Origin of the sequence: Methylobacterium sp. yr668 (assembly GCF_900116245.1) — a bacterium.
Lineage (GTDB): Bacteria > Pseudomonadota > Alphaproteobacteria > Rhizobiales > Beijerinckiaceae > Methylobacterium.
This window is the reverse complement of record NZ_FOZY01000004.1, coordinates 110,310-164,968: the sequence shown is the minus strand read 5'-3', so window position 1 is coordinate 164,968 and position 54,659 is coordinate 110,310. Positions and strand designations below refer to the sequence as shown.

At 73.1% G+C, this 54,659-nt stretch carries 55 protein-coding genes (2 of these 55 cut by a window edge); 29 read left to right on the top strand and 26 right to left on the bottom strand.

Annotation, left to right across the window (positions count from 1 at the left end):
• The 6 genes from BM419_RS07140 to BM419_RS07115 all read right to left on the bottom strand — a co-directional run.
• On the bottom strand, nt 1-35 hold the beginning of the coding sequence (locus BM419_RS07140) for a serine hydrolase (RefSeq protein ID WP_091925900.1). Its footprint begins 1,522 nt before the window's first position; 35 of the gene's 1,557 nt are visible here — the first part of the coding sequence; the start codon lies at nt 33-35; its stop codon lies off the left edge, out of view.
• A 147-nt stretch (nt 36-182) separates the two neighbouring features.
• Entirely contained in the window at nt 183-464 is a 282-nt protein-coding gene (locus BM419_RS07135; RefSeq protein WP_091925898.1) for a DUF333 domain-containing protein, read from the bottom strand.
• Nucleotides 465-477: 13 nt separating this feature from the next.
• Nucleotides 478-1,296, bottom strand: a complete 819-nt coding sequence (panB, locus tag BM419_RS07130; protein ID WP_020092329.1) for a 3-methyl-2-oxobutanoate hydroxymethyltransferase — start codon at nt 1,294-1,296, stop codon at nt 478-480.
• A 123-nt stretch (nt 1,297-1,419) separates the two neighbouring features.
• Complete coding sequence (locus BM419_RS07125) at nt 1,420-2,016, bottom strand: rhodanese-like domain-containing protein (protein ID WP_091925896.1); 597 nt, start codon at nt 2,014-2,016, stop codon at nt 1,420-1,422.
• 2 nt (nt 2,017-2,018) lie between these two features.
• Complete coding sequence (locus tag BM419_RS07120; protein ID WP_020092327.1) at nt 2,019-2,873, bottom strand: quinoprotein dehydrogenase-associated SoxYZ-like carrier; 855 nt, start codon at nt 2,871-2,873, stop codon at nt 2,019-2,021.
• A gap of 42 nt (nt 2,874-2,915) precedes the next feature.
• The gene (locus BM419_RS07115; RefSeq protein WP_091925894.1) at nt 2,916-3,878 is read right to left on the bottom strand and encodes a quinoprotein relay system zinc metallohydrolase 2; all 963 of its coding nucleotides are present in this window, start codon (nt 3,876-3,878) and stop codon (nt 2,916-2,918) included.
• A gap of 160 nt (nt 3,879-4,038) precedes the next feature.
• Here BM419_RS07115 and BM419_RS07110 point away from each other — a divergent pair, with 160 nt between their 5' ends.
• Complete coding sequence (locus tag BM419_RS07110) at nt 4,039-4,605, top strand: TetR/AcrR family transcriptional regulator (RefSeq protein WP_042673639.1); 567 nt, start codon at nt 4,039-4,041, stop codon at nt 4,603-4,605.
• On the opposite strand, the gene queC is transcribed toward BM419_RS07110, so the two are convergent.
• From queC to BM419_RS07090, 4 genes are all read right to left on the bottom strand, one after another.
• On the bottom strand, nt 4,592-5,311 hold the full coding sequence (gene queC, locus BM419_RS07105; RefSeq protein ID WP_091925892.1) for a 7-cyano-7-deazaguanine synthase QueC: 720 nt from the start codon (nt 5,309-5,311) through the stop codon (nt 4,592-4,594). The two genes, BM419_RS07110 and queC, sit on opposite strands and share 14 nt — an antisense overlap.
• A complete protein-coding gene (gene queD, locus BM419_RS07100; protein ID WP_020092323.1) occupies nt 5,301-5,657 on the bottom strand; it encodes a 6-carboxytetrahydropterin synthase QueD in 357 nt (118 codons plus the stop codon). Before queD ends, queC begins: the two co-directional genes overlap by 11 nt.
• Nucleotides 5,658-5,757: 100 nt before the next feature.
• A complete protein-coding gene (locus BM419_RS07095) occupies nt 5,758-6,711 on the bottom strand; it encodes a dihydrodipicolinate synthase family protein (protein WP_091925890.1) in 954 nt (317 codons plus the stop codon).
• Between the two features lie 104 nt (nt 6,712-6,815).
• Nucleotides 6,816-7,493, bottom strand: coding sequence for a GntR family transcriptional regulator (locus BM419_RS07090; protein ID WP_091925888.1), 678 nt, complete (start codon nt 7,491-7,493; stop codon nt 6,816-6,818).
• A 117-nt stretch (nt 7,494-7,610) separates the two neighbouring features.
• Between BM419_RS07090 and BM419_RS07085 the strand changes: the two genes are divergently transcribed.
• Nucleotides 7,611-9,203, top strand: a complete 1,593-nt coding sequence (locus BM419_RS07085; protein WP_091925886.1) for an ABC transporter substrate-binding protein — start codon at nt 7,611-7,613, stop codon at nt 9,201-9,203.
• A 139-nt stretch (nt 9,204-9,342) separates the two neighbouring features.
• On the opposite strand, the gene cobT is transcribed toward BM419_RS07085, so the two are convergent.
• Nucleotides 9,343-10,383, bottom strand: coding sequence for a nicotinate-nucleotide--dimethylbenzimidazole phosphoribosyltransferase (cobT, locus tag BM419_RS07080; RefSeq protein ID WP_020092319.1), 1,041 nt, complete (start codon nt 10,381-10,383; stop codon nt 9,343-9,345).
• Between the two features lie 86 nt (nt 10,384-10,469).
• Here cobT and cobS point away from each other — a divergent pair, with 86 nt between their 5' ends.
• The 3 genes from cobS to BM419_RS07065 are packed head-to-tail and all read left to right on the top strand — an operon-like array spanning nt 10,470 to nt 12,257.
• Nucleotides 10,470-11,303: an adenosylcobinamide-GDP ribazoletransferase gene (cobS, locus tag BM419_RS07075; protein ID WP_091925884.1), complete on the top strand. Its 834-nt coding sequence runs from the start codon at nt 10,470-10,472 to the stop codon at nt 11,301-11,303.
• A 52-nt stretch (nt 11,304-11,355) separates the two neighbouring features.
• Nucleotides 11,356-11,568, top strand: coding sequence for a DUF1289 domain-containing protein (locus tag BM419_RS07070; protein WP_091925882.1), 213 nt, complete (start codon nt 11,356-11,358; stop codon nt 11,566-11,568).
• Entirely contained in the window at nt 11,565-12,257 is a 693-nt protein-coding gene (locus BM419_RS07065; protein WP_091925880.1) for a retropepsin-like aspartic protease family protein, read from the top strand. The genes BM419_RS07070 and BM419_RS07065 overlap by 4 nt, the downstream gene beginning before the upstream one ends.
• A gap of 21 nt (nt 12,258-12,278) precedes the next feature.
• Here the strand turns inward: BM419_RS07065 and dusA are convergent, their stop codons facing one another.
• The gene (gene dusA, locus BM419_RS07060) at nt 12,279-13,298 is read right to left on the bottom strand and encodes a tRNA dihydrouridine(20/20a) synthase DusA (protein WP_091925878.1); all 1,020 of its coding nucleotides are present in this window, start codon (nt 13,296-13,298) and stop codon (nt 12,279-12,281) included.
• 330 nt (nt 13,299-13,628) lie between these two features.
• Between dusA and motA the strand changes: the two genes are divergently transcribed.
• Nucleotides 13,629-14,492, top strand: coding sequence for a flagellar motor stator protein MotA (motA, locus tag BM419_RS07055; protein WP_020092314.1), 864 nt, complete (start codon nt 13,629-13,631; stop codon nt 14,490-14,492).
• A 22-nt stretch (nt 14,493-14,514) separates the two neighbouring features.
• Nucleotides 14,515-15,375: a flagellar motor protein MotB gene (locus BM419_RS07050; protein ID WP_020092313.1), complete on the top strand. Its 861-nt coding sequence runs from the start codon at nt 14,515-14,517 to the stop codon at nt 15,373-15,375.
• A 72-nt stretch (nt 15,376-15,447) separates the two neighbouring features.
• Here BM419_RS07050 and BM419_RS31890 read toward each other — a convergent pair whose 3' ends face one another.
• Nucleotides 15,448-15,645 carry a hypothetical protein gene (locus BM419_RS31890; protein WP_139257056.1) on the bottom strand — a complete coding sequence of 66 codons (198 nt, stop codon included), beginning with the start codon at nt 15,643-15,645 and terminating at the stop codon, nt 15,448-15,450.
• A gap of 565 nt (nt 15,646-16,210) precedes the next feature.
• Between BM419_RS31890 and BM419_RS07045 the strand changes: the two genes are divergently transcribed.
• Entirely contained in the window at nt 16,211-17,884 is a 1,674-nt protein-coding gene (locus tag BM419_RS07045) for a methyl-accepting chemotaxis protein (protein ID WP_042673651.1), read from the top strand.
• A gap of 68 nt (nt 17,885-17,952) precedes the next feature.
• Here BM419_RS07045 and BM419_RS07040 read toward each other — a convergent pair whose 3' ends face one another.
• A complete protein-coding gene (locus BM419_RS07040; protein ID WP_091925876.1) occupies nt 17,953-18,828 on the bottom strand; it encodes an SDR family oxidoreductase in 876 nt (291 codons plus the stop codon).
• Nucleotides 18,829-19,135: 307 nt separating this feature from the next.
• Between BM419_RS07040 and BM419_RS33190 the strand changes: the two genes are divergently transcribed.
• From BM419_RS33190 to BM419_RS07030, 3 genes are all read left to right on the top strand, one after another.
• Nucleotides 19,136-19,270: a hypothetical protein gene (locus BM419_RS33190; RefSeq protein ID WP_280141960.1), complete on the top strand. Its 135-nt coding sequence runs from the start codon at nt 19,136-19,138 to the stop codon at nt 19,268-19,270.
• A 13-nt stretch (nt 19,271-19,283) separates the two neighbouring features.
• Nucleotides 19,284-19,499 (top strand): hypothetical protein, encoded by a 216-nt coding sequence (locus BM419_RS07035; protein WP_091925874.1) that lies wholly within the window; start codon nt 19,284-19,286, stop codon nt 19,497-19,499.
• 164 nt (nt 19,500-19,663) lie between these two features.
• A complete protein-coding gene (locus BM419_RS07030) occupies nt 19,664-20,089 on the top strand; it encodes a GFA family protein (RefSeq protein WP_091925872.1) in 426 nt (141 codons plus the stop codon).
• A 95-nt stretch (nt 20,090-20,184) separates the two neighbouring features.
• On the opposite strand, the gene BM419_RS07025 is transcribed toward BM419_RS07030, so the two are convergent.
• Nucleotides 20,185-20,898, bottom strand: coding sequence for an urease accessory protein UreE (locus tag BM419_RS07025; RefSeq protein ID WP_091925870.1), 714 nt, complete (start codon nt 20,896-20,898; stop codon nt 20,185-20,187).
• A 251-nt stretch (nt 20,899-21,149) separates the two neighbouring features.
• Here BM419_RS07025 and BM419_RS07020 point away from each other — a divergent pair, with 251 nt between their 5' ends.
• The 3 genes from BM419_RS07020 (at nt 21,150) to BM419_RS07010 (ending at nt 23,064) form a co-directional block, all read left to right on the top strand.
• Nucleotides 21,150-21,419, top strand: coding sequence for a hypothetical protein (locus tag BM419_RS07020; RefSeq protein ID WP_012318984.1), 270 nt, complete (start codon nt 21,150-21,152; stop codon nt 21,417-21,419).
• A gap of 152 nt (nt 21,420-21,571) precedes the next feature.
• A complete protein-coding gene (locus BM419_RS07015) occupies nt 21,572-22,312 on the top strand; it encodes a TerB family tellurite resistance protein (protein ID WP_020092283.1) in 741 nt (246 codons plus the stop codon).
• Nucleotides 22,309-23,064 (top strand): N-acetylmuramoyl-L-alanine amidase, encoded by a 756-nt coding sequence (locus BM419_RS07010; RefSeq protein WP_091925868.1) that lies wholly within the window; start codon nt 22,309-22,311, stop codon nt 23,062-23,064. The genes BM419_RS07015 and BM419_RS07010 overlap by 4 nt, the downstream gene beginning before the upstream one ends.
• A 24-nt stretch (nt 23,065-23,088) precedes the next feature.
• Here BM419_RS07010 and BM419_RS07005 read toward each other — a convergent pair whose 3' ends face one another.
• Both BM419_RS07005 and BM419_RS07000 read right to left on the bottom strand, forming a co-directional pair.
• A complete protein-coding gene (locus BM419_RS07005; RefSeq protein WP_020092281.1) occupies nt 23,089-24,123 on the bottom strand; it encodes a TerC family protein in 1,035 nt (344 codons plus the stop codon).
• Between the two features lie 275 nt (nt 24,124-24,398).
• Nucleotides 24,399-25,934 carry an MDR family MFS transporter gene (locus BM419_RS07000; RefSeq protein ID WP_091925865.1) on the bottom strand — a complete coding sequence of 512 codons (1,536 nt, stop codon included), beginning with the start codon at nt 25,932-25,934 and terminating at the stop codon, nt 24,399-24,401.
• A gap of 256 nt (nt 25,935-26,190) precedes the next feature.
• Here BM419_RS07000 and BM419_RS06995 point away from each other — a divergent pair, with 256 nt between their 5' ends.
• Nucleotides 26,191-27,408 carry a TIGR03862 family flavoprotein gene (locus BM419_RS06995; protein ID WP_091925863.1) on the top strand — a complete coding sequence of 406 codons (1,218 nt, stop codon included), beginning with the start codon at nt 26,191-26,193 and terminating at the stop codon, nt 27,406-27,408.
• Between the two features lie 10 nt (nt 27,409-27,418).
• Here the strand turns inward: BM419_RS06995 and BM419_RS06990 are convergent, their stop codons facing one another.
• The gene (locus BM419_RS06990) at nt 27,419-28,303 is read right to left on the bottom strand and encodes a collagen-like domain-containing protein (RefSeq protein WP_091925861.1); all 885 of its coding nucleotides are present in this window, start codon (nt 28,301-28,303) and stop codon (nt 27,419-27,421) included.
• A gap of 225 nt (nt 28,304-28,528) precedes the next feature.
• Between BM419_RS06990 and BM419_RS06985 the strand changes: the two genes are divergently transcribed.
• From BM419_RS06985 to BM419_RS06970, 4 genes are all read left to right on the top strand, one after another.
• Entirely contained in the window at nt 28,529-29,314 is a 786-nt protein-coding gene (locus BM419_RS06985) for an ImuA family protein (protein ID WP_091925859.1), read from the top strand.
• Nucleotides 29,241-30,926: a Y-family DNA polymerase gene (locus tag BM419_RS06980; protein WP_091925857.1), complete on the top strand. Its 1,686-nt coding sequence runs from the start codon at nt 29,241-29,243 to the stop codon at nt 30,924-30,926. The genes BM419_RS06985 and BM419_RS06980 overlap by 74 nt, the downstream gene beginning before the upstream one ends.
• Complete coding sequence (locus BM419_RS06975) at nt 30,923-34,207, top strand: error-prone DNA polymerase (RefSeq protein WP_091925855.1); 3,285 nt, start codon at nt 30,923-30,925, stop codon at nt 34,205-34,207. The genes BM419_RS06980 and BM419_RS06975 overlap by 4 nt, the downstream gene beginning before the upstream one ends.
• Before the next feature lie 67 nt (nt 34,208-34,274).
• On the top strand, nt 34,275-34,739 hold the full coding sequence (locus BM419_RS06970) for a hypothetical protein (RefSeq protein ID WP_056532603.1): 465 nt from the start codon (nt 34,275-34,277) through the stop codon (nt 34,737-34,739).
• Between the two features lie 39 nt (nt 34,740-34,778).
• On the opposite strand, the gene fae is transcribed toward BM419_RS06970, so the two are convergent.
• On the bottom strand, nt 34,779-35,318 hold the full coding sequence (fae, locus tag BM419_RS06965; RefSeq protein ID WP_020092273.1) for a formaldehyde-activating enzyme: 540 nt from the start codon (nt 35,316-35,318) through the stop codon (nt 34,779-34,781).
• 320 nt (nt 35,319-35,638) lie between these two features.
• On the opposite strand from fae, the gene BM419_RS06960 reads away from it, so the two are divergent.
• On the top strand, nt 35,639-35,854 hold the full coding sequence (locus BM419_RS06960) for a hypothetical protein (RefSeq protein WP_020092272.1): 216 nt from the start codon (nt 35,639-35,641) through the stop codon (nt 35,852-35,854).
• Between the two features lie 18 nt (nt 35,855-35,872).
• On the opposite strand, the gene BM419_RS06955 is transcribed toward BM419_RS06960, so the two are convergent.
• Nucleotides 35,873-36,322: a hypothetical protein gene (locus BM419_RS06955; RefSeq protein ID WP_026604787.1), complete on the bottom strand. Its 450-nt coding sequence runs from the start codon at nt 36,320-36,322 to the stop codon at nt 35,873-35,875.
• A 250-nt stretch (nt 36,323-36,572) separates the two neighbouring features.
• Between BM419_RS06955 and lexA the strand changes: the two genes are divergently transcribed.
• Complete coding sequence (gene lexA / locus BM419_RS06950) at nt 36,573-37,301, top strand: transcriptional repressor LexA (protein ID WP_091925854.1); 729 nt, start codon at nt 36,573-36,575, stop codon at nt 37,299-37,301.
• Here the strand turns inward: lexA and BM419_RS06945 are convergent.
• Entirely contained in the window at nt 37,295-39,610 is a 2,316-nt protein-coding gene (locus BM419_RS06945) for a ComEC/Rec2 family competence protein (RefSeq protein ID WP_091925852.1), read from the bottom strand. The two genes, lexA and BM419_RS06945, sit on opposite strands and share 7 nt — an antisense overlap.
• Nucleotides 39,611-39,815: 205 nt before the next feature.
• Here BM419_RS06945 and gltX point away from each other — a divergent pair, with 205 nt between their 5' ends.
• The 4 genes from gltX (at nt 39,816) to BM419_RS06925 (ending at nt 44,105) form a co-directional block, all read left to right on the top strand.
• Nucleotides 39,816-41,243, top strand: a complete 1,428-nt coding sequence (gene gltX / locus BM419_RS06940) for a glutamate--tRNA ligase (RefSeq protein ID WP_091680275.1) — start codon at nt 39,816-39,818, stop codon at nt 41,241-41,243.
• Nucleotides 41,244-41,543: 300 nt separating this feature from the next.
• Nucleotides 41,544-42,833: a citrate synthase gene (gltA, locus tag BM419_RS06935; RefSeq protein ID WP_020092267.1), complete on the top strand. Its 1,290-nt coding sequence runs from the start codon at nt 41,544-41,546 to the stop codon at nt 42,831-42,833.
• Nucleotides 42,834-42,901: 68 nt separating this feature from the next.
• Nucleotides 42,902-43,783 (top strand): DNA-3-methyladenine glycosylase family protein, encoded by an 882-nt coding sequence (locus tag BM419_RS06930; protein ID WP_091925850.1) that lies wholly within the window; start codon nt 42,902-42,904, stop codon nt 43,781-43,783.
• Nucleotides 43,784-43,856: 73 nt separating this feature from the next.
• Nucleotides 43,857-44,105 carry an amino acid transporter protein gene (locus BM419_RS06925; RefSeq protein WP_091925848.1) on the top strand — a complete coding sequence of 83 codons (249 nt, stop codon included), beginning with the start codon at nt 43,857-43,859 and terminating at the stop codon, nt 44,103-44,105.
• A gap of 285 nt (nt 44,106-44,390) precedes the next feature.
• Here BM419_RS06925 and parC read toward each other — a convergent pair whose 3' ends face one another.
• On the bottom strand, nt 44,391-46,637 hold the full coding sequence (gene parC, locus BM419_RS06920) for a DNA topoisomerase IV subunit A (protein WP_091925846.1): 2,247 nt from the start codon (nt 46,635-46,637) through the stop codon (nt 44,391-44,393).
• 175 nt (nt 46,638-46,812) lie between these two features.
• Nucleotides 46,813-47,532, bottom strand: a complete 720-nt coding sequence (gene recO / locus BM419_RS06915) for a DNA repair protein RecO (protein ID WP_020092262.1) — start codon at nt 47,530-47,532, stop codon at nt 46,813-46,815.
• 136 nt (nt 47,533-47,668) lie between these two features.
• Here recO and BM419_RS06910 point away from each other — a divergent pair, with 136 nt between their 5' ends.
• Both BM419_RS06910 and BM419_RS06905 read left to right on the top strand, forming a co-directional pair.
• A complete protein-coding gene (locus BM419_RS06910; RefSeq protein ID WP_091925844.1) occupies nt 47,669-48,082 on the top strand; it encodes a hypothetical protein in 414 nt (137 codons plus the stop codon).
• 20 nt (nt 48,083-48,102) lie between these two features.
• Nucleotides 48,103-48,798, top strand: coding sequence for a gamma-glutamylcyclotransferase (locus BM419_RS06905; RefSeq protein ID WP_020092260.1), 696 nt, complete (start codon nt 48,103-48,105; stop codon nt 48,796-48,798).
• 69 nt (nt 48,799-48,867) lie between these two features.
• Here BM419_RS06905 and BM419_RS32305 read toward each other — a convergent pair whose 3' ends face one another.
• On the bottom strand, nt 48,868-49,011 hold the full coding sequence (locus BM419_RS32305) for a hypothetical protein (protein WP_170855152.1): 144 nt from the start codon (nt 49,009-49,011) through the stop codon (nt 48,868-48,870).
• 175 nt (nt 49,012-49,186) lie between these two features.
• On the opposite strand from BM419_RS32305, the gene BM419_RS06900 reads away from it, so the two are divergent.
• On the top strand, nt 49,187-49,810 hold the full coding sequence (locus BM419_RS06900) for a hypothetical protein (RefSeq protein ID WP_091925842.1): 624 nt from the start codon (nt 49,187-49,189) through the stop codon (nt 49,808-49,810).
• 64 nt (nt 49,811-49,874) lie between these two features.
• Here BM419_RS06900 and BM419_RS06895 read toward each other — a convergent pair whose 3' ends face one another.
• Complete coding sequence (locus BM419_RS06895) at nt 49,875-50,786, bottom strand: LysR family transcriptional regulator (RefSeq protein WP_091925841.1); 912 nt, start codon at nt 50,784-50,786, stop codon at nt 49,875-49,877.
• 101 nt (nt 50,787-50,887) lie between these two features.
• Here BM419_RS06895 and BM419_RS06890 point away from each other — a divergent pair, with 101 nt between their 5' ends.
• Complete coding sequence (locus BM419_RS06890) at nt 50,888-51,562, top strand: L,D-transpeptidase (protein ID WP_091925839.1); 675 nt, start codon at nt 50,888-50,890, stop codon at nt 51,560-51,562.
• Nucleotides 51,563-51,755: 193 nt separating this feature from the next.
• Here BM419_RS06890 and dnaE read toward each other — a convergent pair whose 3' ends face one another.
• Nucleotides 51,756-54,659, bottom strand: the 3' portion of a protein-coding gene (dnaE, locus tag BM419_RS06885; protein ID WP_091925837.1) for a DNA polymerase III subunit alpha. It continues 615 nt past the right edge of the window; 2,904 of the gene's 3,519 nt are visible here — the last part of the coding sequence; its start codon lies beyond the right edge, outside the window — the gene reads right to left on this strand; the stop codon is at nt 51,756-51,758.

The window sequence follows — 54,659 nt, the reverse complement described above, 5'->3', positions numbered from 1 at the left end:
CCGACGAGGCGCCGGCGCGATCGGGCCCGCTGCATGAGTCGTCGATCCCGCCTGAGAGAGCTCGGACCTCGAGAGTGGCATCGTCGGGCCGGCGAAATCAATCGCGCCGCCCCGGGCCGTGCCGCGAATGCGCGGGCCGGCCCGACGGACACGGATGAAGACTGTTCGGGAACCGGGCCGGGCTAGCGGAACGGGTCGGCGCCGGGTGCCGGCTTCACGCCGCGGAGCATCCGGTACAGCGTCCATTCCTCGACGATCTTCCGCCCCGGAAGGGCGCAGAGACCGATCGTGCCGCCATCGGGCAGCTTCGCGAGGATCGTCTGCCCGCCCATCGTCGCGCAGAAGGCCGAGGCCGGATTCTCCAGCGCGCGGGCCGGCCCCGATCCGGCAAGGGCGGCGCAGGCCGCGAGCGCGCGGACAGGCCACGCGGCGGGCGCCCTCCACGGTCCGATCATGCGCGTCATGGGCCGCCCTGCCCTAACCGTAGGTGTGGTCGTCGGCCGGGAACCGGCCGGCCCGGACCTCGTCCGCGTAGGCTTTCACGGCGTCCTCGATGTGGGTCCGCAGGCTCCCGAACTGGCGCACGAATTTCGGCGTGCGCTCGGACAGGCCGAGCATGTCCTCCAGCACCAGGATCTGGCCGTCGCAGACCGCCGAGGCGCCGATGCCGATCGTGGCGGCGGTGACCTGGGGGGAGGTCGCGATCGCCCGCGCCACCGGCTCGACGATGCCCTCGAGCACGATCGCGAAGGCGCCGGCCTCCGAGATGGCGCGGGCATCCTCCAGGAGGCGGCGCTCGTCGTCGGGGGCCCGGCCCTGGACCTTGAAGCCGCCCATCGTGTTCACCGCCTGCGGGGTGAGGCCGATATGGCCCATCACCGGCACGCCGCGCTGGACGAGGAACGCCACCGTCTCGGCGAAATGGGCGCCGCCCTCCATCTTGATCGCGCCGGCGCCGGTCTCCTTGAGAACCCGGGAGGCGCTGAGGAAGGCCTGCTCCCGGCTCGCCTCGTAGGAGCCGAACGGCATGTCGACCACGACCAGCGCCTTCTGCGTGCCGCGGATCACCGCCTGGGCCTGGAGGATCATCATCTCCAGGGTCACGGGGATCGTCGATTCCATCCCGTGCATCACCATGCCGAGGGAATCGCCCACGAGGATGAAGTCGCAATAGGGATCGACGATGCCGGCCGTGTGGGCGTGGTAGGCGGTGAGCGCGATGATCTTGCGCCCCTCGGCCTTGCGCTTGCCGATATCGACCGCCCGGAGCCGTCGGGACTGCACGACCTGCGACATGATTCAGACCTCATTCCCGCCACTCGGGACGCGGCGCGGGCCCCCTCTCCCGCCCGGGAGAGCGCGCGCCCCGCCTCGCGAGCCTCGTTCCGCGGCGTCTCTTACAATGCCCGGCGATGCGGGTCAGCGCCCCACCTGCGGCTCGGCGCCCGCCTTCCAGTCCGGATCGACCGTCAGGTTCGCGGTCTCGTGCATCTCCTGCCACCCCTCGACGCCCTCGGGGAACCAGCGCACGCCGGTATAGCCCTTCAGCACCAGCCGCTTGGCGGCGTTCCAGCTGCCCCAGCACTCGACGTGGCAGAACACCACGACGGGCTTCGCCTTGTCGCCCCCGGTCAGCGCCGCGACGCGGGCGTAGAAGAGCGCCTCGCGCGCCGGCGCCAGGGGCTCGGCGCCGGCCTCCGGCATCCAGACGGCGCCGGGGATCGACGGATGCACCGGCAGCCAGAGGCGGCCCTCCGGGAAGTTCGACGGCTTGCGGTCCGGCGCCGCCACGTCGAGCAGCACCGGCTTGTCGGGGCCGGCGATCAGGGCGGCGACGGCGTCGGCGTCGACCACCGCGGCGCCCTTGAGGGTCGGCGGCGTGTAGCCCTTCGGGGGACCGGCGTAGAGCCCCTCCGGCTCGGGCACGTTCACCGGCGAATCGGCCGGCGCCGCGGCGAGGCAGAGGAGCGCGGCGCAGGCCGCCGCGGTCCGGCCGGTCAGGAGGAGGCGCCGCATGGTCAGTTCGTCGGGCTCGGCGCGGTGAAGCTGTGCTGCCACTGGCCGCCCTGGTTGTCGGAGGCCGCCACCTGGATCGGCTTGCCGTCCGGCTTGAACGCGAAGTTGATCACCGGGTTCGAGGCGATCGAGATGTCGCCCGTCATGGTGAAGACCTTCCGGTCGCCCGCCGAGACGGTGAGCTTGTCGATGTAGCGCGCCGGCGTGTAGTCGCGGGTCACCTGGTTCATCTGCATGCCGGAGAAGTTCGGGTGGCGGATCATCAGCGTCGCCTCCACGGGCTTGCCGGCCGCCGTCTCGGCGAACTTCATGCGCATGTCGCCCATGCCCTTCATGGCCTCCTCGTCGCTCATCCCCATCGGGGCCGAGCAGCCGCCGGAGGCCTTCACGAACTGCTTGGCCTCGTAGAGCTTGCCGTCCGTGGTCTCCACCACGGCGTGCATGTCGGTGTAGTTGTTGACCCGCACGCGCAGCTTCAGCTCGGCCGGGTCGGCGGCCGGCCCGAACTCGAACTTGGCCGCGTAGGGCGCCGGGTTGTCGTCGATGATCAGCGAGACCGCCTTGATCTGCCCGTCCTTGGGCATGGTCAGGGTGATCGGCACCAGGGCGGCGTCGAGCGCTCGGGCGGGCGCCTCGATCTTCACGAGGCTGTCGGTCGGGGCGATCTGGCGGTCGCCGAAGATCGACTTGGCGATCTCCTGCCAGCGGGCCGCCCGCTCCTGATCGGTGTCGGAGGCGCCGGCCGCCCGCGCGGCGCCGGCGAGCGGTCCCGACAGCGCCGTCGTCGCCAGGACGAGGCCGAGGGCGAGGCTGGAGAAGGTCTGTCCGATGAAGGTCTGTCCGATCCTGTGGGTCATGGCGTGCCTCCCGATTGGCTTGGATATGGGGATCCTGAAAACCTATTCCCACTCGAGTTCCTGGTAGGCCACGGTGACGTTGCGGCCGTTGTAGGTGTCGAACAGGGCCCACTTGTCGCGCTGGTCCGCCGCGACGCTGGTCACGGCCTTCTCGATGGGCACGTCCTTGGCGATCGCCGCCCGGGTGCCGTCGCGCAGGGCGGTCAGGTAGCCGGAGAGGTCGGCGAGCGCCGGGGCGAGGTCGACCGCGACGGGGCCGTGGCCCGGGACGGCCCGGGCGGGACCCATGGCCTTCAGCCGCTCGATCTCGGCGAGCCAGCCCTTGAGGCTGCCGTCGAGGGAGGGGATCCGGTTCACGAACAGCAGGTCGGCGGGGAACAGCAGGCCGCTGCCGGAATCGATCATCGACAGGTCCGAGGTGGTGTGCGCCGGACCGTGCGCCGTGAAGGTCAGGCGCCGGTCGCCGAGGTCGATCTCGGCCGTGTCTTTGACGCTCATCGTCGGGTAGACCACCGGCCCGGTCCGGTCCTCGCCGAGCAGGTCGATCAGCCGCTTGCGGTAGAACTCGCCCCGGGCCGCCATGGCCTCGGTGAGCTTGGCGTGGCCGATGAAGACCGGCTTGTCCTGGAAGAAGGCCCCCGCCCCGAAGACGTGGTCCGGGTGGACGTGGGTCAGCACCACGTGGGTGATCGGCTTGTCCGTGCGCTTGGCGATCTCGGCGCGCAGCCACTGGCCGTCGGCGAGGCTGCCGCCGGACTCGGTCACCACCACGCCGGTCCTGCCGACGAGGAAGCCGATATTGGCGATGGCGTCGGCGTTGTCGGGGGTGGCGTCCGCGATCAGGCCCTTGCGCACGTACAGGCCGGGCCCGACCTCCTCCATCGTGAAGCTCTCGGCGGCGCGGCCCAGCGTCGGCAGGCAGCACAGGCAGAGCCCCGCGAAGAGGGCGTGCCGCCGCGTCGGCCCGGCGGCCTGTCTCCGCGGATGGACGGCGCGTGCCGTCATGCCGAAACCTCCCGATCTTGTCCGTTCTTGATTGTCTACCATTAAGTAGGTAGATTGATCGCCCGTCAAGGGGCCGCCGGGAGCCGGTCCCCGCCGCGGCCGCACGTTCGCGTGACTTCGTGCGTTGATGAGGGCGCGTTTTGGAGCGACGATCGCCGCGATGAGGGATACCCGCGCCGAGTTGCTGATGCAGGCCGAGACCCTGGTGCGGGGCCGCGGCTTCGCCGGCTTCAGCTACGCCGACCTCGCGGCGGCGGTGGGCATCCGCAAGGCGAGCATCCACCACCACTTCCCCACCAAGGTCGATCTCGGCGCCGCCCTGGTGGCGGCCTACGCGGCGCGCTACGCCGCGGCCCTGGAGGCGATCCGCCGGGACGTTCCGGACGGCCCCGGCCGGGTCGAGGCCTACGGGCGGCTCTATCTTGGCGGCGTCGAGCAGGGGCTCGGCTGCCTCTGCGCGGCGCTGGCCATCGAGGGCGAGGCCCTGCCCGAGCGCCTGCGCCGGGACGTCGCGGCCTTCTTCGCGGACCATCTCGCGTGGCTGGAGGGCATCCTGCGCGCGGGCCAGGCGGATGGCAGCGTGCGCGGCGGCGCGGATCCGGCGGCGCTCGCCCGCTACGTCGTCGCCACCCTGGAGGGCGCGCTCCTGATGGAGCGCCTGTTCGCGAGCCCCGACGCCTTCCGGGGGACGCTGGCGGTCCTGGTCGACGGCCTCAGGCCGCAGTGAACCGGGCGTAGCCGTCCGCCCGCAGCCGGCAGGCCGGGCAGGTGCCGCAGCCGTAGCCCCAGGGATGCCGCTGCCCGCGCTCGCCGAGGTAGCAGGTGTGGCTCTCCTCGACGATCAGGTCGACCAGCGGCCGCCCGCCGAGGCTCTCGGCCAGCTCCCAGGTCTGCGCCTTGTCGAGCCACATCAGCGGCGTGTGCAGCACGAAGCGCCGCTCCATGCCGAGATTGAGCGCCACCTGCAGGGCCTTGATCGTGTCGTCGCGGCAATCCGGGTAGCCGGAATAGTCGGTCTCGCACATGCCGCCGACCACGTGCCGGAGCCCGCGCCGGTAGGCGAGCGCCGCCGCGAAGGTCAGGAACACGAGGTTGCGGCCGGGCACGAAGGTGTTGGGCAGGCCCGACGCCTCGTAGCCGATCGCGGCCTCCCGGGTCAGCGCCGTCTCGGAGACCTGCCCGAGGGCGTCGAGGGCGAGCGTGTGGTCCTCGCTGAGGCGGCCCGCCCAGGCTGGATCGAGGGCGGTCGTGCCCGCCCGCAGGGCCGCGCGGCGGTCGAGCTCGACCCGGTGGCGCTGGCCGTAGTCGAAGCCGAGGGTCTCGACGTGGTCGAACCGGTCCAGCGCCCAGGCCAGGCAGGTGGCTGAATCCTGTCCCCCGGAGAACAGCACCAGCGCGGCGCGGTCCCCCGGGATCGCGGCGTCACTCGCCATCGTACTCGGCCCAGGACATCGGGGTCTCGGCGACCCGCACGAGCGCGAGGCCCGGCAGGTCCGGCCGGAGGCGCTGCCAGATCCAGGCCGCGATGTTCTCGGCGGTCGGGTTCTCCAGCCCCTCGATCTCGTTGAGGCAGTGGTGGTCGAGCCGGGCGAGCAGCGGCCCGAAGATCGACTCGATGTCGTAGAAGTCGATCACCCAGCCGGTATGGGGATCGACCGGGCCGGCGACCGTCAGCTCGACCCGGTAGGAATGCCCGTGCATCCGGTGGCAGCGGTGGGTCTCGGGCACGTTCGGCAGCCGGTGGGCCGCCTCGAAGGTGAAGGCTTGGGTGATCTTCATGGACGGTTCGCGGGTGTGGCCGATCTCGCCCCCGCCATAGCGCCGACGGGCGGTCCCGCGCAAAGGCGGGCTGCCCTGCGTTCGGCGACGCGCCCGGGGATCAGGCCCCGGCGCCCGCCTCCGACCACTGCGCGTACCACGCCTTGAACAGGCGCAGCTGCGTCTCCGCGTAGTGGCGCTGACCAGCGCTGAGCGCGTCGGTGGCGTTGAAGTGCAGCGCGTATTCCGGGTTCCCCTCCAGCACCATCAGGTGCTTGTAGTAGAGGACGAGGTCGGTCCCCTCGTCGAAGCTCGACAGGATCGCCAGCGCGGCGTCGAGTTCCTCGGCCCGGCGCCGGGCCCGGACGTCGCCCGCGGCGGCCTTCTCGCACAGGGCGACGAGGTGGAGCACCTCCCGCGGCAGGACGTTGCCGATGCCCGTGATGGCGCCCCGGGCGCCGCAATTGACGTAGCCGTGCACCACCTGGGTATCCACGCCGACCATCAGGGTGATGTCGGGCGACTGGCCGGTGATGTGCTCGGCCGCGTAGGTGAGCGAGGCCGCGCCGCCGAACTCCTTGAAGCCGACGAGGTGCGGGTAGCGGGCGCGCAGGCGGAAGAACAGGTCCGCCCGGGTCTCGAACCCGTAGTACGGGCTGTTGTAGATCACCGACGGCAGGTCGACGGCCGCCTCCAGGATGCCGCCGAAATGCGCCTCCTGGGCCGCGGCCGAGCTGCCGCGCGACAGGACCCGCGGGATGATCATCAGGCCGTGGGCGCCGGCCGCCTTGGCGTGCGCCGCGAGCGCCGCGGCGCGCTTCGGGTTCTGCGCGCCGGTCCCGACGATCACCGGGACGCCGGCGGCGAGCAGCCGCTCGACGCCCGCCATCCGCTCCTCGTCGGTGAGCAGCGGCCAGTCGCCCATCGAGCCGCAGTAGACGACCGCCGCCATGCCGGCATCGACGAGCTCCCGCCCCTTGCGCGCGAGGGCGTCGAGGTCGGGCGACCGGTCCGGCCGGCAGGGCGTCATCAGGGCCGGGATCGTGCCGGAGAAGATGTGTCGATCGAAGGCCATCGCCGGCTCGCCTGCTGGGAGGTGGGATCGTCCCGGCCGGCCTCGCGGGCCTCGCGGGGCGGCACGCCTCTCCATGGCAGCGCCGCGCGCGTCTGGCAAGGATTTTATACAATCTCTGTCGCGCGGGCCGGGACCGGCGCGGCGCCGAGGAACGCCATCAGCGCGGCGGCGACATGGTCGATATGGTCGGTCAGGAGGGCACAGGCGGCCGAGACGTGGCCGTTCCGGCAGAGCCGGACGATCTCGCGGTGCTCGCGGTCGGCCCGCTCCAGCTCGGCGCTGTCGGTGGAGAGCTGGAGGCGGGTGTAGCGGTCGCACTCGGCCAGCAGCGAGCCGACCAGCCCGAGGGCGCGGGGGCGCTCCGCCCGGCCGTAGAGGAGGAGGTGCAGCTCCGTGTTGAGGGCGCCCCAGCGCGCCGTCGCGCCCGCCCGCAGGGCCGCGGCGTACTCCTCCAGCAGGGCGTCGGCCCGGGCGTAGTCGTCGTCGGTCAGGCGGGGCGCCGAGAGGGCCAGGAGGCGCGGCTCGAGGGCGCCCCGCAGCTCGAGGGCCTCGGCCGCGTCCGCCGGCGAGAGCGGCGCCACCATGGCCCCGCGATGGGGCAGGATCCGGACGAGGCCCTCGGCCTCGAGCTGGAACAGGGCCTCGCGCACGGGGATCCGGCTGGCGCCGAACTCCGCCGCGAGGCCGTCCTGGCGGAGCTGGGAGCCGGCCGGATAGCGGCCGTCGAGGATGCGCCGCCGGATCTCGGTCCCGATCGACCCCGCGATGGTCCGGTTCTTCATCGTCCCGCTCCCGGCCGACCCTGGACGCTCCGCTTGGCCCTTGACGGCGGAGCTCGGGTGTTGAAATTGTATAAAATCAATCGGGCGATCGGCTCGATCACGACAAGGGTGCCCGCGATGACGCTCTCCCGCCGCCAGATCCTGGCCGGTACCGCAGGCGCGGCCGCCGGCCTCGGCCTCCCGCACCTGGTCCGGGCCCAGCCCGGCGCCGGCAGCGTGCTGCGCTTCATCCCGTCGACGCCCCTGCCGTCCCTCGATCCGATCGTCGCCACGAGCTACGTCATCCGCAATCACGGCTATCTCGTCTACGACACGCTGTTCGCCACCGACGAGAATTTCCGCATCCAGCCGCAGATGGTGAGCGAGTGGCAGACCGCGCCCGACGGCCTGCGCTGGACCTTCCATCTCCGCGACGGCCTCACGTTCCACGACGGCTCCCCCGTCGAGGCCAAGGACTGCATCGCGTCGATCGCGCGCTGGTCCAAGCGGGACGCGTTCGGCCAGACCCTGGCGGGCTTCGTGGAGGGCTACGGCCAGGAGGACGCGCGGACATTCACCATCAGCCTGAAGAGGCCGTTCCCCCTGCTCCCGGCGGCGCTCGGCAAGCTGTCCTCCAACGTGCCCTTCATCATGCCGGAGCGCGTCGCCCTCCAGGACGCGTCCAAGCCGATCGCCGACGCCACGGGCTCCGGGCCGTGGCGCTTCGAGGCGCGGGAATGGATCCCCGGCCAGAACGCGATCTACACCCGCCACGCGGGCTACCGCCCCCGCGAGGAGGCGCCCTCCTGGGCGGCCGGCGGCAAGGTCGCCAAGGTCGACCGGATCGAGTGGCTCGCCATCACCGAGGCCTCGGCGGCGGTGGGCGCGATGATCCAGGGGGCGGTCGACTGGTACGAGCAGCCGGCGATCGACCTGATCCCGGTGCTCAAGGGCAAGCCGGGTATCGAGATCCGCAACGTGCCGCTCGGGCTGATCCTGCTGATGCGGTTCAACCACACGCAGCCGCCGTTCAACAATCCCGAGATCCGCCGGGCCGTGATGATGGCCATGAAGCAGGACGACTACATGCAGGCGGTGGTCGGCAGCCCCGAATACTACCGGGAGGCCAAGACCTTCTTCACGCCGGGCTCGCCGATGTCGACCGGGGCCGGCGGGGCCGCGGCCATGCAGGCGGACCTCGCCAAGGCCAAGGCGATGCTGGCCAAGGCCGGCTACAAGGGCGAGCGCGTGGTGCTGCTGGCCCCGGCCGACCAGCCGATCGCCTACAACCAGTCGCTGGTGACCCAGGACCTGCTCAAGCAGCTCGGCATGAACGTCGATCTGGTCTCGACCGACTGGGGCAGCTTCATCGCCCGCCGCGGCAACCGCGGGCCGGTCGATGCCGGCGGCTGGTCGCTGTTCCACACCCTCTGGTCGGGGGCCGACGTGCTGAACCCGGCGCTCCACCCACTGATCCGCGCCAACGGTCAGGCGGCGTGGTTCGGCTGGCCGGACGACCCGACCCTGGAGGGCCTGCGCAGCGAGTGGATCGCCACCAGCGACGAGGCGCAGCAGAAGGCGCTCGCCGCACGCATCGAGGAGCGGGCCTTCGCGGTCGTGCCCTACGCCCCGGCAGGCCTCGTGCAGCAGCCGATGGCCGTGAGTTCGAAGCTCAAGGGCATGGTCATGGCCCCGGTGCAGTTCTTCTGGAACATCGAGAAGACCGCCTGAGTCCGGGCGCTCCCGAGGAAGGTTCGTCTTTGCGAGCGCAGCGAAGCAACCCAGGGCAGCGGGCCGCTGATGGGCGTGGCGCCGCTGGATTGCTTCTCTCCGCTCGCAAAGACGCGAGGGCGCAGGTGCCCGCGCGTCTTCAGCCCGCGCCCTTCCCCGACACGCCGGCCTGCGCGAAGGTCGCCATGCCGGTGTGGCAGGCGAGCGCGCCCTTCAGCAGGCCCATCGCCATGCCGGCGCCCGAGGCCTCGCCGAGGCGCATGCCGAGCGCCAGCAGCGGCACCAGCCCGAGCCGCTCCAGAACCTCCGCGTGGGCGCCCTCCGCCGAGACGTGGCCGGCGAGGCAGTGGTCGAGGGCATTTGGGTCGGCGGCGTGCAGCACGGCCGCGGCGGCGGTCGCCACGTAGCCGTCGATCACCACCGGGATGCGCTGCAGCCGCGCGGCCAGGATCGCCCCCGCCATGGCGGCGATCTCCCGGCCGCCGAGGCGCGCCAGGACCTGAAGCGGGTCGTCGAGGTGGCCGGCATGGTGCGCGAGCGCCGCCTCCACGGCCGCGACCTTCCGGGACAGGCCGTCCCGGTCGACGCCCGTGCCGCGCCCGACCCAGTGGGCGGGATCGCCGCCGAACAGGGCGGCGTAGAGGGCGGCCGCCACCGTGGTGTTGCCGATGCCCATCTCGCCGATGCCGAGGCAGTCGGTGCCGGCGGCCACCGCCTCCATGCCGAACGCCATGGTGGCGACCGTGGCGCGCTCGTCGAGGGCCGGCCCCTCCGCGATGTCGCCGGTGGGCATGTCGAGGGCGAGGTCGAACACCTTGAAGCCGAGGCCGTAGGCCGCGCAGATCTGGTTGATCGCCCCGCCCCCGGCGGCGAAGTTGTCGAGCATCTGGCGGTTGACCGCGTCCGGGAAGGCCGAGACGCCGCGGCGCGTGACCCCGTGGCTGCCGGCGAAGACGCAGACCAGCGGCCGGTCGAAGGTCGGCGGCGCCTTGCCCTGCCACGCCGCCAGCCACGTAACGAGGCTCTCCAGGCGCCCCAGCGAACCGGCGGGCTTCGTCAGGGTCGCGTCCCGGGCCGCGACGGCTTCCTTCGCCTCCGCGTCGGGGCCCGGCATCGCCTTCAACAGGTTGCGGATGTCGTCGAAGGGGCCGGGTTCGGGAGCGGTCGTCGAATCGGTCATGGCGGCGATGATTTCCTGTGGGCGCCTCCGGACGGGGAGACTATACGGGAGCGGCGCGCGGTGGCGGGCGGATGCGAGAGGCCGCGATGGACAGGCAGACCGGCGGGGAGGCCGACTGGCCCGGGCGCGGCGCCCTCTACGACCTCGCCGGGTGCCTGCGCTTCTACTCCCGCCTGCCGGTGCCGCAACTGCCCGGCGAGCCGGACCCGCACCGCAGCCCCGACTTCACAACCCTGCCGCGGATGCTGCCGCTGGCCGGCCTGATCCTGGCGCTGCCCGCCGCCCTGGTGCTGGCGGCCGGCTGGGCCGTCGGGCTCGGGCCGTTCCTGGCCGCGACCCTCGCGGTGGCGGTCGCCGTGGTGGCGACCGGCGCCCTCCACGAGGACGGGCTCGCGGACGTTGCCGACGGGTTCGGCGGCGGCGCCACGCGGGAGCGCCGCCTGGAGATCATGCGCGACAGCCGGATCGGGGCCTACGGCGGCGCCGCCCTGGTCCTGGCGCTGGCCCTGCGGATCGGCGCCCTGGCGACGCTCCTCGACCGGATCGGCCACGCGGCCGTGACCGGCCTGATCCTGGCGGCCGCCCTGTCGCGGGTCGCCGCCCTCGCCCCGATGGTGCTGCTCGCGCCGGCGCGGCCGGGCGGCCTCTCCGCCTCGGTCGGCCGCCCGGGCCGGGCGAGCCTCGCCACCGCGCTGGGCCTCGGCGCGGTGCTGGCGCTCGGCGCCGTGCCCCTCGGCCTGCCTGTCGGCGGGATCGCTCTGATGATCCTGTGCGCCGGCCTCGCGGCCCTGGGCCTGACCCGGCTGGCGCGCGCCAGGATCGGCGGCCAGACCGGCGACGTCATCGGCGCCTGCCAGCAGGTCGCGGAGATCGCCGCCCTGCTGGCCCTGGTGGCGGCGACGGCGGGCGTGGCGGATTGAGGGAGGCCGCCGCGTCTTGACCCGGCCACGATCCCCCGGCCAAGGATCACCGATGCCGCCCGCGCCGAAACCCTCCTCGCCCTGCACCAAGGTCTGCGTCCTCGACGCCGCGACCGGCCTGTGCTGCGGCTGCGGGCGGACCCGCGACGAGATCGCCGCCTGGGGCGCGCTGTCGGAGGACCGGCGCCGCGCCGTGATGGCGGGGCTCGGCGCCCGGATGCGGGCCGCCGGCCTCACCCCCCTGGAAGCGCCGCTGCCGTCATGATCTATCTCGGCCTCGCGGCCCTCGCCCTGGTTCTCGTCGCCCTGGTCCTCAGCGACGGCAGCGACAGCGTCGGCGGCGTGATCGAGCCCGACCAGTTGGCGAACCTCGCCTGGACCGGCACGATCCTGCTCCTGGTGGTGGCCGGGTTCTGGCGGCAGTTCACGGCCCGGCTCGGTGCGAACCTGCAGGCGCTCCTGGCCTGGGCGCTGATCGGCCTCGCCCTGGTGATCGGCTACAGCTACCGCGACCGGATCCAGGACGTCGGCGCCCGGGTGCTCGGCGATCTCCGGCCGGGGAGCGCGACCTCGAGCGGCGACGGCGCCGTCACGGTCACCCGGCGGGCGGACGGCGATTTCCGGGTCGACGCCTCGGTCAACGGCCGGGTGCAGCCTTTCCTGTTCGACACCGGGGCGAGCAGCGTCGTGCTCACCGCCGAGAACGCCGCCGCGCTGGGGCTCACGCCCGCGCCCTCCGAGTTCACCGCCCGCGTCTCCACCGCCAACGGCATCACCTACGCGGCGCCGACCCAGCTCGACTCGCTCAGCGTCGGGACGATCACCGAGCGGCGTGTCAACGCCATGGTGGCCAAGCCGGGCGCGCTCTCGGCGAACCTCCTCGGCCAGACCTTCCTGTCGCGGCTCTCCGGCTACGAGGTCCGGGGCGACCGCCTGATCCTGCGCCGGCCCTGACCGGGCCGCCGCGCAAGGCGCTCAGGCGGCGCGGGCCTCGGGGGCGGCGCGGGAGACCAGCGCCACCGCCTCCCGCAGGGTCGCGAGGTCGGCCTCCGGGCGCATCCCGTGGGTCGAGAGGTGGCGCCGGAAGGCCCGCGCGCCCGGCCGGCCGTTGAACAGGCCGAGCATGTGCCGGGTGACCGCGTGGAGGCGCTCGCCCCGGGCGAGGCACGCGGCGATGTAGGGCTCGAACGCCGCGACCGCCGCGAAGGCGTCGGGGGCCGGGGCCGGCACGCCGAACAGGTCGGGATCGACCCCGAGCAGGAGCGCCGGCTCGGTGTAGGCGGCGCGGCCGACCATGACGCCGTCGACCTCGGCGAGCCGCGCCCGCGCGGAATCCAGGTCGCGCAGGCCGCCGTTGACCGCGATCGGCAGGCCGGGAAGCCGCCGCTTCAGCCGCGCGGCGCGGCCGTAATCGAGGGGCGGCACGTCCCGGTTCTCCTTGGGCGAGAGTCCCTGGAGCCACGCCTTGCGGGCGTGGACGATCAGCCCGTCGACGCCCGCTGCCACCACGGCGTCGGCCAGGGTGTCGAGCGCCGCCTCGGGGTCCTGGTCGTCGACGCCGATCCGGCACTTCACCGTCACCGGCACGGGGACCGCGGCCTTCATGGCGGCGACGCAGTCGCCGACCAGGGCCGGCTCGCGCATCAGGCAGGCGCCGAAGCGGCCCTCCTGCACCCGGTCCGAGGGGCAGCCGACGTTGAGATTGACCTCGTCGTAGCCGAGATCCGCGGCGATCCGGGCGGCCCGCGCCAGGTCCGCCGGGTCCGAGCCGCCGAGCTGGACCGCCACCGGGTGCTCGATCTCCGCGAAGCCGAGCAGGCGCTCCCGCGGCCCGTGCAGCACCGCGCCGGTCGTCACCATCTCGGTGTAGAGGCGGGCGCGCGCCGAGAGGGACCGGTGGAACGCCCGGCAGTGGCGGTCCGTCCAGTCCATCATCGGGGCGACGGAGAAGCGCCATCCGCTGAGAGTTCTGGGTTCTTCCGCTGCGGCAATCACTTGCTGTCGCTCTCGTGCTGTATCTCGGCGTGCCCCATCGGGCGTCGGACTGCTCGGAATCCGGCTGTGGCGTGCCTGCTCGGCCCCGTCCGGTCCCACCGCGGGGGGCGCGATGGGGACCATGGTCGAGTCCGCCGGGAAGCACGGGACGACGGGGTATCACGCCCGGATCGTCGTCAAAAGAGACGGCACGGTCCACCGCGGGGCCCGGACCGTCGACCGGCGCGCCCGCCGCGGCTCTAAACGCGCCGTTAACCAAGATCAGTGATTTCCCAGGTCATTGGTAGCGTCGCGCGGGGTGCATCTGCCGCCGCGCAAGGATGGCACATCATGCGGCTGATCGTCGGCACAGTGATCGTCTTCGCCTGCGTCTTCGGCAGCTACGCGGCGATGGGCGGCCATCTGCTGGTCCTGTGGCAGCCGTTCGAGTTCGTCATCATCCTGGGTGCGGCGATCGGCGCCTTCGTCATCGGCAACACCGGGCCGGTGCTCAAGGCCGTGCCCGCCATGCTGGGCACGCTGATCAAGGGCCCGAAGTACAATCAGCAATCCTATGTCGAGCTGCTGGGAATGCAGTATTCGTTGTTCAAGCTCGCGAAGCAGAAGGGTGCGATGGCGCTCGAGCCGCACATCGAGGATCCGGGCGAGTCGACGCTGTTCAACGCCTTCCCGACCTTCGCGGCGAACCACCACGCGGTCGAGTTCGTCTGCGACTACATGCGCATGGTGACGCTGGGCGCCAACAACGTCCACGAGATCGACGCGCTCATGGATGAGGAGCTGGAGACGCACCATCAGGAGCAGGAGCGCGTCGTCTCGGCCATGCAGTCGCTCGCCGACGGGACGCCGGCGCTCGGCATCGTCGCCGCCGTGCTCGGCGTGATCAAGACGATGGGGGCGATCAAGGAGCCGCCGGAGGTGCTGGGACACCTGATCGGCGGCGCGCTCGTCGGTACCTTCTTCGGCGTCTTCGTGGCCTACGGCTTCTTCGGGCCCATGGCGCAGTCGCTCAAGAGCCTCTTCGAGGCCGAGTCCAAGTACTATCTCTCGCTCAAGGCGGGGCTGCTCGCCCACATCGCCGGCCAGCCGCCGGTGATGGCGGTCGAGTTCGCCCGCAAGTCCCTGATGAGCGACGTCCGCCCGACCTTCAACGAAGTGGAAGCGGCGACCGCCGCTCTGCCCGCCCAGAGCTGATCCGACATCCGGGAGGGAGTCCATGGCGACGATCATCATCAAGAAGGTCAAGAAGGCCGCCCACGCCCACCACGGCGGGGCCTGGAAGATCGCCTACGCGGACTTCGTGACCGCCATGATGGCGTTCTTCCTGCTGATGTGGCTGATCAGCATGACGACGCAGGAGCAGAAGATCGGCCTGGCGGAGTACTTCTCGCCGGCGGCTCTGAGCCCTGCGACCAGCGGCGCCGGCGGAATCCTGTACGGGACCGCCCTCGACACGTCCGGCAACAAGCCGTCCACGCCCCGCGACGCGGAGCGGGGCTCCGCCGAGCGGGAGGAGATCACGCGCCCGACCAGCCCGGGGCGCGTCAGCGACGTCGATGCCAGCCGCCCGGTCGCCAACGTGGAGGCCAATTTCAGCGCCATAGCCAGCCTCCGGCAGGCGCTCCAGACGATGCCCGACATCGCCGAACTGTCGAAGAACATCGTGATCGAGCAGACCAAGGAGGGCGTGAACGTCTCCCTCGTGGACCAGGACGGCCGCGCCATGTTCCGCGAGGGGTCCGTCGAGCCCTACGACCGCACCCGTCGCGTGCTGGAGGCCCTCGCGCCCGCCATCCGGCGGCTGCCCAACCGCCTGTCGATCACCGGCTACACGGCCGTCGCGCGCCCGGGCTCGACGCGGGCCGGCGAGCCCTGGAACCTCTCCGCCGGGCGTGCCCTCGCCGTGCGCGAGGTCCTGTCGGGTGCCGGGGTTCCCAACGACAACTTCTCCTCCGTGTCGGGACGCGGCGACACGGAGCCGGTTTTCCCGGACAATCCCTACCTCGCGCCGAACCGGCGGGTGACGATCACGCTGCTCAACGCGAGCCCGCCGGTGCCCCCGAACCTTCTCCGCTGACGCCGGAGCGGCGCGCCGCGTCGGACCGCGACGCGGCGCGCCGTCGATGCCGCCTCACGTCACCGCGGCGCGTCACGCGCTGCGCGCGGTGTCGAGGCGGCGCGGGTGGCCCGCGACCGGGCCGAGCGCCCGCGCCGCGCCGAGGCGGTAGGCTGACGGCGCGGCGGCGCGCGCGTCGCCCGCGAGCGGCACCGCGATCCCTGAGCCCGCCGCGCTCGGAGTTTCCGGGTTCGAGGCCGCACCGGCGCGATCCGGGTCAGCCCCGGGCATCCTCTCGGCCGGGACGCCGGAAATCGATGTCGCGGTCGGGCCGCGCGGCGCGCTCCACGGGGCGCGACAGCGTCCGACGATTCACCGCCGGGACCTGCGCGCAACCCGCCTCCCCCGCCCTGCCTCCCGGAAGCGGACCGGCGGCAGGCCGCCCGGAGCAGCCGGTCGAGCGCGGCCGACGGGCGGGCGTGGACGACCGGCGGCTCGCTGGCCCGCCGCGTGTCGCGCGGCGTGCACCTCTCGAACGTCGTGTTCCTGCCTCGCCCGCTCCGGCGCCGCGATGCGCGCGTCCGTCGCCGCCTTCGACTGGCCTGACCGCTCGCGGTCCGGCCCGCCGATCGGCGCCCGCGGGCCGTGCGACGGCGGCACGAGACCGTCCGCGACGAGGTCGATCGTCCCGGCCGACCGCTCCGCCGGGAGCGCGATGAAGCATATCTCACATGTGTGGCCGGAATGGAATTATTCCAATGTTCGGCAGATGATCGGCGGGCGCGGCGCCGAAGGACAGTTGATTCGATCCGCGAGCTTCGCGGTGTAGCTTTATTTATAGTTAGGAATATTTGATATGACGATCGGTAGAAAGATATTTTGTCTTATCAGTAGCATCCTTCTGGCATTCATATCGATCGTGGGCGTCCAGGTCTCGTCCGTCGGCGCGGTGATGATGGAGGGGCGCAAGGCCGCCATCCGCGCCCAGGTCGAGTCGGCGCACGGCATCGTGGCGGCGTTCGCCCGGCAGGCGGAGGCCGGCGCCGTCTCGGCCGACGAGGCGCGGCGGCGCGCGGCGGAGGCGCTGCGGGCCATGCGCTACAACGGCGGCGACTACGTCTTCGTCTACAGCTCGGAGCCGGGCAACATCGGCCGCAACGTCGTGCATCCCGATCCCAAGATCGAGGGCACGCGGTCCCGCGACGACGCGGCGATGAAGAAGACCTTCGTCTGGACGATGATCCAGCACGCCCGGGAGGGCGGCGGCTTCACCGAGTACCGCTGGGCCCGCCTCGGCGAGACCGAGCCCGCCCCGAAGGTCGCCTACTCGCTCGCCTACGAGCCTTGGCAATGGGTCATCAATTCGGCCCTGTACGTGGACGACATCCACGCCCTGGACCGGGCGCGGATGGTCACCACCCTGCTCTGGCTGATCCCCCTCGCGATCGGGATCGGGCTGGTCGGGTTCCTGCTGGCGCGCAGCATCACCCGCCCCCTGAGCGCCTTCACGGCCGCCCTGCGCCGCCTCGCCGGCGGCGCGACGGACGTCGCCATCCCGGGTCTCGGCCGGCGCGACGAGATCGGCCAGATGGCCGAGGCCGCCGGCGTGTTCCGGGACAGCATGATCGAGGCGCGGACCCTGTCGACCGAGCAGCGCGCCGAGCAGGAGCGTCGGCAGGAGCGGGCCCAGTGGATGGAGGCGGTGACCCGCAGCTTCGACACCGAGGCCAGCCAGCTCCTGGCACGGGTCGACACCGCCGCGGCCGGCATGCGGGAGGCCTGTCGGGCGATGGCCGACACCGCCGCGCAGGCGTCGCGGCAGGCCGGCTCGGCGGCCGGGGCGGCGCAGCAGGCGGCCGCCAACGTGCAGACGGTGGCGGCGGCGACCGAGGAGCTGTCCGCCTCGATCGGCGAGATCGGCGGGCAGGTCACCAAGTCGGCCGCGATCGCCGGTCAGGCGGTGAGCGAGGCGGAGCGGACCGACCGGCAGATCCGCGGCCTCGCCGGGGCGGCGGAGCGGATCGGGGAGGTCGTGCGGATCATCTCGGCGATCGCCGAGCAGACCAACCTGCTGGCGCTGAACGCCACGATCGAGGCGGCGCGGGCGGGCGAGTCGGGGCGCGGCTTCGCGGTGGTCGCCGCCGAGGTGAAGGGCCTGGCCGGGCAGACCGCGAAGGCCACGGAGGAGATCACCGCGCAGATCGCGGCGATCCAGGGCGAGACGACGGAGGCGGTCGGCGCGGTCCACTCGATCGGGAGGACCGTCGACACGATGAACGCGATCGCCAGCGCGATCGCGGCGGCGGTCGAGCAGCAGCGGTTCGCCACCGGGCACATCTCGCAGAACATCGACGAGGCCGCCCGGGGGACCGACGCGGTGAGCGCGAACGTGGTCTCGGCCTCGTCGGCGGCGGAGGCGACGCACCGCGTGGCCGGGGAGGTCGGTGCCGCGGCCGGCGACGTCTGCCGCAGCGCCGAGGCCCTGCGCGCCGAGGTGATGCGCTTCCTCGTCGAGATGCGCGCCGCCTGAGCGCGCCGTCGCCCCGGACGGGCGCCGCTGCCGCGGGGCCTGTCCGTGAAACGCGCGGGAGAGGCGCGTCAGAACACCGGCATGGCCCCGGCCACCGTGACGAGCGCGCCCGACGTGTAGCTGCTCTCCTCGGAGGCCAGCATCACGTAGGCCGAGGCGAGTTCGGCCGGTTGTCCGGGCCGGCCGAACGGCACCTGACTGCCGAAGGATTTCACCGAATCCTGGCTCATCCCGGAGGGGATGAACGGGGTCCAGATCGGCCCGGGCAGCACGCCGTTCACGCGCACGCCCTTCTCGGCGAGGAGCTGGGCCAAGCTGAGCACCATGTTGCTCAGGGCGCCCTTGGTGGCGCTGTAGGCCATGAGCGACGGCATCGGGTGCTTGGAATTCACCGAGGAGGTGAAGATCACCGAGGCGCCGGGCTTGAGATGGGCGAGCGCCGCCTTGGTCACGTAGAACGCGCCGAACACGTTGGTGCGGAAATGGTCCTCGAACACGGTGTCGTCGATCCCGGCGAGGTCCTCGTTCGGCTGCTGGAACGCGCCGTTGTTGACCAGCACGTCGAGGCGCCCGAACGTCTCGACCGTGCGGGCGACGATCTGGCGCCCGTAGGCGGCGTCCTTGAGGTCGCCCGGCAGGAGCAGCGCCCGCCGACCCGCCTTCTCGACCCACTGGGCGACCGCCTCCGCGTCGGCCTGCTCGTCCGGCAGGTAGGAGATGGCGATATCGGCCCCTTCCCGGGCGAAGGCGATGGCGACCGCGCGGCCGATACCGGAATCGCCGCCGGTGATCAGCGCGGCCTGGCCGGTCAGCTTGCCCGAGCCCTTGTAGCTCGCCTCGCCGTGGTCGGGTTCGGGCTCCATGCGGCCGGTCTTGCCGGGGAAGCTCTGGGGCTGCGCCGCGAAGGGCGGGCGGGGATACTTGTGCAGCGGATCCGTGGTCACGCGTCGTCTCCGATGGGGATGCCGGTCCAACCGCACGGCATCCCGGGTGTTCCGGTGCCCTGGCGCCGCGCCCCGCCGGCACAGCCCTGTTCGAGGCCGCCCGCCGCCCTTCCCCCCTCGCGGACAACACGAACCCGTGTGCCGGCGAGGGGCCGACACAGGTCAGCAACAGCCGCTCGTCACTCTGGCCGCGAGGAGGTCCCGCCATGATCGACGTTCAGCCGGAGGATCGGGCCGCCCGCGTGATCGACCGGGTCCTGCTCTGCGCAGCGATGCTCTCGCTCACCTTCGGTCTGGCGACGGGCCTGTGGGGCCTGCTGCAGTGAGCCGGCCCGGCCGCGCCCCCGCGCGCCGGTCCGGACGCGACTACACCGCCGCGGCGCTGATCGGAGCGGGACTCACGGTGCTCGCGCTCGCGCTGCTGCTGGTCGGGATCCCGTGAGCGGTCGCCGGCGATGCTGCTGAACCGCGTCCTCGTCGCCGCGCTGGTCGTCGCGGTCGCGGCGTTCCTGCTGTACCTGGCGGCCCTCGCCCGCGCGGCGCTGTCGCCCAACGAGCCCTACGCGGCCAGCATCGGCCTCACCCTCGACCAGTGCGTGGCCGCCCAGGACAGCCTGTCCGCCGAGGCGGCGCGCCTCTACTGCCTCAGGTCCGTCCCGAAGCGCCTGTGACCGGCAGGGATCTCGGGCCGCCGGAGACCCTGCGTGAGTTTTCCTGACACATCGTGTGAGGACATGGTGATTGTCCGCACGGTGCCGGAAACTTAGGGTTCGAGGTGCCGGCCGGCTCTGCCGCCGCGCCCGGTCGCAGGAAAACGCACGGGATGCCCAGCACCATGGCGGACGACGCGACGACCCGGTCCGGACACTGCCACTGCGGGGCGGTGCGCTTCGAGGCGGCCCTCGACGGGGATCTCGCGTCGATCCGACGCTGCACCTGCTCCTACTGCCGCATGCGCGGCGCCGTCGTCGTCATGGCGCGGCCGGGCGGGGTGAGGATCCTGGAGGGGGCGGAGGCGCTGACGACCTACCGGTTCCATACCGGGGCGGCGCAGCACTTCTTCTGCTCCCGCTGCGGCGTCTACACGCACCATCAGCGGCGGTCGGACCCGAACGTCCACGCCGTCAACGTGGCCTGCCTGGACGGGGTCAGTCCCTTCGACTTTCCGGAGGTCCCGGTGATGGACGGCGTCAATCACACGAACGACACCGGCCAGCCCACGCGGCGCGCCGGCACGCTGCGCTTCGTCCCGGCAGAGTGACGGCCGCGTAGGGCTGCGTGAGGGCCGCGTGACGGCGGCGGACCGTCCGCGGTGTGGGCCCGGTGCGGGATCCCCGATCGGGCCCTGCTCAACCGCTAGTGATCGTGGCCGCAGCCGCAGCCGGGACCGTGCACGTGGCCGTGCTTCTGGTGCCCGTGCTCGTGATCATGGCCGTGATCATGGCTGTGTCCGTGGGCATGATCGTGGCCGTGCTTCTCGTGCCCGTGATCGTGGCTGTGGCCATGATCGTGCGCGTGGGCGTGCTCATGCCCGTGCTCATGCCCGTGCTCATGCCCGTGCTCATGCCCGTGCTCATGCCCGTGGTCGTGATGATGGTGGGCGTGATGGTCGTGCCCGTGATCGTGCCCGCAGGTGCTGTGATCGTGGGCGGCCTGCTCGGGACGGAAGGCACGGGAGACCGGGGTCGCGACGCAGCCCTGCCCGCGCACCAGCTCGGCCGCGGCGGGCGTCGCCGGCACGTAGAGCACGTCCGCGCCGATCTCGGCGTCCACGTGGCTGCCGCCGAGCTGCCAGGCCAGGCGCAGCAGGCGGGCCGGATTCTCGGCGCGCACCTCCAGGAGGTCCTCGGCGGCCGCCCGCACCGCGACGAGCCGGCCGTCGTCGAGGCGCAGGGCGTCGCCGTCCTCGAGCGCCGCGGCCTTGGTGAGCGCGACGTCGAAGCCGAGGCCGCCCTCGGCGACCAGGGATCCAGCGACGGCAGCCCGGCCCGCGCGGTCGAGGGTCACCGTGTCGGCGACGCGGTCGGCGCGGACCGCGGCCCGGCGGACGATCGTGGTGGCTGTCGGCATGGGACCCTCGGACATGTGCCGGACTGGTGCCGGGCGTGGTGCCGGATAGGGCGTCGCGGCACCGCGGCCGGAGCGCCTCCGAACGTGGCATAGGGCGAGACGGGAACCGGGCGCAACTCGTCTCGCAACGCGTCTCGCGTCCGATGGAACCTTAGCCGTATGGCCGACATTCCTTTCCTGCTAAGCTCGACCCGATCCGCAACGATCACGGCCACCGGCCGGACCGGATTCACAAGGGAGTTCTGGGGACCATGAAGAAGCTGACGGCCGCCGCCATCGCCACCATCGCCGCCCTCTCGCTCGCCGGCTGCAACACCCCGGAGGACCGGGCTCTGGGCGGCGCCGGCCTCGGCGCCCTGACCGGTGCCGCGATCGGCGCGGCGGCCACCGGCCGCGCGGGCGGTGCCCTGGCGGGTGCCGCGATCGGCGGCGCCGGCGGCGCCATCGTGGGCGCCTCGACCGCGCCGCGCTGCCCCTACGGCACCTATCGCGACGCCTACGGCAACGTGTACTGCCGCTGAGCTGAAGGGGGCGGGCCGGGCGCGTCCCGGCCCTTCCTCGCGGCGTGCGGAGCGGCTATCCCGTCGCTCGGCCGGGCCCGTCCCGGTGCCGGAACCCCGCCGCCGCCGATGACAGAGCCGAGCCGAGGATCAGCGCCGGGACCGGTCGTCCCATGACTCAGGCGACCAAGACCCAGGGCGTCTGGGGCAAGCTCGGCGGCGCCGGATTCGGCCTCGCGATCGGCGGCCCGCTCGGGGCGCTGATCGGCGGGGTCGCCGGTCATTTCCTGCTCGACCGCGTCGGCGCGCCCTTCGGGCGGACGCCGCGCGACGTCGTGTTCACCACCGGCCTCGTGGCGCTCGCCGCCAAGATGGCCAAGTCCGACGGCGTCGTGCTGCCCTCGGAGGTCGAGGCGTTCGGCCGGGTCGTGCAGGTGGAGCCGTCCGCGCGGGCAGGCGTCGAGCGCCTGTTCGACCTCGCCAAGAAGACCACGAACGGCTTCGAGGCCTACGCCCAGCAGCTGGCGACCACCTTCGGCGACGAGCCGGCCCTCCTCGAGGATGTGCTCGACGGCCTGTTCCAGATCGCCGGCGCCGACGGGGCGCTGCACGAGGCCGAGGAGCGCTACCTGCGCGCGGTCTCGGGCATCTTCGGCTTCGACGAGGCGGCGTTCCGGCGCATCGCCGCCCGCCACGTGCGGTTGCCGGACGATCCCTACGGCGTCCTCGGGCTCGACCGCGAGGCGGACGACGCCGCCGTGAAGGCCCGCCACCGGGCGCTGGTGGCCGAGCACCACCCGGACCGGGCGCTCGCCCGCGGCCTGCCGACGGAGGCGGTGGCCATCGCCACGCGGCGGCTCGCCGCGATCAACGCCGCTTATGACCGGATCGCGCAGGAGCGCGGGCTGCGGTGAGCCTGACCCCCGACAGCCCCCTCGCCCGCCGCGTCGCGCCCTCGCCGAACCACGGCGCCCGCCGCGCGGGGCCGCTCGACATGCTGATCCTGCACTACACCGGGATGGACAGCGGGGCCGCCGCCCTCGCGCGCCTGCGCGACCCGCTGAGCGAGGTCTCGGCGCACTACCTCGTGTTCGAGGATGGCGGGATCGTCCAGATGGTGCCGGAGGCCCGCCGGGCCTGGCACGCCGGCGCCGGCGCCTGGAAGGGCGAGACCGACGTCAATTCCCGGTCGATCGGGATCGAGATCGTGAACCCGGGCCATGCCGGCGGCCTGCCGCCCTACCCGGAGGCCCAGGTCGAGGCGGTGATCGCGCTGGCCCGGGACGTCCTCGGCCGCTGGCCGATCCCGCCGGAGCGGGTGCTCGCCCATTCCGACGTCGCGCCCGAGCGCAAGGAGGATCCGGGGGAGATCTTCCCGTGGGACCGTCTGGCGGCGGCGGGGGTGGGGCACCGCGTGCCCCCCGCGCGCCTCCAGGACGGCCGGTTCTTCGCGCGGGGCGATGCCGGCCAGCCCGTCGAGGCGCTGCAGGCGATGTTCGCAATCTACGGCTACGACCTGCCGGTGACCGGTCTGTTCGACGCGCGCACCCAGGCGGTGGTCACCGCGTTCCAGCGCCACTTCCGCCCGGCGCGGGTGGACGGCGTGGCCGACGCCTCGACCATCACCACCCTGCGCGACCTGATCGCGGCGCTGCCGCCGGCCTGAGGGCCAGGCGCCCGCCGGGCCCCCTCAGGCGCGGTGGGCCCGGGCCTCGCGGGGGTGCCCGGCCTCCGGGGCCGGCGCGACCGGCGCGTCGGTCCGGGTCCGCCAGAGGCTGTAGAAGACGCCCGCCGCCAGCAGCGTCAGGGTCACCACCAGGGAGACCCAGGGCTGCACGTGGATGAGCCCGAACGTGTCGGCGACCACGATCTTGGCGCCGATGAAGATCAGGATGAAGGCCAGCGCCGTCTTCAGGTAGGCGAACCGGTCGACCATCGCGGCGAGCGCGAAGTAGAGGGCGCGCAGGCCCAGGATCGCGAAGATGTTGGAGGTGTAGACCACGAACGTGTCGGTGGTGATCGCGAAGATCGCCGGCACGCTGTCGACCGCGAAGATCACGTCGGCGCCGTTCACCAGCACCAGGGCGAGGGCCAGCGGGGTGAAGTACAGGGCGACCTTGCCGGTCCTCGGGTCGGTCTTGCGCACGGTGAAGCGCTGGCCGTGCAGGTCGGGCGTGACCCGGAAGGTCGTCTTGAACCAGCGCACGACGGCACTGTTCTGGAAGTCGCCTTCCTCCTCGTCGCCCGAGAGCAGGATCTTCAGGCCGGCGTAGATCAGGAAGGCGGCGAACAGGGAGAGCACCCAGTGCACCTCGTGCACCAGGGCGGCGCCGAGCCCGATCATCAGCCCGCGCAGCACCACGGCCGCCAGGATGCCCCAGAGGAGAACCCGGTGCTGGGCCGCCCGCGGGATGCCCAGGGCCGTGAGGATCATGGCGATGACGAAGACGTTGTCCATCGACAGCGACTTCTCGACCACGAGGCCGGTGACGTACTCCTCGGCGGAAGACGGCCCGAGATACCACCAGATCCAGCCGCCGAAGGCGAGGCCGAGGGCGAGGTAGAAGCCAGTGAGAGCCAAGCTCTCCCGGACGCCGATCTCGTGCTCCTTGTCGCGGTGGAGGAGCCCGAGGTCGAAGGCGAGCAGGCAGGCGATCAGGACGTGGAACCCGAGCCACATCCACAACGGCTTGCCGAGCCATTCGACGGTGAGGACGTCCATCATGTGCGGGGACCTGATGCTGATTCCAGATGGAAAGCATCGGCTCCGACATCACGGGCGCTGAGGAGCGCCCGCCAGAGGGGCCCGCAGCCGATGGGGCCGACGTAAGCGGTGATCCGGGCGAATCAAGGGCAGAGCGCCCGGCCGGCGCGCGGTCCGGTGACGCTATCCGCTCCCCGTGGCCCCGCCGCGACGCGGGCGCGCGCGTCGGGGCGGCCTCCTGTCCTGGAACAGGAGCGCGCGCGGGGTGAGGGACCGCGTCCGGTTCCGCGAGGCCGTCAGGCGGAGGCGTCCGGCGTCTCGGCGGCCATCTTGGGGGATGTGCGCTCGCGCAGGGGCCGCTCCTCCATCAGCGCCAGGAACGTGAAGGCTCCGAGCAGGCCGAGGCAGGCGGCCAGGAAGACGTGGCGGAAGGTCAGGGCGAGCTGGGCCGGGTCCGCGCCGCGGATCAGGCTCTCCACGTCGTGGGCCCCTCCCCCGGCCCCGCCCGCGGCGCCGCCGAGCACGATCGTGCCGAAGGCCGCCACGATCAGCGCCCCGCCGAGGGAGCGGAAGAAGTTCATCGCGGCGGTGGCGATGCCGAGCTGGTGCGTCTCCACCGCGTTCTGGATCGAGATGGTCGAGAGCGGGAGGATCGTCCCGATCCCCATGGAGAGCAGCGCGAACAGCACCTCCATGAGCCAGAAGGGCAGCGCCCGGCCCTGCCAGGCGATAGTGGCGCAGCAGGCGAGGCTGACGCACATCATCGCCAGGGGCAGGCGCTTGTAGTGCCGGAAATGCAGCATCGACCGGCCCGACAGGGTCGCGCCCGTGACGGTGCCGATCATCAGCGGCACCAGGGCCACGCCGGACTCGCTCGCCGAGAGCCCGATCACCCCTTCGAGGAAGATCGGCACGTAGATGGTGAGCCCGATGAAGGTGCCCATGGCGAAGCACGCGGCCAGCGTCGCGCTGTAGACCACCCGGTCCTTGAGCACCTCCGTGGGGATCAGCGGCTCGGCCGCCGTGGCGAGCCGCGCCGCGAAGCCGCCGCCCAGCACGGCCGCCCCGGCGAGGAGGGCGAGGACCGGTGCGGAGTCCCAGGGGTAGCGCACCCCGCCCCAGCTCAGGGCCAGCAGGAGGGTGACGGAGCCCGCCACCATCAGGGCGGCGCCGGGATAGTCCAGCCGGTGGCGGCGCTCGTGGCGGGGCAGGCGCTTGAGGTTGGCGTTGGTGAGCGCGAAGGCGAGGACGCCGATCGGCAGGTTGATCCAGAAGATCAGGGACCAGTGCAGGTGCTGGGCGAAGAGACCGCCGAGCAGCGGCCCCGCCACCGAGGCCGTCACGAACACGCCCGCGATCACCACCTGGTAGCGCGCCCGCTCCTTGGGCGACATGATGTCGGCCAGGATGGTCTGCGCCAGGGCGATCAGACCGCCGCCGCCGACACCCTGGAGACCCCGGGCGAGCGCCAGCGCCACCATCGTGGGCGCGAGCGCGCAGGCGAGCGAGCCGACCACGAAGGTCGCGATGGCGATCAGCAGCATGACCCGCCGGCCGTGGATGTCGCTGAGCTTGCCGTAGAGCGGGGTCACCGCCGTGGAGGCCAGCAGGTAGGCGGTGACGATCCAGGGCAGGTTCGCGGCGTCGCCGAGGTCGAGGCCGATGGTCGGCATGGCGGTCGCCACGATGGTCTGGTCGAGGGCCGCGAGCAGCATCGCGGTCATCAGCCCGTAGACGATGGCGCGGATCTCGCCGGGGCTGAGCGCGGCCTGCGGGGCGGGCCGCGCCTGGGCCTGCGGCTGGATCTCGGTGACGGCGACGGGACTGGCCACGTGTCTGAGAGCCTCTGATCCGGACCGTGCCGGCCGACCGTCCGGGGCGGACGGGGCCTGGGGCGGCATGAGGGGGGCGCGGGCGGGCCGCGGTCGCGGGTCGGTGCACCGGTAACCGCGGCGCCCGGGATCGGGAAGAACGTGCGTTCGGGCGTGTCCGTTTCCTAGCGCAACGCCGGAGGCCGGCCCATGGCGCCCGGCGCCGATCCGACCTTCGCCCTTGACAGAGGGGGCCGGGCTGTCGCTCTCCCGCCCCATGCCGGATGACAGGGACGCAATCGCCATCGTGGGCGGGGGGCCCGCCGGGCTCGCCGCGGCCGAGGTGCTGGGCGAGGCCGGCCGCGCGGTCACGGTCTACGAGCGCATGCCGTCGGTCGCCCGCAAGCTGCTGATCGCCGGGCGCGGCGGCCTCAACATCACCCACGGCGAGGCGCGGGCCGAGTTCCTCGCCCGCTACCATCCGCGCGGCGCCCTCGACGCGGCCATCGCGGCCTTCCCGCCCGACGCGCTCAGGGCGTGGTGCGCGGATCTCGGCGAGCCGACCTTCGTCGGCACGAGCGGGCGCGTCTTCCCGCGCAGCTTCAAGGCCTCGCCCCTGCTGCGGGCGTGGCTGGCGCGGCTCGACCGCCTCGGCGTCCGGATCCGGACCCGCCACCGGCTCACGGGGATCGCCGGGGGCCTGCGCTTCGAGACCCCGGACGGTCCCCTGGACATCCGGCCGCGCGCCACCCTGCTGGCGCTGGGCGGGGCGAGCTGGCCGCGCCTCGGCTCGGACGGGCGCTGGGTGCCGCTCCTCGAGGGGCTCGGCGTGGCGGTGTCGCCCCTGCGTCCGGCCAATGCCGGCTTCGCGGCGGCTTGGTCCGACCTGTTCCGGGAGCGGTTCTCTGGCGCGCCGCTGAAGCGGGTGGCGCTCACCTGCGCGGGCACCACGGTGCGGGGCGAGGCCGTGATCACCGAGGCCGGCCTCGAGGGCGGGGCGGTCTACGCCCTCTCGCGCGTCCTGCGCGAGGCGATCGCGGCCGGGGGCAGCGCGCCGCTCGTCGTGGATCTCCGCCCGGACCTGACCCGGGACGCCCTCGCCCGCCGCCTGTCCGGCGCCCGGCCAAGCGACTCGGTCGCGACCCGGCTGCGCAAGGCCGCGGGCCTCGCGCCCGCGGCGGCGGGGCTGCTGCGCGAGGCGGCCGGCGCCGCCCTCCCGGCGGAGCCCGGGGCCCTCGCCGGGCTGATCAAGGCGGCGCCCATCACCCTCACCGCCTCCGCGCCGATCGAGCGGGCGATCTCGACGGCGGGCGGCGTCCGGCTCGACGCGCTGGACGGGCGGTCCATGCTGCGCGCCCATCCCGGCCTGTTCCTGGCCGGCGAGATGCTCGACTGGGAGGCGCCGACCGGCGGCTACCTCCTCCAGGGCGCCTTCGCGGGCGGCCGGTCGGCCGCCGCCGGGATGCTCGACTGGCTGCGCGAGACCGGCGGCTGACCCGCCCGGCTCACGGCCGCGTGCAGAACCCGACGATGCCGGTCGCTTCCGCCGGGCAGCTGGCGCCCTCCCCGTCGTAGGTCGGCGCGCCGCCCTTGAGGCAGTGGGCCGTGACCAGCATCTCCCCGGTCCCGCAGGTGATCGTGCAGCCTCCCGGGCAGTCGGACTTGCGCACGGGCCGCAGGCTGGCGGCCTCGCCCTTCGCGCCCGGGCCGCCCTGCGGTCCGATCGGCCCCCGCGAGCCCGGTGCGCCCGGCGGGCCCGAGGCTCCCGTGTCGCCCTTCGGGCCCGGTGCGCCCTGCGGGCCGGCCGCGCCCGTGGCACCGGGCTCCCCCTTCGGGCCGGGCTCGCCCTGGGGCCCCGTATCGCCCTTGAGGCCCTGATCTCCCTTGAGGCCCTGCTCCCCCTTGGGACCGGTCTCGCCCCTGGGACCCGTCTCGCCGGGCGGTCCCGCAGCCCCCTGGGGACCGGGCGGTCCGGGCGGACCCTCGGGCGCGCAGTTCGCCACGACCGCCTCGCGCTCGTCCGGCTCCGCCTTCAGCGTCACCACGCAGGTCGAGGGCCGGTAGGGCAGCCGGAAGGTGAACCGGCCGCGCCGGTCGGCCTGGATCGAGATGTCGTCGTCCAGCACCACGATCGCGCCGGGCTTGCGCACGGAGCCCGAGATCCGCAGGTCGCCGGCCTCGATCCGCGCGTCGTAGACCATGATCGGCTGGCTCGGGGCCTGCGCGTGGCGGACCCGCGGGCGGGGCGGGCGCGCCCGCCCCGTCGCGGGGGTGGACGCGGCCGGATCCGGGGCGGCGGCCCCCGGCGGATCAGCCTGCTGGCCGAGCGCCGCGCCCGGCAGGGCGAGCAGGAGCGTCAGGGTGAGGGCTGAGCTGAGGGCTGAGCGCATGCGCGGTCCGGTTCGGCCGCGTCACGCGCGCGGCGTCCGGACATTGGTCTCGCCCTGCGATTGCGGTCAACCGCGACCTCGGACGCCGCGGGGGCGGCCGATTCCACAGGCGTCCACAGCCGTCCACAGGCCAAGCCGCTGCCGCCACGCGCGATTCCGGGACCCCGCGGAAACCGTTTGTGCATGTTCCTGTTATGTTCCTATCGTCCAGCATGACCGGAGCCGATGGAGATGGGGCTGGACCCTGCCGACGAGACCGAGGCGGCGAGCGCGCGGGGCGATCCCCGGGCCCGGCTGGCGGTCCTGCGGGCGCGCCTCGCGCCGCCGGATCGCGGCCGGGATCCGGCCCCGGTCCTGCCGTTGGGCGTTCCGGATCTCGACGCGCACCTGCCCGGCGGCGGTCTCGCCCTCGGGCCGCCCCACGAGATCGCGCCGGCCGAGCCCGCGGACGCGATCGCGGCCCTGGGCTTCGCCCTGGCGCTCTGCGCCCGCCAGCTCGCCCGGGAGCCGGGGGAAGCGCTGATCGCCGCCGCGCCCGGCGAGCCCCTGCCCTACGGGCACGGCCTCGCCGGCCTCGGCCTCGACCCCGGCCGCCTGCTGCTGCTGGAAGCCGGCAGCGACGCGGAGGTGTTCCGTGCCCTGGAGGCGGCCCTGCACGCGCGGGCGCTCACGGCCCTGATCGGCCTCCTGCGGGACGGGCTGCCGCTGAAGCCGGGCCGGCGCCTGCAGCTCGCCGCGGAAGGGCCGGCGCCGCCGCTGCTGCTGATCCTGCGGCCGGCGCCGGCCAGCCTGCCCAACGGGGCCGCCACGCGCTGGCGGATCGCCGCCGCCCCGGCGGCGCGGGACCGGTTCGGGACCCTGGACAGGCCGCGCTGGCGGGCGCGGCTCGAGCGCTGCCGCAACGGGCGGGGCGGCGACTGGCTTCTGGAGTGGGACCATGCCGCGCATCGTCTGCATCTGCCTGAGCCACTGGCCGGTGACGCGGCTGCGGCGGGCCGGTCTCGCGCCTGAGCGCGGCCCCCTCGCGGTGGCGGCCGAGGGGTCCGGCGGGCTGCGGCTCGTGGCCCTCGACCCGGAGGCCCGCGCCCTCGGCCTCCGGGTCGGCGAGCCCCTCGGCCGGGTCCGGGCGCGGATCGGCGTGCCGCTCCAGGTCTACCCGGCCGACCCGGAGGCCGACCGGGACGCCCTGCTGCGGCTCTGCCGCTGGGCGAGCGGCTACGCGCCCCACGTGGCCCCGTTCGGGCCGGGCGAGGCGGCGGACGGGCTCTACATCGACGTCGCCGGCGCGAGCCACCTGCGCGGCGGCGAGACGAACCTCGTCGCGGACCTGGCCGCCCGGCTCGCGCGGAGCCGCGTACCGGCGGGGATCGCGCTGGCCGACACGCCCGGCGCCGCCTTCGCGCTGGCGCGGCAGGGCGGGCCCGATCCGGTCGTGGTGCCGCCGGGCGGGGCCTCGGAGGCCCTGCGGGCCCTCCCGGTGGACGCCCTGCGCCTCGATCCCGGCACGGTCGCGGGCCTGAAGCGGCTCGGCCTGCGCCGGATCGGCGAACTCGACGCCCTGCCCCGGGGGCCCCTCGCCCGCCGCTTCGGCGCGGCGCTGCTGCTGCGGCTCGACCAGGCCCTGGGCCGCCGGCCCGAGCCGCTGGCGCCCCTGACGGAGGCGACCGCCTACGCCGCCGCCCGCGGATTCCTCGACCCGATCGGGCGGCAGTCGGACATCGTCCGGACCGCCCGGGACCTGATGGCGGAGACCGCGCCGCGGCTGGAGCGGGACGGGCTCGGCGCCTGCGCCCTGCGCCTCGGCCTGCACCGGGTCGACGGCGCCCTGCGGGTGATCGATCTCGGCCTGTCCCGGCCCGAGCGCGATCCTGAGCGGGTCGCGGCCCTCGTCGCCCTGCGCCTCGACCGGCTGGGCCCCGCCCTCGACGCCGGCTTCGGCTTCGAGACGGTGGCGCTCGCCGTGACGGTGACCGGCCCCATGCCGGCCCGCCAGACGGATCTCGGCGCGGCGGCCCCGGGCGACGGGATCGGGTTCCTGGCCGACGCCCTGGCGCAGCGCCTCGGGCGGGCGCTCCTGCGGCTCGAGCCGGGGGCGAGCCACCTGCCGGAGCGGGCCGACCGGGGCCGGGTCTGGGTTGCCGGAATGGGGCACGGACCGTCGACCGATCGAGGCGTCGGCCGGCCACGGGCGCCTCTCCCGCCCCCCGCTCCCGAACGGCAGAGTGGGCCGGATGCGCTCCTTCAGCGTCGGCGTTCAACCGTGATGGCTGAGCCTTCCGGCCCAGCGGCGGAAGAGGAGGCGCGCACCGGCGCGTCCCCCTGGCCCGACCACCTCCCGCCCCGCCCCCTGGTGATCTTCCCCCGCGGCGAGGCCGCCCTCGACGTGCTCTCGACCGTCCCGGAAGGGCCGCCCCGGCGCTTCCGCTGGCGCGCCCGGATCCACCGCGTCGCCCATGCCGAGGGGCCGGAGCGGATCGCCGCCGAATGGTGGCGCGCGCCCGGCGCGGATCGCGATTACTACCGCATCGAGTGCGAGGCCGGGCACCGGCTCTGGCTCTACCGCGACGGCCCGCACGCCCCCGATCGCCCGGCCGCGTGGTACGTCCACGGGCTCTTCGCGTGAGCGGCCGCGCCTACGCCGAGCTCGCCGTCACCACGAACTTCTCCTTCCTGCACGGCGCCTCCCATCCGCAGGACTTCGTCGTGCAGGCGGCGTCCTACGGCCTCGCGGCCATCGGCATCGCCGACCGCAACACCGTGGCCGGCGTGGTCCGGGCGCACGCGGCGGCGCTGGCGCTCGACCAGGAAGGCACACCGATCCGGATCCTGCCGGGGGTGCGCCTCGTCACCGAGGAGGGGTTCGAGGCCGTCACCTACCCGATGGACCGGGGCGCCTGGGGGCGCCTCTGCCGGCTGCTCACCCTGGGCAACCGGCGCGTCCGCAAGGGCGCGTGCCGCTTCTCCTTCGCCGAGATGGTGGAGGCCGCCGAGGGGCAGATGTTCATCGCGATGCCGCCGGCCCGGCGCCTGCCGGAGGGGTTCCGGGCGCGGCTGGAGGCGCTGGCCGCCGCCGCCCCGGGCCGGACCTTCCTGGGGGCGAGCCACACGCGCCGCGGCGACGAGCGGCGGCGCCTCGGGCTGCTCGCCGAGCTGGGCGCGGCCTCCGGTGCCCCGATGGTCGCGGTCTCGGACGCGCTCTACCACCATCCCGAGCGACGCCCGCTGCAGGACGTGGTCACCTGCATCCGCCAAGGCTGCCGGATCGAGGACGCCGGCTACCGGCTGGAGGCCAATGCCGAGCGCCACCTGAAGCCCGCCGCCGAGATGGCGCGGCTGTTCGCCGACCACCCGGAGGCGCTCGCCCGCACCGTCGAGATCGCGCAGGCCTGCGAGTTCAGCCTGTCGCAGCTGCACTACGAGTACCCGGACGAGCCGGTGCCCCCCGGGCGCACGCCGCAGGAATACCTGGAGGAGAAGACCTGGGAACGGGCGCGCTGGCGCTACGGCGGCGAGGTCCCGGACGGCGTCGCGGCGACGCTCCGCGAGGAGCTGCGGCTCATCGCCAAGATGAAATACGCCCGCTACTTCCTGACCCTGTTCGACGTGGTCGAGTTCGCCCGCGGCCGGGGCATCCTGTGCCAGGGCCGCGGCTCGGCGGCCAATTCCGCCGTGTGCTTCTGCCTCGGCATCACCGCGGTGGACCCGTCGAAGCACCGGCTGCTCTTCGCCCGCTTCATCTCGGAGAACCGCGGCGAGCCGCCCGACATCGACGTCGACTTCGAGCACGAGCGCCGCGAGGAGGTGATCCAGCACCTCTACGCCCGCTACGGCCGGGAGCGGGCCGCCCTCTGCGCCACGGTGATCCACTACCGGCCCCGCATGGCGATCCGCGAGGTCGGCAAGGTCCTGGGCCTGACCGAGGACGTGACCGCGGCGATCGCCGACACGGTCTGGGGCTCCTGGGGCACCGGCATGCCGGACCAGCACGTGCGCGAGGCCGGGCTCGACCCGGAGAACCCGGCGATCCGGCAGGCGCTCGACCTCGCCCACCAGCTGATCGGCTTCCCCCGCCACCTGTCGCAGCATGTCGGCGGCTTCGTGCTGACCCGCGGCCGCCTCGACGAGACCGTGCCGGTGGGCAACGGCGCCATGGCGGACCGCACCTTCATCGAGTGGGACAAGGACGACATCGACGCGATCGGCCTGATGAAGGTCGACGTGCTGGCGCTCGGCATGCTGACCTGCCTCAAGCGCGGCCTCGATTTCCTGGAGAAGGATCACGGCACCTTCTACGAGACGCTGGCCGACCTGCCGCAGGACGATCCCGCGACCTACGCGATGCTGACGAAGGCCGATTCCGTCGGCGTGTTCCAGGTCGAGAGCCGGGCGCAGATGTCGATGCTGCCGCGCCTGAAGCCCAGGGAGTTCTACGACCTCGTGGTGCAGGTCGCGATCGTGCGCCCCGGCCCGATCCAGGGCGACATGGTCCATCCCTACCTGCGGCGGCGCTCCGGGATCGACCCGGTCGAGTACCCCGCGCCGCACCCGGATCACGGCCCGGCGGACGAGCTGAAGGAGGTCCTGCAGAAGACCTACGGGGTGCCGCTGTTCCAGGAGCACGCCATGCAGATCGCCATCACGGCGGCGGGCTTCACCCCGGCCGAGGCCGACGGGCTGCGCCGGGCGATGGCGACCTTCCGCCACGTCGGGTCGATCGGCGGCTTCGCGGACAAGTTCGTGGGCGGCATGACCCGCCGGGGCTACCCGCAGGACTTCGCCGAGCGCTGCTTCGCGCAGATCCGGGGCTTCTCGACCTACGGCTTCCCGGAGAGCCACGCGGCGAGCTTCGCGCTCCTGGTCTACGCCTCGGCCTGGATGAAGTGCCGGCACCCCGACGTCTTCCTGGCCGCGATCCTCAACGCCCAGCCGATGGGCTTCTACCAGCCGGCCCAGCTGGTGCGCGACGCCCGGGCCCACGGGGTCGAGGTCCGGGGCGTCTGCGTCAACGCCAGCGACTGGGACTGCACCCTGGAGCCGGCCGGGGATCCGGCGCTGCACGCCGTGCGGATCGGTCTGCGCGTCGTGCGCGGCCTGCCCGAGGCCGCGATGCGCCGGCTCGTGCGGCTGCGGGCCAACGGCTACGCCAGCATCGAGGGCCTGCAGGCGTCCCTCGCCCTGCCCCGCAACGCCCTGGAGCGGCTGGCGGAGGCGGACGCGTTCCGCTCGCTCGGCCTCGACCGGCGCGCCGCCCTGTGGATGGTCCGCACCCTGGAAGGGACGTCATCCCGCAAGGCCGCCAAGGCCGATGCGAGCGAGCGCCGCGCCCATCTCCTCGACGCACCCCTGCCGCTCTTCGCGTGGCACGCCGATGACGGCCTGTTCCGGCACGAGCCGGCGGTGGACCTTCAGCCCCTGGCCCCGTCCGAGACCGTGGCCGAGGATTACGCCGCCACCGGCCTGTCGCTCCAGGGGCACCCGGTCGCGTTCTTCCGGGGGCGGCTCGCCCGGATCGGCGCGATCCCGGCCCGGGCCCATCTCGATCCGGCGCTGCCCCAGGGGGCGCGGGTCACGGTGGCGGGGCTCGTGCTGATCCGCCAGCGGCCCGGCACCGCCAAGGGCGTGGTCTTCCTGACGCTGGAGGACGAGACCGGTATCGCCAACGTGATCGTCTGGAAGACCGTGTTCGAGGCGAACCGCCGGATCGCCATGCAGGCGCGGTTCCTCGCCGTGCGCGGCCGGATCCAGCGGGCGGACGGGGTGGTCCACCTCGTGGCGGAGGGGTTTCGCGACCTCACCGCCGCCCTGCGCGATCTGCGCGAGGCCGGCCTGAAGCTGCCGCCCGAGAACACGGATTTCGGCGTGCCCCCGGACCGGCGCGTGTTCCCCAGCCGGGATTTCCACTGAGGCCGGCACTTCGACCGGCCCTCGACCAGCCCCTCGACAGGCCCCGCGCCGCGCGTAGAGTGCGGCGATGTCGAGCTTCGCCGTCCCGCGCCTCCTCCTCGCCGCCTGCGCGGCCCTGCCCCTCCTGGCGGAGGCCGCCCGGGCCGACAGCTGCGACGACCTCACCCGCCAGATCGCCGACGCGATCGGCGGCCGGGTCGGCAAGCGCGCCGGCCCCAGCATCGACATCCGCGTGGCCGGCCCGATCAAGTTCGACGTGACCTGCCGGGCCGAGCCGATCGTGCAGGCGACCTCCGCCGAGCCGAGTCCCTCGGCGACCTTCTTCCGCGACCTGTCGGTGGCCTCCGAGATCCTCGTCGGCCAACCGGCCGCGACCGTCGAGCCGATCATCGCCACCGCCTACCGGACCGCGCTGGCGGAGCGGCGCAAGTCGTTCATCCAGCAGAACGGCTGGTCGGCGTCCTGCTACACCGACCCGGGCAGCAGCGCGATGCGGACCCTCTGCTCGGTGGGGCGCATCCCGCCGGGCTGAGGCGGACCTGAGCCGGCAGGATGCGCGACGCGAGCCCGCTCAGTACTCGATCACGCCGTCGAGCGCGTAGTGCTTCACGGTCTTCCGGTTGGCGATCAGCTCGTCGACCGTGGGCTCGCCCTTGAGGGCGCGGGCGATGGCGAGTTTCGTGGCCTCGTAGTTGGTCCGGTAGAGGTCCTTCTGGTCGAGGTTGTCGTCCTCGGCGCAGCGCTGATCGAGCCAGATCATGATGATCATGCACAGCTCGTCGAGCCCGTCCTTCGGCAGGATGCCCTCGATGATGCAGTCCACGATCGCGTCGCCGGTGGCGGCCTGGACCACGCCGCCGAGGAGCTCGGCATACTCGGCCGTGTGGATCGTGACCTTGGTGGTCATCATCGTGGCCGGGCGCACGAGCTGGTTGAGGTCGCGCACCACGAACATCCGCGTGTGGCCCTGGACCTGCCCCATCATCGACGCGAAGGCCTGACCGACCGGGCCGCGCACCGAGCCGATCAGCACCTCCGGCATGGCGTCGGTGTACTGGCCCTCGGCCGCCAGCACCGTGGCCTCGCCCGTGCGGAACCAGATCTCTTGCATGTTCGAACTCCACCTGATCGGAGCCCGCGGGAGACATCATCGGCGGCCTCGCGTCAATCGCCCCGAGGCCGGCCCCCATCCCGGCCGCCCCTGCCCTCGCCCGCGCCGCGGCGCGGGCGCAGCCCCGTGCCGCCCCGTATCGCCGCGATGCGGCCGCCGGCATCCGCGACGGCGCGCATCTCCACCCCTGCGCGGCCTGTGGCCTTGAGGAACGCGGACAGGCGAGGCAGGGAAGATCGGAGCGCGGCTCCGGGAGCGGTCCCGGGCCTGGCCGTTCCGGTGGGCGCGCGGCGCCGTGCCGGGCATGCGGGAGGAACACGATGGCGGAGAGCACGGATCGGGGCTCCGGCTGGAGCCTTCAGGCGAGCGCCGTGCCCGACGGGGTGCGCCTGGAACTCGCCCTCGCCGACCTCGGCGGTGCGCCGGTCACCGCCGCGATCGTGCTCGACCGGACGGAGGCCCGGGCCTTCGCCCGCGCCCTGCTGGCCGCCGCCGGCGACGCCGCGGAGCGGACCTTCCCGAAGCCGGGCGCCTGAGGACGCGCCGCCGGCCGGTCAGCGCACGCCGAGGCCCGGATTGCGGCCCGGCAGGCGGGGGACCACGGTGCCGCGCTTCTCGATCGGCGCGTCGCAGGCGTAGGCGAACTCGGTCTTCAGCGGATCGAACACGGTCTCGCCGGTGATCCGGCAATCCTCGCGCACGGTCTCGTCGAGATAGGCCCGGGCGGCGGTGCGGAAGCGCTTCACCCGGGTGGCGCCCGGCTCCGGATCGATCCGGACCTCGCTCAGGTTGCAGCCGGTATACTCGCGCAGGGCGTTGGACACGATCAGCATCCGGCGCAGCTGCCGGTTGTCGTAGACCTCGTAGGGCTCCTTGCAGCCGATCGTGACGACCTGGGGAGTGAGCGCCACGTAGTTCCGCGAGATGTAGGAGAATCCGGTGGTGCAGCCGGCGAGGCCGAGGGCGGCGAGGCCGAGGGGCAGCAGAGCTGCGGGTCGTCGCATCCTCGTCATTCCAAGAGGGTCCCAGCCCGCACCCCGGGTCCGCCGCCTTCCCGGCGGGGCGCCGCGATGCATTGAAACGGCTCCGCTTGCGCCGTCAATGCGTTTCTCGACCTTCTCCCGCGGGCGCGCCCGCGGCGCGCCGGGCCGAGCGGTGCCACTCTTGCGGAACACTTGCGGAACGTTTAACCTGTTCGTGATTTGTTTCGGAGACCGTCACGTGGCGGTCCGCCAAGCCGCGAGTCCCCCGTCGATGCTCACGCGCAAGCAGCTGGACCTCCTGCGATTCATCCAGAGCCGGATGCAGGAATGCGGTGTCCCGCCGTCGTTCGACGAGATGAAGGATGCCCTCGATCTCAAGTCGAAATCCGGCATCCACCGGCTGATCACGGCACTTGAGGAGCGCGGCTTCCTCCGGCGCCTCCCGAATCGGGCGCGCGCCATCGAGGTGATCCGGATCCCCGAGAGCCTGACCCAGGCCGCTCCGCCGACTCAGGCTCCCGCCGAGCCGCGCCGCTTCACGCCGAGCGTGGTCGAGGGCGGTAAGTCCAAGCAGCCGCCGGCCCCGGCGAGCACGCGGATGATCGACGAGTCCGGCCGCGCCATCTCGATCCCGGTCATGGGCCGGATCGCGGCCGGTACGCCCGTCTCGGCGATCCAGAACCAGAGCCACGCCATCACCCTGTCGCCGGACTTCGTGGCCGGCGGCGAGCATTACGCCCTCGAGGTGCGCGGCGACTCGATGGTCGAGGCGGGCATCCTGGACGGCGACCTCGTGGTCATCCGCAAGCAGGAGACGGCCAATACCGGCGACATCATCGTGGCGCTGATCGACGACGAGGAGGCGACGCTCAAGCGCCTTCGCCGCCGCGGCTCGTCGATCGCCCTCGAGGCCGCCAACCCGGCCTACGAGACCCGCGTGCTCGGGCCCGACCGGGTCCGGATCCAGGGCCGCCTCGTGAGCCTCGTCCGCCGCTACTGAAGCGGCTCGGCTGGCGCGTCGCCGGGGGCGAGGTCTCCGCCCGGCGCGGCGTCGGCCTCCGGCGTCGCGGCGACCCCGTCCTCCGCGGGGCGGTCGCCCGGCTCCGCGGTGACCGGCCGCGGCGGTCCCGGCCCGCGCCCTGCGGCCGGCCGCCAGGGCACGGCGCGGCCGTCGTCCCGGGCGTAGCGCGCGGCGAAGCCGTCGCCGTCGGTCCGGAGGGCCACGGCCCCGCGGGCGGCGAGGACGCGCCGGTCGATCACCAGCGGCCCCGTGCAGGTGGGCGGCGCCGCGAGGCCCGTGATCAGCACCGCGGCGCGGGCGCAATCCTCCGGGAAGGCCCGCCTGTCCCGGACCAGGGCGACCGCCCGCCCGTCCGGCAGACGGGCGGTGCAGCCGAGCCGGTCGCAGCGCCCGCTGCCCGACCGGACGATCAGCGCCGCGGGCCGCCGCCCGTCGCCGTCCGCCTTCAGCCACTGCTCGAGGACGAAGCCCGAAGGGCTGCCGAGGGCCGCGAGCCGCCCGTCCGGGCCCCGCACCGCGGCCCCCGCGCCCTGCCGGTCGACGTAGAGGTCGTAGTGGTCGGGCCGGGCCGCGAGGACGAGCCCGAGCAGGACCGGCGGCACGGCGAGCCAGCGCAGGCGCGAGGCCGGCAGCGTCCCCAGCAGCAGGCCGGCGGTCAGCAGGGCCAGCGCCCCGGCGCCGAAGGCCGGCAGCACCAGGACCGCCCGCTCGAACCCGGCGATCCAGTCCGAGATCGCCAGCATCCCGGCCACCGCCTGCCCCATCAGCCACCAGACCGGCCGGTCGAGGGCGAAGGGATAGGCGAGGCAGCCGATTACCGCGGCCGGCATCACCACCAGGGAGACGAGCGGCAGGGTCAGGGCGTTGCCGACGAGGCCGAAGGGCTGGACCGTCTGGAAGTGGTAGGTGGCGAAGGGGGCCGTCGCGACCTGCGCCACCAGGGTCGTGGCCAGGGTCCCGGTGATCGCCGACAGGCCGGTCCCGACGAGCCGCCCGATCCGCCCGGCCCCCGGGCGCACGAGCAGCCGCCCGTCGATCAGCCGCGCGCAGGCGATCAGCCCGGCCACGGCGCCGAAGGACATCTGGAAGCTCGGGCCGAGCAGGCCCTCCGGCTCCCGGGCGAGCGCGATCAGCGCCGCGAGGGCGAGGTTGCGCATCGACAGGGCCGGCCGGTCCACCAGGATCGCGCCGAGCATGATCAGGGTCATGATCAGCGAGCGCTCGGCCGCGATGTCCCAGCCCGAGAAGGCGCAGTAGGCGGTGACGCCGACCATGGCGAAGCCGGCCGCGATCTTCTTGATCGGCCAGAGGAGCGCGCAGAGCGGCACCGCGGCGAGGAGCGCCCGCACCAGCCAGAACACCACGCCGGCGGCCAGCACCATGTGGAGGCCCGAGATCGACACCACGTGGTAGATGCCGGCGGCGCGGAGCGCGTCGTTGGTGGCCGGCCCGATGAGGCCGCGCTTGCCCGTCACCAGGGCCGCCGCCACCGCACCCGCCTGGCCGCCGGCGGCCTCCGCGATCCGGCGCGTGAGCCCGTTGCGCGCCGCGTCGAGCGCAGCGGCGAGCCGCAGGCCCAGCGGCGGCGACCCGGACGGTTCCCGGACGGTGACGGTGCCGATCAGCGAGCCCACCGCGCCGATCCCCTGGAAATAGGCGTCCCGGGCGAAGTCGTAGCCGCCGGGCCGGGCCGCCTCCGGGGGCGGCAGCAGCCGGGCCGTGGCGGCGACGCCGTCCCCGGGACGCGGGATCGGCGTCTTCCGGAACGAGACCCGGACCCGGGCGGGCCGCGCCTCCGGCGCGAGGCCGGCGAAGCTCTCCACCCGGATCACCAGCCGGGCGCCGACCTCGCGCTCGTCCAGGGCCTCGACCGTTCCGACGAGCGGGCCGATCGTGGTGCGGGTGAGGATCGGTGCGGCGACCTGCGAGACCCGCCAGGTCGCCGCCGCGAAGCCGAGGAACGCGGCCGCCACCGCGAGCGCCGCCGCCAGGGCCGCCGGCCGCGCGCCGAGGACGGGGACCGGCGCCAGCGCGAGGGCGGCCGCGATCAGGGGGGCGGCGAGGCTCGGCGCGCCGTCGGCCGCCGCGAAGTAGACCAGGATCCCGCCGCCGAAGGCCACCGCCAGCCAGGGGAACAGCCGGCGCTGCTCGGCCTCGCGGGCGAGGCCGGCGACGACCCAGTCGCGGAGCGCCGGGAGGGCGGCCAGGAGGGCGGCGGGAAGGGCTCGGGCGCGCGGGCCGATCAGCGCGACCGCGCCGTCCGCCCGCCTCGCGCCGATCCGCCGCATCGCCGCCGCCCCGCTCCGCGCGACCTGTCGTCGGGGCCGGGCGATTCTGCGGGCGATTCTGCGGGCGATTCTTAACGCATCCGCCGGCCCGTGCTACAGCGGGTTCTTCGTGCTACGGGCGCCCTGTCGAGCCCCTCGCCGCTCCGCCGCCCCTTCGCCGTCCGTCGCGCCCCGTCCGCGACCAGCCCCGGAACATACCGGACCGATGTCCTCAGCCGTCGTCACGCGCTTCGCCCCCTCGCCCACGGGTTACCTGCATATCGGCGGGGCCCGCACGGCCTTGTTCAACTGGCTCTACGCCCGCCACACCGGCGGCAAGATGCTGCTGCGCATCGAGGACACCGACCGCGAGCGCTCCACCAAGGGGGCGATCGACGCGATCCTCGACGGCCTCTCCTGGCTCGGCCTCGACTGGGACGGCGACGTGGTCTTCCAGTTCGCCCGCGCCGAGCGCCACCGCGCGGTCGCCGAGGAGCTTCTGGCCGCGGGCCGCGCCTATCACTGCTACGCCACCGCCGAGGAGCTCACGCAGATGCGCGAGACCGCCCGCGCGGAGGGGCGCGCCCCGCGCTACGACGGCCGCTGGCGCGACCGCGACCCGTCCGAGGCCCCCGCCGGGGTCAAGCCGGTGATCCGCCTGCGCGCCCCGACCGAGGGCGAGACCGTGGTCGAGGACGCCGTCCAGGGCCGCGTGACCTGGGCCAACAAGGACCTCGACGACCTCGTCCTGCTGCGCTCGGACGGGACGCCGACCTACATGCTCGCCGTCGTGGTCGACGACCACGACATGGGCGTCACGCAGATCATCCGCGGCGACGACCACCTCACCAACGCGGCGCGCCAGAGCCAGATCTTCTCGGCCCTCGGCTGGGACATCCCGAGGATGGCGCATATTCCGCTGATCCACGGAGCGGACGGGGCCAAGCTCTCGAAGCGCCACGGCGCGCTCGGCGTCGAGGCCTACCGCGATCTCGGCTACCTGCCGGCGGCCCTGCGCAACTACCTCGTGCGGCTCGGCTGGAGCCACGGCGACCAGGAGGTCTTCTCCACCGACGAGATGGTCGCGGCCTTCGACCTCGGCGCGGTCGGACGCTCCGCGGCGCGGTTCGACTTCGCCAAGCTCGCCAACCTCAACGGCCTCTACATCCGCACCAGCGCCGATTCCGACCTCGTCGCGGCGATCGAGACCATCCTGCCCAACGTCGGGCCGGAGCGCGGCCTGTCTGCGCCGCTGCGGCCCGATCTCAAGGACAAGCTCGTCCAGGCCATGCCGGGCCTGAAGGAGCGGGCCAAGACGCTGATCGAGCTCCTCGACAGCGCCTACTACCTCTACGCCCAGCGGCCCCTGGCGCTCGACGACAAGGCCCGCGCCCTGCTCTCCGACGAGGGGCGCGGCCGCCTCGCCGGGGTGCGGCCGGTGCTCGAAGCGCTGCCCGACTGGAGCGCGACCTCCACCGAGGGCGCGGTGCGGCAGTACGCGGAATCGGCCGGCTGCAAGCTCGGGCAGGTCGCCCAGCCCCTGCGCGCGGCGCTCACCGGCCGCACCACCTCCCCGCCCCTGTTCGACGTGATGGCGGTGCTCGGCCGGGAGGAAAGCCTGGCGCGCCTCGGGGATCAGGCGCCGCAGGGCTGAGACCGGGCTGAGGGCAGGGACGAGGCGGGGACGAGGCGGCGCTGGGACCGCCGCGCGCGGACCGGGAGCGGACAGGGAACTGCCGGCCCCGACCCGGATTGCGTTGGGTGGAAATCGGTTGGCGGAATTCGCTTGGCGACGGGGGCGGGTTGTCACCGACCCCGTTGCTGCTGCACTGCCGTTTGGGTAACCCATGGCTGTGAGCACCCGCAGCATAATGCGTGTGCTCAGGCCCCCGGGACCGACTCGGGCAGCCCGAGGCCGGCATCCGCCACGTCGCCAGAGAAGGGTCCACGATCCATGAGCGCACCCAGCACCATCACCGTGGACGGCAAGTCGATCGAACTGCCGGTGAAAACCGGCACGATCGGGCCGGACGTGATCGATATCGGCAAGCTCTACGCCCAGACCGGCGCCTTCACCTTCGACCCGGGCTTCACCTCGACGGCCTCGTGCGAGTCGAAGATTACCTACATCGACGGTGACGAGGGCGTGCTGCTCTACCGCGGCTACCCGATCGAGCAGCTCGCCGAGAAGGGCGACTTCCTCGAGACCTGCTACCTGATGCTGTTCGGCGCCCTGCCGACCGCCGCCCAGCGGGCCGATTTCGAGTACCGGGTCACGCGCCACACCATGGTGCACGACCAGATGAACCGGTTCTTCACCGGCTTCCGCCGCGACGCGCACCCGATGGCCGTCATGGTCGCCTCGGTGGGCGCCCTCTCGGCCTTCTACCACGATTCCACCGACATCACGGACGAGAGCCAGCGGCTGATCGCGTCGATCCGCATGATCGCCAAGATGCCGACGCTCGCCGCGATGGCCTACAAGTACTCGATCGGCCAGCCCTTCGTGTACCCGAAGAACGACCTCGACTATACGTCGAACTTCCTGCGCATGTGTTACGCGGTGCCGTGCGAGGAGTACGAAGTGAACCCGGTCTTCGCCCGGGCACTCGACAAGATCTTCATCCTGCACGCCGACCACGAGCAGAACGCCTCGACCTCGACGGTGCGGCTCGCCGGCTCCTCGGGCGCCAACCCCTTCGCCTGCATCGCGGCCGGCATCGCCTGCCTGTGGGGCCCGGCCCATGGCGGCGCCAACGAGGCGGCCCTCAAGATGCTGATGGAGATCGGCACCCCCGAGAATGTCAGCAAGTACGTCGCCAAGGCCAAGGACAAGAACGACCCGTTCCGCCTGATGGGCTTCGGCCACCGCGTCTACAAGAACTACGACCCGCGCGCGCGGATCATGCAGAACACCACGCACCAGGTGCTCAAGGAGCTCGGCAAGACCGACGACCCGCTGCTCCACGTCGCCATGGAGCTGGAGCAGATCGCGCTCAAGGACGAGTACTTCATCGAGAAGAAGCTCTACCCGAACATCGACTTCTACTCGGGCATCACCCTCAAGGCGATGGGCTTCCCCACCGACATGTTCACGGTGCTGTTCGCGGTGGCCCGCACCGTCGGCTGGATCGCCCAGTGGGCCGAGATGATCGAGGACCCGTCGCAGAAGATCGGCCGTCCGCGCCAGCTCTACGTCGGTCCGGCCCAGCGCGACTACGTGGCCGTGGACCAGCGCGGCTGAGGCTGGACCACCTGCCCCGGGAAGCGTCGAGCGGGGCGGCCGAGAGGCCGCCCTTCGCGTTCGCGGAGGTGATCGAACGCCGCCTGCCCGTCCGGCCGCCCTACGACTGGCCGGCGATCCGCGCGTTCCTCGCCAAGCGGGCGATCCCGGGCGTCGAGGCGACGGATCCCGCGGCGGCCTACGCGCGCACGATCAGCGTCGCGGGGCGGCACGGGCTCCTGACGGTGGCACCGGGCGCGGATTGCCTGCACGTCGCGCTGCGCGGCGTCGAGGCCGGGCACGAAGAGGCCGTCGCGGGACGTCTGCGCCGCCTGTTCGACTGCGACGCCGATCCGGCCGCCGTCGCGGCCTGCCTCGGCGGGGACCCGGTCCTGGCCCCGCTCGTCGCGGCGCGGCCGGGTCTGCGCCTGCCGGGGGCCTGGGACCCGTTCGAGACCGGCTGCCGGGCGATCCTCGGCCAGCAGGTCTCGGTGGCGGCCGCGATCGGGCTCGCGGGCAGGCTGGTGGCGGCGTTCGGGACGCCGCTGGCGGAGCCGGCAGGCGGTCTGACCCACGTGTTTCCCGCGCCGACCGATCTGGTCGAGGCGGATGTCGCGCTGGCGCTCAACATGCCGCGGGCCCGCGGCGCGGCGATCCGGGCGCTGGCCGCGGCGGCGCTGGCCGATCCGGACCTGTTCGCCCCGGCGGAGTCGCCCGAGGCTGCGGTGCTGCGCTTCACGGCGATCCGCGGGATCGGTCCCTGGACGGCGCAGTACATCGCCATGCGGGCGCTCAAGCTGCCGGACGCCCTGCCGGTGGGCGATGTCGGGCTGCTGCGGGCGCTGGAGGGGGCCACCGGGCGTCCGAGCCCGGCGGCGCTCCTGGCCCGGGCCGAGGCGTGGCGGCCGTATCGCGCCTACGCGGCGCAGCACCTCTGGGCGGCGGACGAAGCGTCCGCGACGGGGCGATGAGGCGACCGAGAGGTTCATGTTCCGCATCGCCGATATCGGCTAAGCTTGCGGCCGGCCGGGGGGCTCAGGTTCGATGTCGGAAGCGGATAGCGAAGCGCGCGACACGCTTGTTGCGAACGAGCGGATCAAGTTCACGGCCACCTACGCCAACGGCCTCGCGGTCGCGATCTTCGCCGTCGGCGGTTTCGCGCCGTTCATCTCGACTGCCCTGTCGGATCGTCCGCACTTCGCGCCCGTGCTCATCGCCATGGTGGTTTGCTGGATCATGAGTGGCGCCATACATTGGGCTGTGAGGCGCCCATTGCGGAACCTTCGCCCATGACGACAGCTCAGCTTCTTCTCCTGCTCGCGGTTCCGATCGGCGGCGGCGTGCTAGCCTTCGGTGCGCTCTGGCTCGCCCAGCGGGCGCATTGAGGACTGGGCCTCCGCACCGCGGGAGCCGTTCCAGACACTCCCAATCGCGCCCGCATCTCGAGGGGCGGCGGAGCCGCCTCGAAGGCGGGCTCCAGGGATTGCGCGGCTGACCGGAGGTCTCCCCCGAGGCGACTCCTCTCCGGCATCTCAGGATGAGGTGGTGGGTCGGGAATCCTTCACCCTCCGCGGCTCCTCACCGTCCGAACCGCTCGAATTTCGGGAAGCTGCGCGCCATCATCAGCCCGACCTCGGCGCGGTGGCCGAGCCACTTCTCCAGCACCGACGCGTTCGCGAGCCGGCCCTCGGCCGAGCCGTCCTGCCAGGGCAGGCCGTCGGCGAGCTTGAACACGTGCGCGTCGAGCAGCGTCCCGCTGCGGCAGCGCTGCAGCCGGACCCCCTTGCCGCGGGCGAGCTCCGCCACCTCGGAGACCGGGAAGACCAGCAGCAGCTTCTCGGTGTTCACCACCGCCACGTGATCGCCGTCGGCCGGCACCAGCACGGCGGCCGTGGCGTCGCCGTCGAGGCCGAGCACGCTCTTGCCCTTGCGGGTGTTGGCCACGAGCGCGTCGGCGGGCGCCACGAAGCCGCGTCCGTCCGAGCCGGCGATCAGCAGCTTGGTCTCCGGCCGGTACGGCAGCGCCGCCACGATCTCGGTGCCGTCGTCGAGGTCGGCCATCAGCCGGACCGGGTCGCCGAAGCCGCGGCCGCCCGGCAGCTTCGAGGCCTCGAGCGTGAACACCTTGCCGTTGGTGGCGAGCAGCAGGATCTTCTGGGTCGTCTCGGTCGGGAAGGCGATCTTCAGGGTGTCGTCGCCCTTGAACGCGACGCCCGAGAGATCGGCGACGTGGCCCTTGAGCGCCCGGATCCAGCCCTTGGTCGAGACGATCACGGTGATCGGCTCGCGCTCGACCAGGGCCGCCGTGAAGTCGATGCCGCCGACATCGGGCGGGCTCGCCAGCGTCGTGCGGCGCTTGCCGAGCTTGGTCTCAGGCCCGAAGGTCTTCTTCACCGCGCGGATCTGCGCCTGGATCGCCTTCCACTGCGCCGGCTCGGAGGCGAGCAGCGCGTCGATCTCGGCCTTCTCGGCGGTCAGCGCCTCGAACTCGCGCTTCAGCTCCATCTCCTCCAGCTTGCGCAGGGAGCGCAGCCGGGTGTCGAGGATGGCGTTGGCCTGGAGCTCGGTCAGCTCGAACCGGGCCATGAGGGCGGCCTTCGGCTCGTCCTCCTCGCGGATGATGCGGATCACCTCGTCGAGGTCGAGGTAGACGATGAGCAGGCCGCCCAGGATCTCCAGGCGGCGGTCGATCTGGCCGAGGCGGTAGCGCGAGCGGCGCTGCAGCACCACGCGGCGGTGGTCGACCCACTCGCGCAGGCACTCGGCGAGCCCGATCACCTTCGGCACGAGGCCGCCGACCAGGACGTTGAGGTTGAGCGGGATGCGGGTCTCGAGTTCCGTGAGCCGGAACAGCGATTCCATCAGGATCACCGGGTCGACCGTGCGCGAGCGCGGCTCCAGCACCACGCGCACGTCCTCGGCCGACTCGTCGCGCACGTCGGCCAGCAGCGGCAGCTTCTTCTCCTGCAGCAGCTCGGCCATCTTCTCGATCAGCCGGCTCTTCGGGATGCCGTAGGGAATCTCGGTGACGACGATGTTCCAGGTGCCGCGGCCGAGATCCTCCTTGGCCCAGCGGGCGCGGACCCGGAAGGCGCCCCGCCCGGTCCGGTAGGCCTCGGCGATCGACTCGGCCGAGTCGACGAGGATGCCGCCGGTCGGGAAGTCCGGCCCCTGGACGAACTTGGCGAGCTGCCCCGAGGTCGCCTCGGGATGGTTGATCAGGTAGAGCGCCGCGTCGCACAGCTCGGCGGCGTTGTGCGGCGGGATCGAGGTCGCCATGCCGACCGCGATGCCCTGGCTGCCGTTGGCGAGCAGGTTCGGGAAGGCCGCCGGCAGGACGATCGGCTCCTCCTTCTCGCCGTTGTAGGACGGGCGGAAGTCGACCGTGTCCTCGTCGATCCCGTCCAGCAGGAGGCGCGCGACCTCGGTGAGCCGCGCCTCGGTGTAGCGGTAGGCGGCGGGGCCATCGCCGTCGATGTTGCCGAAATTGCCCTGGCCGTCGACCAGGGGGTAGCGCTGGGCGAAGTCCTGGCTGAGCCGCACCAGGGCGTCGTAGATCGCCTGGTCGCCGTGGGGATGGAAGTCGCCCATCACGTCGCCGACGATCTTGGCGCACTTCTTGTGCGCGGTGGTCGGGTCGAGGCGCAGCAGCCGCATCCCGTACAGGATGCGCCGATGCACGGGCTTCAACCCGTCGCGGGCATCCGGAAGGGCCCGGTGCATGATCGTGGAGAGCGCGTAGGCGAGGTAGCGCTCCTCCAGCGCGGATTTCAGCTCGACGCTCTCGATCCCGTCGCCGGACGGCGGCTCGAAGGGCTGGCCCATGTCGGCTCCTCACTACAACGTCTTCACCGCGCGCCGTCATTCCGGGGCCGCGCAGCGGGGCCCGGAATCCAGAGCCGCCGACGTCCCGCGCGTGCGCGCGGACGGTGGTTCTGGATTCCGGGCGCGCCTTCGGCACCCGGAACGACGACGGGGTATCAAGAACAGAACACGAACATTACCCGGCCTCGCGGCCGAGCGCAACGAATCGCGCCCGCTCCTCGGGCGGCCCGAGGCCGCGGGGCCCCCAGACGTGCCGGTCGAGGAAGTATCCCGTCAAGGTAAACCCTTGGGCAACGCCGTCGGGACCCGGGGAACCGCCCGCGTGCAGGAAGGTCGGGAGCGCCAGGAGACGGTCCCGGTAGGGCTCGCCGGCCGAGGCGCTGACCGCCCGGCCGCTCTTCGGCGACACGTAGGCCAGGGCGTCGTTGCCGCCGGTGGCCGCGCAGGCGGTGAGGTCGAGGCCGAAGCCGAGTTCCGACAGGATCGCCAGCTCGAACCGCACCATCAGGGGCGGGGCGATGGCGGGGTCGTCGAGGTGCTCGACCAGGATCCCCGCCGCCGCGTAGAGCGCCGGATGCGGGTCGCGCTCGGGGAGGAGCCGCAGCAGCGCGGCCATGTGGTTCATGCCGTAGAGGGCGAGGCTCGACCCGATCAGCCGCGAGACCTGCGAGTCCAGGGGCTCGACCGCGTAGGCGCCGAGACCCTCGTCGAGGCGCGCCCGCCACGTCACGCGGACCCGGTTCCCGGCCTGCAGCACGGGCTGCATCCGGCGCGAGCGCCCACCGTGCACGAGGCCGAGATGGCGCCCGTGGGCCTCGGTCATGGCCTCGAGGATGACGCCGGTCTCCCCGTGCCGGCGCAGGCCGAGCACCAGGGCGTCGTCGGTCCACTGCATCGAACGTCGCGTCTTCGTGTGAGGGATCGGGTGAGAGGCGCGCTCCGCGCCTGTCTCTCATATAGGGGGCCGCGGCCGCCGGCGCTGCCCCGCGCGGTCCCAGCCTCGGGCAACCTTGGCCGGGTAGCGATGACCGATGCCGCTCCGCGCCGCCCTCGCCGCCCTGCTGGTCCTCCTCGCCGCCGGCGCGCAGGCCGCGCCGCGCGCACCGAAGCCCGCCGCCGAGCCCGCCGCCGAGGCCGACCCCTCCCCGGCCCTCCTCCGGCGGATCGCCGCCCTGGCGCTGAGGCAGGTCGATTTCGGCGCGGTCTCGCTGCTGCCGGTGCGGTTCGCGGGCAGCCGGATCGCCGGGCCGATCGCCGAGGGCGGCCGGGTGATCTACTGCGTGTCGGGCCGGATGTACGGCCGGACCTTCGGCAAGCCCGAGCGCCCGAGGGTGGCGCTGCGCTACGACAAAGACCGGCTCACGGTGCTCGACGACGACGAGGTCTGCACCGGACACCGCACCCGGCCCTTCCCCGAACTCGACGCGCTGGGCAACAAGCCGTGAGGCCCGGGCGTTGAGGGCCCATGCCCGCCGCGTCCGTCCGCACCCTCGACCTCAGCCTCGACCTGATCGCCCGCGCCCATTCCGTCCCGATCCCCGACGACCCGAGCGCGCTCGAGGTTCTGTCGGACGCCGAGTTGCGCCCGGGGCTCGACGCGATCGTCGCCGGGCGCGAGGGCAGCGACCTCTGGGTCTTCGCCTACGGCTCGCTGATGTGGAACCCGGAATTCCCGGTGGCCGAGCGCCGGATCGGGACGGTGCGTGGCTTCCACCGCCGCTTCTGCCTGCTCCAGCGGCGGTTCCGCGGCACGCCGGAACGGCCGGGCTTCGTCCTGGCGCTGGACCGCGGCGGCCTGTGCCGGGGTGTGGCCTTCCGCCTGCCCGGCATGGAGATCCGCGAGGCGCTGATGCCGGTCTGGCGCCGCGAGATGCGCGGCCGCGGCTACGTCGCCCGCTGGCTGCCGGTCGCCACCGAGGCCGGGACCGTCCCGGCCCTGACCTTCCTGGCGAACCGCGCCAGCGACCGCTACGCCGGACGCCTCTCGGATTCCGAGATCGCCGAGAAGATCGCCGCGGCCTGCGGCCACAAAGGGCCGAGCGCCGAGTACCTGTTCCGGACCGTGGAGGCCTGCGAGCGCCTCGGCATCCGCGACCGCCACCTCTGGAGCCTCCAGGCCCTCGTGGCCGCGCGCCTCAGGGCCTGCGCGCCCGGGGGGTGAGACCGTCTCCTGTCGAGCGCGTCGGTGCAGCCGTGCTCGCGAGGACGGTCGCGTCGACCGGGCAGCGGTTCAGATCCAGGCCCGCTTGGTCGCGACCACGAGGCGCCCGCCGCCGTGCTCCGCGTCCGGATTGCGCAGCTCCCGGATGCCGGGGGCGCGGCCGGTGGTGACGTAGACGAGGAGGGTGAGGACGAGCAGGATCTTCGTGCGCATGGCGACGCTCAAGGTTGAGTGTCGGTGCATAGGAACGATCGGTTTTTACCGAGTTGCTGCAGTGCACGCGGGCGCGCCGGCGGACGATTCCCTGCGGACGTGGTGAACGGAGGGTTGCGATGCGGCCGCGATCGTCTATGCCGCCGGCCCGTGATGTCCACAGGCGGAGGATGGGATGCGGCTCCGGATCGGCGTGGCCCTGGGGGTGGTCGTCATCGCCGCCGTTGCTCTGCTTGCCGGGCCGCTGAGCCGCGGCGACAGCCTGTCCGACATCCTGACCGGCCGGACCCCCCTGCTCGCCGGCAGCGCCCGGGCGCCCGGCGGCAGCGCGGACTTGAGCGGCACCGCGACCCTCGCGGCGGACCAGCGGCCGGCGACCCTGCACGTCGCCTGCGATCCAGGCGGCACCGGCCTGTCGGCGGCGCTGACCGTGCCGCGCTTCGCCGAACTGGCGCCGCGCTTCGATTTCGCGGGCCTCGAAGGGGCCGACAGCGAGAAGCCCCTGACCGGCCTCCTGGTCTCCAGCGCCGGCAGCGTGCGCTCCGTGCGCATGCCGGTTCGCGGCGCCGCGACCGGGGCCGATGCGGGCTTCACGCTGACGGTGGCGGGCGCGCGCCGCGGCGAGGATCCGCTGCGCGGGGTCGCCCTGGCCCTCGTCCAGCCCGGGACGAAGCTGACCTGGACGCAGGCGAGCCCGCGCGGCGAGGACCCGACCCTGACGGCCACGTTCACGGTGGCGGAGGCCGATGCCGCCGCGCTGAAGGGCGCCCTGAGCGGCTGCCTCGCGGCGCCGTTCTAGGGTCGCGATCGCGGCGGTCGGCCACCCCGGCCCGTTCGTCGCGGCCGCAGCGCACCGGAGTCGGTCAACCGGCGTGGCTGATCCCCTCGATGGCGCGGATGCGCGGCACGGCGAAGTCGGTGAACGCGCGGACGACCGGGCGCATGTGGCGGACGGACGGGTAGACCAGATAGGCGTCCGTCGAGCGCACCTCGTACGCGGGCAGGACGCGGACGAGATGGCCGGCCGCCAAGTCCTCGGCGACCAGCAGGTGCTGGACCGGGCCCATGTACCGTCCCGCGCGCAGTTCGGCCAACAGCACCTCCGCGCTGTTGGTCCGCAGGGCCGGGCGGACGGCGAGGCTCAGCGTCTCGCGCCCGTGCTGGAGTACGAGCGTGTTCCGGTCGTCCAGGGCCGACGTGGTCGTCACGAGGGCCCGGTCGGCGATCTGCCCGGGCGCGTCGATGCCGCCGGCCCGCGCCAAGTATGTCGGGGCGGCGACCAGGATTCGGCGCACCCAGCCGAGCCGCCGCGTCACGACGTCCTGCCCGTGGGGCCGGCCGTAGCGGAGCGCGAGGTCGTAATCCTCGTAGACGAGGTCGATCAGCCGGTTGTCCAGCACGAGATCGACCGTGACCCGCGGATTCTCGGCCTGGAACGCCGCCACGATCCGGTGCAGATGGGCCGCCCCGATGCAGGCGGGCGCGTGCAGCCGCAGCCGGCCTTCGATGCGGCCGGCCTCGGTGCGGGCATCTTCCAGGGCGGCGTCGATCGTGGCGAGCGCGGGCTGACAGGCCGCGTAGAGCCGCTGGCCCTGCTGGGTCGGACGCACCAGCCGCGCGGACCGTTCGAGGAGCCGCGCGCCGACCTGGGCCTCCAGATTGCGCAGATGCTTGCTGATCGCCGGCTGCGACACCGCGAGGTCGCGTGCGGCCGCGGTCATCGAGCCGCGCTCGACGGTCCGGAGGAACGCGCGCAGGGCCAGCGTCAGATCCATGGATGCCATCCGGTTATGGGTGCGATCACCCCATAGCCGATGGACGGGGCGGCCGCGTGGCGGTTCTGTGCGTCGTCGCCAGATCTTGGAGCGCAGCATCGATGTTTCCGACCCGCCGCAGCCTGCTCGCCGGCACGCCCCTGCTCGTCGCCGGCTGCGTCACCCGCGAGCCGCGCCCCGTCGCCGCGCTGCGCCCGCCCGTCGACCCGGCCTACACGGCCCTCTACGCCGCGCTCGACGGCGAGCCCTTCCCCGTGCCGGCGGTGGACCTGTCCGCGATAGACCCGCGCTTCCTGCGCCGGGAGGTGGCCTACGCCACGGCCGAGCCGCCGGGCACGATCGTGGTCGATCCTTCGGCGCGCTACGCCTACCTCGTGCGCGAGGGCGGGCGCGCCATCCGCTACGGCGTGGGCGTCGGTCGCGATGAGGCGTTCAACTTCCGAGGCGCGGCCGTCATCGCCCGCAAGGCCGAATGGCCGCGCTGGACGCCGACCCAGGCCATGGTCAAGCGAGAGCCTGAGCGCTACGGGCCCTATGCCGGCGGCCTGCCCGGCGGGGCCGGCAATCCGCTCGGTCCGCGGGCGCTCTACCTCTATCGGGACGGCGGCGACACGCTCTACCGCCTGCACGGCACCACGGAGCCGCAGACCATCGGCACGATGGTGTCGTCGGGCTGCGTGCGGTTCCTGAACCAGGACATCATCGACCTGTACGCCCGCGTGCCGGTGGGGAGCCGGGCGGTGGTGCTGGCGGCCAGCGGGACGGCGGCGAGCTGAGGGCCTCGACGGGCACGCACCTACAATTCCCGGCGACAGAACTCACAAAAGCCCACCCGTCCGTGCGAGCGGAGCGAAGCAACCCCGTGTCGCGCGCCCTCATCGAGCGTGGCGCGTCCCTGGATCGCTTCGCTCCGCTCGCGAAGACGGCGCGGGCCAACCGAACCCACAGGCGCTTGGTATCAGCCGCCCCTCAGCTCACCTCCACCTGCACCACCCCGGGCACGGTCCGGAGCTGGCCGGCGAGCGCCGGGCTCGCCTGGAACTTGCCCGGGAGCCGGATCTCCACCTCGCGCTCGCCGCCGTCGAGCTTGAGGATCAGCGAGACCTCGCTCTCGCCCCGCATCGACAGGCGCTGCTGCACGGGCGCGACGCCGCGCGGGTCGCTCAGATGGATGCGGATGCCCTTCTGGTGGCGGGCGACCGCTTGGTCGAGGGGTTCCGCGGTGAGGATGCGGGCGCGCACGTCCTCGCCCTCCAGGTTCGCCTGGAGCTGCAGAACCAGCGGTCGGCCCGGTTCCAGGATGTCGCGGTACTGGCCGAGCCCCTCGGAGAAGATGATCGCCTCGAAATGCGCGGTCCGGTCCGACAGGGTGACGATGCCCATCTTGTTGCCGGTCTTGGTCCGCCGCTCCGCCCGGTCGAGCACCGAGGCCGCCACGCGGCCGACGCTCGACGTCCCGGCCCGCACGGCGCGGCAGAAATCCGTCCAGCTCTGCACCCGCAGCTTGTCCAACAGGTCGCCGTACTCGTCGAGCGGATGGCCCGAGATGAAGAAGCCGATCGCCGCGTACTCGCGCTTGAGCGTGTCGGCCATCGGCCAGATCTCGTGCGGCGGGATCCGCAGGGACACGTCGTCCGCCACCACGCCGCCGAACATGTCGGTGACGCCCGCCGATGCGGCCTCCGCCGCGCTGGCGGCGAGCTTCATCATCGGCTCCACCGCCGCGAAGGCACGCGCGCGGTCGGGCTCGATGCAGTCGAGCGCCCCGGCCTGGACGAGGCTCTCCAGGGTGCGCTTGTTGATCATCCGCGGGTTCAGCCGGCGGGCGAGGCAGGCGAGATCCTTGAACGGCCGGTCGCCGCGGGCCTCCACCAGCGCCCGCACCGCCTCGCGGCCGACGCCCTTGATGGCGGCCAGCGCGTAGAAGATCTTGCCGTCACGCACCTCGAAGACCTCGCCGGAGGTGTTGATCGAGGGTGGCTCGACCGTGATCTTCAGGCGCTGCGCGTCCTGGCGGAATTCGGCCAGCTTGTCGGTGTTGTCGATGTCGAGGGTCATGGCGGCCGCCAGGAACTCGACCGGGAAGTTCGCCTTCAGATAGGCGGTCTGGTAGGTCAGCAGCGCGTAGGCCGCCGCGTGGCTCTTGTTGAAGCCGTAATCGGCGAACTTGGCGAGCAGGTCGAAGATCTCGTTGGCCTTGGCCTTGGTCAACCCGCGCTCGGTGCAGCCCTTGAGGAACCGGTCGCGCTGCGCGTCCATCTCGGCGCGGATCTTCTTGCCCATGGCGCGCCGGAGCATGTCGGCCTCGCCGAGCGAGTAGCCGGCGAGCACCTTGGCGATCTCCATCACCTGTTCCTGGTAGACGATGATGCCGAAGGTCTCCTTCAGCATCGGCTCCAGCTTCGGGTCCGGGTACCAGGACGCCTCGTTGCCGGCGTCGCGGCCGAGCTTGCGCTCGCAGTAGACCGGGATATTGGCCATCGGGCCCGGCCGGTAGAGCGCCACCAGGGCGATGATGTCCTCCAGCCGGTCGGCCTGCATCTCGCAGAGCGCCTTGCGCATGCCGGCCGATTCCACCTGGAACACGCCGACCGTCTCGCCCCGGCCCATCGGCCCGTAGGTGTTCGGGTCGTCGAGCGGCAGCGAGGCGAGGTCGATGTCGATGCCGCGCTGCTTCAGCAGATCGGTGCAGCACCGCAGCATCGTCAGGGTCTTGAGGCCCAGGAAGTCGAACTTCACCAGCCCCGCCTGCTCGACCCACTTCATGTTGAACTGGGTGACCCGCATGCCGGTCTTCGGGTCCCGGTAGAGCGGGACCAGCTCCTCGAGCGGCCGGTCGCCGATCACCACGCCGGCGGCGTGGGTCGAGGCGTGCCGGTGCAGGCCTTCGAGCTTCTTGGAGATGTCGATGAGGCGGCCGACGATCGGCTCCTCCTCCATGGCCTGCTGGAGCTTGGGCTCGCCCTCGATGGCCTGGGCGAGCGTCACCGGGTTGGCGGGGTTCTGCGGCACGAGCTTGGTCAGCTTGTCGACCTGCCCGTAGGGCATCTCCAGGACGCGGCCGACGTCGCGCAGCACGCCGCGGGCGAGCAGCGTGCCGAAGGTGATGATCTGCCCGACCTGCCCCTCGCCGTAGCGCTGCTGCACGTAGCGGATTACCCGCTCGCGGCCCTCGACGCAGAAGTCGATGTCGAAATCCGGCATCGAGACGCGCTCGGGGTTGAGGAAGCGCTCGAACAGCAGGCCGAACCGGAGCGGGTCGAGGTCGGTGATGAGCAGCGACCACGCCACCAGCGAGCCGGCGCCCGAGCCGCGGCCCGGACCGACCGGGATGTCGTGGTCCTTGGCCCACTTGATGAAGTCGGAGACGATCAGGAAGTAGCCCGGGAACTTCATCTTGACGATGACGTCGAGCTCGAACTCGAGGCGCTTGCGGTAATCCTCCTCGGAGAAGCCCGGCGCCGTGCCGTGCTGCTTCAGGCGCAACTCCAGCCCGGCCTCGGCCTGCCGGCGCAGCTCGGTCGGCTCGTCGGCCGAGACCGCCCGCGCGCCCGCGTCGGACGCCTCCGCCAGGGCCTCCGCCATGGGCGGCGTCTCGCCGGCCGCCACGGCGCCGAAATTCGGCAGGATCGGCTTGCGGGTCCGCGCACGGACGGCGCAGCGCATGGCGATCTCGACCGTCGCCTGGAGCGCGTCCGGCAGGTCGCGGAACAGCTCGGCCATCTCGGCCCGGGTCTTGAAGGCGTGGCTCGGCGTCAGGCGGCGGCGGCGCTCGTCCGAGACGAGGCGGCCCTCCGCGATGGCGAGCAGCGCATCGTGGGCGTCGTAGTCGTCGGGCTTGGCGAAGTAGGGCTCGTTCGTCGCCACGATCCC

Coding starts and splice junctions, on each gene's coding strand:
- BM419_RS07135 (WP_091925898.1), bottom strand. CDS start 464: ATGACGCGCATGATCGGACCGTGGAGGGCGCCCGCCGCGTGGCCTGTC.
- panB (WP_020092329.1), bottom strand. CDS start 1,296: ATGTCGCAGGTCGTGCAGTCCCGACGGCTCCGGGCGGTCGATATCGGC.
- BM419_RS07125 (WP_091925896.1), bottom strand. CDS start 2,016: ATGCGGCGCCTCCTCCTGACCGGCCGGACCGCGGCGGCCTGCGCCGCG.
- BM419_RS07120 (WP_020092327.1), bottom strand. CDS start 2,873: ATGACCCACAGGATCGGACAGACCTTCATCGGACAGACCTTCTCCAGC.
- BM419_RS07115 (WP_091925894.1), bottom strand. CDS start 3,878: ATGACGGCACGCGCCGTCCATCCGCGGAGACAGGCCGCCGGGCCGACG.
- BM419_RS07110 (WP_042673639.1), top strand. CDS start 4,039: ATGAGGGATACCCGCGCCGAGTTGCTGATGCAGGCCGAGACCCTGGTG.
- queC (WP_091925892.1), bottom strand. CDS start 5,311: ATGGCGAGTGACGCCGCGATCCCGGGGGACCGCGCCGCGCTGGTGCTG.
- queD (WP_020092323.1), bottom strand. CDS start 5,657: ATGAAGATCACCCAAGCCTTCACCTTCGAGGCGGCCCACCGGCTGCCG.
- BM419_RS07095 (WP_091925890.1), bottom strand. CDS start 6,711: ATGGCCTTCGATCGACACATCTTCTCCGGCACGATCCCGGCCCTGATG.
- BM419_RS07090 (WP_091925888.1), bottom strand. CDS start 7,493: ATGAAGAACCGGACCATCGCGGGGTCGATCGGGACCGAGATCCGGCGG.
- BM419_RS07085 (WP_091925886.1), top strand. CDS start 7,611: ATGACGCTCTCCCGCCGCCAGATCCTGGCCGGTACCGCAGGCGCGGCC.
- cobT (WP_020092319.1), bottom strand. CDS start 10,383: ATGACCGATTCGACGACCGCTCCCGAACCCGGCCCCTTCGACGACATC.
- cobS (WP_091925884.1), top strand. CDS start 10,470: ATGGACAGGCAGACCGGCGGGGAGGCCGACTGGCCCGGGCGCGGCGCC.
- BM419_RS07070 (WP_091925882.1), top strand. CDS start 11,356: ATGCCGCCCGCGCCGAAACCCTCCTCGCCCTGCACCAAGGTCTGCGTC.
- BM419_RS07065 (WP_091925880.1), top strand. CDS start 11,565: ATGATCTATCTCGGCCTCGCGGCCCTCGCCCTGGTTCTCGTCGCCCTG.
- motA (WP_020092314.1), top strand. CDS start 13,629: ATGCGGCTGATCGTCGGCACAGTGATCGTCTTCGCCTGCGTCTTCGGC.
- BM419_RS07050 (WP_020092313.1), top strand. CDS start 14,515: ATGGCGACGATCATCATCAAGAAGGTCAAGAAGGCCGCCCACGCCCAC.
- BM419_RS31890 (WP_139257056.1), bottom strand. CDS start 15,645: ATGCCCGGGGCTGACCCGGATCGCGCCGGTGCGGCCTCGAACCCGGAA.
- BM419_RS07045 (WP_042673651.1), top strand. CDS start 16,211: ATGACGATCGGTAGAAAGATATTTTGTCTTATCAGTAGCATCCTTCTG.
- BM419_RS07035 (WP_091925874.1), top strand. CDS start 19,284: ATGCTGCTGAACCGCGTCCTCGTCGCCGCGCTGGTCGTCGCGGTCGCG.
- BM419_RS07030 (WP_091925872.1), top strand. CDS start 19,664: ATGGCGGACGACGCGACGACCCGGTCCGGACACTGCCACTGCGGGGCG.
- BM419_RS07025 (WP_091925870.1), bottom strand. CDS start 20,898: ATGCCGACAGCCACCACGATCGTCCGCCGGGCCGCGGTCCGCGCCGAC.
- BM419_RS07020 (WP_012318984.1), top strand. CDS start 21,150: ATGAAGAAGCTGACGGCCGCCGCCATCGCCACCATCGCCGCCCTCTCG.
- BM419_RS07015 (WP_020092283.1), top strand. CDS start 21,572: ATGACTCAGGCGACCAAGACCCAGGGCGTCTGGGGCAAGCTCGGCGGC.
- BM419_RS07005 (WP_020092281.1), bottom strand. CDS start 24,123: ATGATGGACGTCCTCACCGTCGAATGGCTCGGCAAGCCGTTGTGGATG.
- BM419_RS06995 (WP_091925863.1), top strand. CDS start 26,191: ATGCCGGATGACAGGGACGCAATCGCCATCGTGGGCGGGGGGCCCGCC.
- BM419_RS06990 (WP_091925861.1), bottom strand. CDS start 28,303: ATGCGCTCAGCCCTCAGCTCAGCCCTCACCCTGACGCTCCTGCTCGCC.
- BM419_RS06985 (WP_091925859.1), top strand. CDS start 28,529: ATGGAGATGGGGCTGGACCCTGCCGACGAGACCGAGGCGGCGAGCGCG.
- BM419_RS06980 (WP_091925857.1), top strand. CDS start 29,241: ATGCCGCGCATCGTCTGCATCTGCCTGAGCCACTGGCCGGTGACGCGG.
- BM419_RS06970 (WP_056532603.1), top strand. CDS start 34,275: ATGTCGAGCTTCGCCGTCCCGCGCCTCCTCCTCGCCGCCTGCGCGGCC.
- fae (WP_020092273.1), bottom strand. CDS start 35,318: ATGCAAGAGATCTGGTTCCGCACGGGCGAGGCCACGGTGCTGGCGGCC.
- BM419_RS06960 (WP_020092272.1), top strand. CDS start 35,639: ATGGCGGAGAGCACGGATCGGGGCTCCGGCTGGAGCCTTCAGGCGAGC.
- BM419_RS06955 (WP_026604787.1), bottom strand. CDS start 36,322: ATGCGACGACCCGCAGCTCTGCTGCCCCTCGGCCTCGCCGCCCTCGGC.
- lexA (WP_091925854.1), top strand. CDS start 36,573: ATGCTCACGCGCAAGCAGCTGGACCTCCTGCGATTCATCCAGAGCCGG.
- BM419_RS06945 (WP_091925852.1), bottom strand. CDS start 39,610: ATGCGGCGGATCGGCGCGAGGCGGGCGGACGGCGCGGTCGCGCTGATC.
- gltX (WP_091680275.1), top strand. CDS start 39,816: ATGTCCTCAGCCGTCGTCACGCGCTTCGCCCCCTCGCCCACGGGTTAC.
- gltA (WP_020092267.1), top strand. CDS start 41,544: ATGAGCGCACCCAGCACCATCACCGTGGACGGCAAGTCGATCGAACTG.
- BM419_RS06925 (WP_091925848.1), top strand. CDS start 43,857: ATGTCGGAAGCGGATAGCGAAGCGCGCGACACGCTTGTTGCGAACGAG.
- parC (WP_091925846.1), bottom strand. CDS start 46,637: ATGGGCCAGCCCTTCGAGCCGCCGTCCGGCGACGGGATCGAGAGCGTC.
- recO (WP_020092262.1), bottom strand. CDS start 47,532: ATGCAGTGGACCGACGACGCCCTGGTGCTCGGCCTGCGCCGGCACGGG.
- BM419_RS06910 (WP_091925844.1), top strand. CDS start 47,669: ATGCCGCTCCGCGCCGCCCTCGCCGCCCTGCTGGTCCTCCTCGCCGCC.
- BM419_RS06905 (WP_020092260.1), top strand. CDS start 48,103: ATGCCCGCCGCGTCCGTCCGCACCCTCGACCTCAGCCTCGACCTGATC.
- BM419_RS32305 (WP_170855152.1), bottom strand. CDS start 49,011: ATGCGCACGAAGATCCTGCTCGTCCTCACCCTCCTCGTCTACGTCACC.
- BM419_RS06900 (WP_091925842.1), top strand. CDS start 49,187: ATGCGGCTCCGGATCGGCGTGGCCCTGGGGGTGGTCGTCATCGCCGCC.
- BM419_RS06895 (WP_091925841.1), bottom strand. CDS start 50,786: ATGGATCTGACGCTGGCCCTGCGCGCGTTCCTCCGGACCGTCGAGCGC.
- BM419_RS06890 (WP_091925839.1), top strand. CDS start 50,888: ATGTTTCCGACCCGCCGCAGCCTGCTCGCCGGCACGCCCCTGCTCGTC.